Raw genomic sequence first — 57,671 nt, 5'->3', positions numbered from 1 at the left:
TGCCTGAATGCTTGTCCTCTTTCATCAGCAGGTTGGTGAGGCCCAGGATGTTTGCTCCGTGCTGGCGCAGCACATGAGACACCACGTACGTAAACTGCTGCAGATCTGAGTTCTTCCGGTAGAGGTCCTCGGCTAGCCGGGACAACTCCAGTTCCGAAGTCTTCAGTTCCGTAATATCGGTCTGGACTTCCATGTAATGGGTGATGCTGCCGTGCTGGTCAAGCACAGGGGTAATTTCAATGTTCACCCACACCTCCTCCCGGTCTTTCCTCACATTGAGCACCTCAAACGAGATGGACTCTCCGCTGAGTAATTTCCCTTCCAAGGCCGCGAATTTGCTTTTGTCGGTTTTTGGGGAGTGCAGAAATTCTGAGGGTTCCTTGCCCGCCACCTCGTCTATCCTGTAGCCGTAAAGGCGGGTGAAGCCTTCATTCACCCACTCAATTTTCCAGTCACCGTTGGCGATGAGCACGCCATTTTTGGTTTTGCTGGCCACCAATGAGAGTTTCTCCAGCTCCTGCTGGGTCTTAATCCTTTCAGTGATATCAGACTGGATGGCAATGGCTCCTTTGATCTCCCCGTTTTCCCCTATAATGGGGCTTTTCTGCACATGCAGCCACACCCTGTTTCCATCCTTTCTTCGGTTGAGGATCTCAAAAGAGGTAGGCTCTCCGCTGATTATCTTCTTATTCTCCTCACGGTAGGCTTCCACATCAGTGCGCTCGTGGTACAATAAGTCGTATGGGGCTTGCCCAATAGCCTCCTCAAAACTATATCCGGTGAGAGTGGTGAATCCTTTGTTGACGTAATCAATTTTGCCCTCTGCGTTGGTGATGACTACGCCATTGGTGATATTGCTGGTCACCAATGAAAGCTTCTCAAGTTCCTGCCGCTCCCTTACCCTTTCAGTAATGTCTTTCTGTATGGCAATAAACTTTATGAGATTACCAGCCTCATCCAACACGGGCGTAATATCCATGGCAACCCAGAATTTCTCCCCAGATTTTTTGTAATTGATGAGGTTGATATTGAAGGGAACACGCTTTCTAAGCATATCGTCCATATACCTCACACTTTCTGGGTCGGTTTCCTTCCCTCGTAGCAGATCCCCTGGCTTTTTGCCCCTTACATCAGAAAGAGTATAGCCTGTCAGGTTCGTGAAGGCGTCGTTCACCCACTCAGTCAATCCATTAGCATCTGTTATGACCACTCCGTTTGACGTTTTGCTGGCCACCAGCGACAGCTTCTCTACTTCTTGTTGCGCCTCTACCTGCACGGTAATGTCATCAAAGTAGACTGAGATCCCTTCCTCAGACGGGTACCCTTTTACCTTTAGCCACTTACCGTGTTCCTTCAGGTAAGCGGTGAAATTGACGGTTTCACCTGTGTCAAAAGCGTGCTGGTAGTTTGCGTAGAACTCCCCCCCAAATTCACCAGGGAAAACATCCCAGAGATTTACGCCTATGTGGAGGTTCCTGTCAAAGGGCAGAAGTTTTTCTGCTTCTCTGTTAATGTAGGTGATTTTCCAGTCCTTGTTCACCGTAAAGAACCCGTCTGTGATGCTCTCCAGAATGGTGTTCAATTTCTCGGCTTGCCTTTGGGACGTCTCATAGGCGCGCACCATGGGGGTAATATCCCGGGCCACGGTTTGCACCCCAATAATCTCCCCGTTCACTTTGATGGGGTACTTGACAGCATCATACACCTTTCTGTCGCCATTTTTGAGGGTCAGTTCTACGTCGCTTCGCATGGTGCTGCCAGCCAGGGCGGCCTGCAACGACGCATCTGACAGAGGCCTGAGTGCCGATGGCAGGAAAGTGGAGATGCGGGTGTTGGTTGCCATCTCTCTTGAGATAGAGAAAGTATCACAAAAGCTTTGGTTTACCTCCGTGACCAAACCCGTTGGGTCTTCAAAAAAAACGATGTCCTGGTGATGATTGAATAACGTCCTGAAACGTTGCTCGCTCTCCTCCAGTTTGCTTCGCCCAATTCTCAGTTCGGTAATGTCCCGGGCCATGGCGTAAACCCATCCGTTTTCTGAGGAACAGGTGGTAGTCCATTGCAGGTACACGGGATTACCGTCTTTCCGGAAGAAGCGGTTCTCAAAGTTAGTCAGACTTTTGCCGCTTACTACCCGCTTTAGGGCTTGTTCTGAGTTGGTTAGGTCGTTGGGGTGGAGGAACTCTGTAAAAGGTCGGCCGATTATCTCCTCAGAGGTGTACCCAAGAATGCGTTTACTGGTATCATTGACTTGGAGGACGACCCCATTCCTATCAAAAGTGCAGAGCAGGTCATTGGAAAGACATGTCAGCTTCTCCCAGACCGACTCATTTATTTTTACTCCCACAGTGCTTCAGCGTGTTATGTCGTGTCTCCCACAAAATTACAAATTAGTCCTATACTAATTGTTGCAATATTTGAAGTAAATCATTGTACATACATGAAATAAAGTTAGATAATTCGATTTACACCAAGAAAGCCGCCATGGAATTGTACCATAATTGCTTTCATAAAACAATGATGTAACAGGAACCAACACCCCAAAAAACGACACTGCACTTCTGAGGTACTGATGGGGATTGAGATAGTTGGTGTATGACTTAGAAATGCAGAATCCTCAATGTATCAGATATTCTGTGTGCAAATTGTATGCAAATAAAAAAGCCACCTACAAGTTTTACCTCGTAAGTGGCTGATTATGAAGTGATCCGTTTGGAATCGAACCAAGCACCTACTGATTAGAAGGCAGTTATATCAAGAATACCTTAATCATTTTCATATAGGCCTAGAGGGAAAAGCCTAGGTAATTCTGCGCTTTGTAATCATGCCTGACCAGGGTTCTTGTGAAGTTGAAGGCCTTTCAAAAAAGTGTTCTATCTTCCATCTTTTCCTGTTGCAACATAGCTTCCTGCCGTTCTGTATCTTTTCTTTTTAAGGCACCATTTATAGAACCTCCTTTATTTAACCTTTTATTGAATCAGAGTCCTATTTCAATAAAAGGTTGCATACTCAAGCAAACTTTATTCATTGCTCACTCCCGCTTATTCTCTCATCTTCGATCATATCCATTAAAATCGCCTTCAACTCTTCCTTACTAGGCAAAAAGGTCTGGTATTTACTAGCGAAGATCTGGTTGTTTTCTTTAGGCAGAGTTATTTCTACCAGCGCGTTGATTTTCTCTTTGCATAGAATGATGCCGATGGTAGGGTTCTCGTCCTCGGTTTTCACAAAGCGGTCATAATAGTTCACATACATCTGCATTTGCCCTAGGTCCTGGTGACTCACCTCGCCAATCTTGAGGTCTAAGAGCACAAAGCACCGCAGGAAGCGGTGATAGAACACCAGGTCTACCCTGAAATGCTTGTCGTCAAAGGAAAACCGCACCTGCCGCCCCACAAACGTGAAGCCTTTGCCCAGCTCCAGCAAGAAATGCTGCAGTTCATCAATGATGCGGTGCTCCAGGGTGGACTCTGAATAAACTGCTTCTTCTTTCAGCCCCAGAAACTCCAGCACGTACGGGTCTTTCACCACATCTTGTGGTCGCTGGAGTTGCTGGCCTTTTTCGGCTAGTTCCTTTACCTGTTCCTTGTCCCGGCTTAGCGCCAGGCGTTCATACAAGGCGCTGTCAAATTGGCGTTGCAGTTCTTTCAGGCTCCAGTTATTTTGGGCGCATTCCAATTCATAAAACCGTCGTTCAGCCAGATTCTCTATGCGCATGAGCCGGATGTAATGCGACCAGGATAAGGTGAAGGCCGGTCCTTGTTCAATCACCTGCTTTTTGCTTACTGTACCTTCCGCTTCATCAGATTTCCGCAAAGGTGTTGCGGAAATCTGCGGGGCATACGTTTGGTAAAAGAAACGCATCCGCTCCAGATTGTCTACTGAGAAACCTTCTCCAAAGGCATTGCTTAATCGTTGCGAAAGCTCTTTGAGCAAGGCTTTGCCATAGGCAGCTCGTTCCTTGCCTTGCTGCTCTTCTTCCACAATCATGCGCCCAATCTCAAAGTAGGTGTGCACCATGGTGAGGTTTACCGTAGCGACCACTTTACGGCGGGCATCAGAGATGAGGGCTGCTACTTTCTCAAAGAGCCCAGCTGTATTTTCTGGTTTGGCTGCAGCTGATATATCAGGCATAGTGTACTCCCTCTATCTGTTTCTTTATTTCTTTTTACAATAAAGCAGAATCTGTAAAACAACTATAACCCCCTACACTGCCAAGCTGCTTCCATATAGATAACTCTGAAATCCAGGTAGCGCAGGAACATCACCCAAGAGGTCTGCCCTACATAATCTAATTTACTATCAGCACCGGAATCTTTGTACATGATGTCGTCTAAGTTCAAACATGTATTTGTGTATGCAATAGCCTTTATGAGACACCATTTCTATTGCTAGAGAAGTTGGAAAAAACCTACTCTTAGCTAACTTCAAGTTAAAGAAAATATAGTTAGTTGTTCAGAAAGAGAGGCAGGAAGTAATTTTGTGCGCTTTCCCTTGTGACTTGGGTTACCTTTCGTACAAGCTAAAATGTTTCTCAAATTGTTTGCAAACAAAAAAGCACTTACTTCGATTTAACGATGTAAGTGCCTGATTATCAACGTGGGCCCACTTGGAATCGAACCAAGCACCTACTGATTATGAGTCAGTTGCTCTAACCGAATGAGCTATAGGCCCGGCCAAATCTTTGATTTGGGAGTGCAATTCTACACATTTGTGTTTTAAAACGCAAAACAAAACCCGTAATCTCGTGGACTTTTCTTCTGTAAAGAATATCATTTTTGACCTGGGTGGGGTCATCATCAACATTGACTATGCCAAAGGAACCGATGCCCTCAAGGCGTACGGTAAAACCGGCGCAAACGTAGACTTCAGCCAAAAGGCTCAGTCTGAACTATTTGACCTCTATGAACGCGGAGATATTTCCTCTGAGGAATTCAGAGAAGGTCTTCGGGCCGAATATTTTATTGAGGCGTCTGATGAACAGATTGATGAAGCCTGGAACAGTTTGCTCCTGGATATTCCGGCCGAGCGCATTGAACTGCTACAGGAGTTAGGAAAACATTACCGCCTGTTCCTGCTCAGCAACACCAATGCCATCCACATGCTCGCCTTCAATAAAATTGTGGAAGACAACTTCGGGATACCCAGCCTGGACAGCCTCTTTGACAAAACGTATTACTCACATTTGGTGCGCATGCGCAAGCCGGGCGGTGCCGTTTTTGAGCATATTTTAACAGAAAACGGCCTGAAACGCGAAGAGACGCTGTTCATTGATGACAGTATCCAGCACATTGAGGGTGCCAAACAGGTAGGCCTGCAAACCATTCACCTGGCTCCTCCCCTTACCATAAACCAGGTGCTGAAGGAGGCGCTGCCCCAACATGGCGCGTAAGCTGGCGCTGCACGTACTGCTGTTTCTGCTCACCTTGGTCACCACTACCCTGGCCGGGGCCGAATGGCGGTACGGCAGATCGTTCTTTTACGGCTTTGAGGGATTCATCTGGCCCCCGGCTATCACCTGGCAGCAGGTACTGGGCGGACTGGTGTTCTCGTCGGCGTTTCTGGGTTTTCTGACCGTCCATGAATTTGGCCATTACCTGACTGCCCGGTATTACCGAGTACGGGTAACGTTGCCGTATTACATTCCCATTTGGCTGGGAGTCACCTTCGGGATTGGAACTATGGGCGCTTTCATAAGAATCAAAGAACGCATTTTCTCCCGGAAGGAGTTCTTTGATATCGGGATTGCGGGACCTTTGGCGGGCTTTGCATTGGCGCTGGCGTTACTGGCGTATGGCTTCACGCACCTTCCCCCGTTGGAATACCTGTTTTCCATCCATCCAGATTACCGTGTTTGGGGGCAGAACTACGAGGCGCATGTTTATTACCGGGCAGATGATTTGGCCATAGGCCGAAACCTCCTGTTCTGGCTTTTCGAAAAGCTGGTGGCTGACCCTGCTTTGCTGCCCAGCAGGTACGAAATTGTGCATTACCCGCTGCTGTTTGCCGGGTTTCTCTCGCTGTTCTTTACTGCTTTGAACCTGTTGCCCATTGGGCAGTTAGACGGCGGACACATTCTGTACGGCATGATGGGTTACGAACGCTTCAACCGCTTATCGCCCATTCTGTACACCATTTTCATCTTTTATGCGGGCCTGGGACTGCTTTCGCTGGAAATCAATTTAGACGAAGATTGGTGGAAATGGGCCGGATATGTGCTTTACCTGCTAATCGTATTCCGCCCTTTGTTTCCAGAGGTCCGAAGAGGGGTGCTGGTGGCCGCCGGTGTGCTGAGTCTTCAGTTATTGGTCCAGTTCATCTGGCCCCAGGTGCAAGGCTACAATGGTTGGCTGGTCTTCGGATTGGTGTTGTCTAAAGCACTTGGAGTCTTCCACCCACCAAGTCCCAATGAAGAGCCGTTAAGCCGAGGAAGAATCTTATTGGGTTGGTTCGCCTTGGTTGTGTTCGTCCTTTGTTTCAGCCCCGCGCCTTTTATCATTGACTGATGCTTTGTTTCAGGGCTGTTTTCTTGAAAATAGCCCTGAAACAGAGTTGCTGCTGGTAACTGCAGTCGCTATCTAGCTTCAAATGACTACGTTTACTCAAAGAGGTCGGTACTGAGGTAACGGTCTCCCCGGTCACAGACAATAAAGACAATGACGCCTTCTTCCAGTTCCTGGGCTACTTGCAAACTGGCTTCCAAGGCGCCTCCGCTGCTCATACCGGCCAAAATTCCTTCTTCTTTGGCCAGCTTTCTGGTCATAAGGGTGGCTTGCTGCTCACTGATGTCCACCAGGCGGTCTACCCTTTCTTTCTCGTAGATTTTGGGAAGAAACTCAGGCGACCAACGGCGGATGCCGGGAATGCTGGAACCCTGCGAGGGCTGAGTACCCACAATTTGGATCCCTGGATTCTGCTCTTTCAAATACCTTGATACGCCCATAATAGTACCGGTAGTGCCCATAGCCGAAACAAAATGGGTAACGGTGCCTTGTGTATCGCGCCAGATCTCAGGTCCGGTGGTCTGGTAATGAGCCTGGTGATTATCGGCGTTGGCGAACTGGTTCAGCATGAAGTAGCCCTCTTTCACGACCATCTCATCTGCCAAAGCGCGGGAGTATTCAATGTTCTGGGCGGCGGGCGTTAAAATCACCTTCGCCCCGTACGCCTGCATGGATTTCACCCGCTCAGCCGTAGAATTATCGGGCATGATCAGCGTCATCTGCACACCCATGGTTTGGGCGATCATCGCCAAGGCAATACCGGTATTGCCGCTCGTGGCCTCTACCAGCCGGTCGCCGGGCTTTATGTCTCCCCGGTCCAAGGCATTTTTGATCATGTAGTACGCCGCCCGGTCCTTCACGCTTCCGCCTGGGTTCTGCCCTTCCAGTTTCGCGAAGATTTTTACGTTTTTAGCCGGATTGATATTCTTTAACTCTACCAGTGGTGTGTTGCCTATTAGATCAAATAGCGCCATGAGAAAGTGAGATCGGTTTTTAGGTCAGTTTCCGGTGCCGAAAGGCTGACGAGGTTCTATTGGGTAAGAGAGAATTGCATTCCCGGTTTTCGGCAAAGCACTACCTTTTCCTGAGTTCTTAACGAACGAGGGCTTACCGTAGGATTAGCTCTGAAACCCGGAAGGTTTGAAAAAGAGGCTCGTTTTCGGGCCGTTTTCTGAAAAGCAGCCTTGAAAACGAGCAATCAGGTTATAGGTAAAACTATGCCTCGTTGTAGGCCAACATGCCGCCTAACACGTTGCGCACGTTGGTAAATCCTTGCTGTTGCATGATGGCTTGGGCGGTGGCGGAACGCTTGCCAGAGCGGCAATGGACCAGAACTTCCTGGTCTTTGTATTCCTCCAGTTCATGGATGCGCTCGGGTAGAGAGCCCAACGGAATCAACTTGGCACCGGCAATGCTTTGCTCTTCGTGTTCCCAAGGCTCGCGCACATCAATCAAGATAGGAGTTTCATTATTGGCTAAGCGTTGTTTCAGTTCAGCGGCGGTAATGTCTGCAGTAATCATTTTTGGAGAATTAGTTTAGCGGTTCTAAGTTGGCTTCCTTTTCGGGCTTTTACAAGATAAATTCCGGTGGGGAGTGCGGCCGGTAAAGTTAAACGCTGCCCTTGCGCCACTTTAGACCAGATTTGGAGTAATTGGCCCGTAAACGTATAGAGCTCTACCTGGTCAAACGCCTGACTTAAATGAATCTGCCCGGTGGTGCTTGGGTTGGGGTACAAAAGGGTTTCTGTTAAGGCCAATTCCTCTTCGGCTGCTGTGAGCGTACCAGTCATAACCGGTCTCAAGAGCAAAGCGCCGCCTAGGTTTTCAACGGCGCTCCAGGCAGTGGCTCCATTCGAAGCGAAGAGTTTGCCATCTGTATTCTCGTTCAAGTCAAACCCTACGTTCACAAATACGCCGCCGGATGGTTGCCGGTAGCCCACGTAAAAGCGGCCTTGCACCTCTATCTGCCGGTCAAGCGTTATATCCAGCCAGTTATTCAACCCAATAGCAGCGGGTAACACAAAGCGTTGCTCGTACATGGGTTGGTCGGTGGGTTTGCCGTTGTTATCGGTCCAGATGCGCAGGAACAGTTCGGTGCCGGGAGTGTTGGTGCCGGTAAAGAACATCCGAACGGCTTTGATTCTGTCTGCCTTGTTTACGTCAAACTGATAGCCCAACTGCACGGCAGTTCCCGATGGATAACTGAACCCGGTTTCGGCGGAGCCGTCATCATAGGCATAGAAGTCCTGCAGGTCTGTCCGCCGCCGGAGGGTGTCATTGTAGCGGGTGTAGAAATTGGGTTCTTTCGTGTTCAGGAACAGAACGGTCTCTAAGAAATAGGGCTGGTTCTGGCTGCTCAGGAAAGAGCTGGAAGGTGAAGCAGTGATAGGCGTCCTGACTCCGGCATTGACCGGCGCACTTCCGCGCAGGAAGGTATCTACGGCACTGGTGGTCAGATTCTGGACGTAGGCGCGCCAACTGAGGGCGGCGGGCACATTGCTGAGGTTGGCCAGTTCAGAACCCACTTGTTGCCGGGTCTCCCCGGTCGGGTTCTCCAGAAATTGCCAGATGGGCATGGCGCTGTACCGTTGCAGCAACGAAGGAAGGCGTTGGGTTAACGCCACATCAAAGGTTTGGAGTTGGCCTTGCCGGCGGTTACGGTCCAGGTACACATAATCCACGTGCCAGACATCGCGCAGGCCATTTCGGCTGCCGCTGCTCACCCACCGGAACTGGAAACCACTGTAGAGGTAGCGGCTTTCCCGGAGGGCCACCATCACCGGCGCAAACGCCGTGGAGCGCCCGTTGCCTCGCTGCGACCACACCGGATTCCAGGTGCCGTTTGCCTCTTTGAACTCCAGTTGCAGGGAATACAGGTTAGAAGTGGAAAAGTCTGGGGCATCTACCAACCCACCCGCTTGCCAGTAAAAACTAAGGTACAATGAGTCTTGCGGCTGCTGGGTGCCTAGGTTCAATGGTTTGGAGGTAAGCGTATCAGTAGGGCCAGCGGTGTTGGTGGTGCCGTACGGCTGCCCTTCGGCGTTCAAGCCATCAAAAGAAGCCGCGAAAATGGACGGTGGATTGGCCGCTAACCGGTTGGTGACGGAAACGCCGCCGCGGGTGAGCCAACGCGTAGCATCTGGATTGCCTTCGCTTTGGGCGAAATCGTCAAAAAACGGCAGGGTAAGGGTATCGCCGGGGGCGAGGGGCTGGGGCGTGGTACCGGTGGGTTTTCCGGCGGTTTGCCCCACTCCCGCCACGTGGGCGGGTAGTTGGTTTAAGGGCGTTAACACCTGTGCGTGGGCTGTCCATCCCCCCAAGATTAGCATTAGAAAGAGGATCAGCCGCTGGCGCATAGGTTGTCTTATTGAATAGGCGTTACCGGTTGAGGCCCGGCCACCCAAATGTCTATTAATTCTCCGGTTCTGATTTTGGTTTTGACACTGTCACCGGCAATGGGTCTTTGCTTCAATACGGTTCCGTCCAGCTCGCCGTTGGGTGCTTCCATGTAAATAACGGAACCAATCTGTAAACCTTGTCCGGTCACAAGAGTGACAGCCTCATCAATAGGCATGCCCACCAAGGAAGGCACATCCAGCTCGGTATTACCCAGGCCGTTTCCTACCTCCAGGTCGATGCGCGAACCTTTGGCCACCGGTTCACCCGGCTTGATTTCGCGGCCGTTCACGAACTGGCGCAAAATAGAGTTCTCGGCTAAATCTGGCACGTAGCGTATCTCGCCCAGGTTCAGGTCATAGTTCTTCAGAATCATCTCGGCATTCTTCACCGAACCTTCAATGAGCTTCGGCATCTTAATGAGCGGCGGGTTCTTCATGTTGATGCTCACGTAGATTTTCCGGCCTTCTTTCACCTTTTCACCCGCTTTTGGCTCCTGGGTAATTACCGTGAACGGGGCTCTGCCCTGCTCATAAGTAGAATCGCTCACGTAAAAGCGCAGGTCTTTGTCGGCGAGAAAATCTTCCAGTTCGTCTACAGACATCCCCGTCAGATTGGGCACCGAAATGGTTTCGCCGTGATTGGTGGTGCTGGGCAGGTACACAAAGAAGAACAGAAACAAGAACAGAAACACAATGACCACCATAATGGCCAGATGCTTGAACACGTCACCCAGCGACTGGGCTTTCAGGAAACCACTCATTACTTAAGAGATAACTTTTTTGGTGCGCTCCATACCGAATTGCAGGATGCGGTCAATGAAATCGTAAGGTTTATAGCCGTTGATGGCCGTCTGGTGGAAAATACACGTAGCCGGGGTCATGCCGGGCAGCGAGTTTACCTCAATGATGATGGTCTCCACCCTGCCGTCTTGGTGCACCCGCACGAAGGCATCAATGCGGGCATAGCCTTCAATGCGCAGAATCTCGGCCACCCGTTTCAGGTCCTGCTTCACCAGGTCAGAGATGCGTTGCCGCTCCTGTGGGTCTCTGGCGTAACGGGCCGGGGTAATGTTCTGTCCCTCTCCTGCCAGAAACTTCTCCTCCAGACTTAGTACTTCTCCTTCGGCCAACGCTTCAGAAGCCTCAAATATTTCGTACTCGGTGCGGCCGTTGGGGCCGTAGCTGGTCAATAAACCACCCGTAATCTCCAGGAAATGCTTCGCGCCCTCACGCGAAATGAGGTTTTCAATCAGGAAATAGCCTTTCATGGGCACCTCTTCCTTGAAGCTCAATTTCAGTATCTGCGCCGGAGTCTCGGGTATCTCAACGGAATTCCGGAAAATCAACTCGGCAAACGCTTCCAGTTCCTCGCGATTCTTTATCTTTTTCACGGCCGAAGAACACCCGTCATCGGCGGGTTTGGCGATGAACGGATAGGCGAAACTGCTTTCAATCTGCTGGAAGAACGCGTCTTTGTTTTCCTGCCAGTCTTTCTTGAAGGCCAGCATGTGCTCTGCCACGTGTACGCCGTTCTCGCGCAGAATGCGGTTGGTCTCAAATTTATTGATGGTCACCTGAGAAGACTGTATGCCCGACCCGTTGTACGGAATCAAGTATTTCTCCAGCTCCGTCTGCAGCTCGCCATCTTCGCCCGGTCTCCCGTGTAAGGCAATGAACACCGCATCTACCAAGCTTTTCAGTTGCTCATACGTCAGGCGTTGCGGCTTTTGCAACGTGTTACCGGCGTACGTACGTGTAATTCCCGCGGCCGCTTCTTTAATTTGGGCCAGCACCGGGTGCGTGGGAACGCCCGCTTCTGAAGCTTCAATTTTTTCACGAATATCATCCGCGTTGTCCTTCAACATGATGTTGATGGGAATCTGGTACAGCTGATGCGTTTCCTCGTTCCCGGTCAGAAAAATGGGAATAGGTTCGTATTTGGTAGACGAGGCCAGTTTCTCGTAGATGTTACGGCCGCTTTCCACGGAGATGTGGCGCTCAGACGAGTACCCACCCATGATTACGCCTACCCGCAGTTTGTCGTGGCGGTGCGCGCGCTCATCGGCCATGGCCGAATCTAATCTTCTTAGCAACGCCGTTAAATGCGCCGTGTTTTTCCCAGATTTCACCCGCTCGGCCAAAGAGGTCCGGATAATGTAGGTCAGGAACTGCGAGGGGTTCAGCCCAATCTCAGCCGCCTGGTGGAAGAAGAACGAAGAAGGCAACATGCCACTCGTGGTGTTGGGGTCATTTAGGAAAATCTCGCCAGAATCAGTGATAAAGCCGTCCAGACGCGCGTACACGTTAAAGCCCAGGCTGGTATACAGGCGTTCGCACTGCTGGCGTATCTCCTGAATCTGCTCCGTAGGCAAATCAATGGGCGTGATTTTCCGGCTGAGGCCCGGCAAATATTTAGAGCGGTAGTCAAAGACTTCGCCGCCTTTTCTGATTTCGGTGGGCGGTAAGGCCAATGGTCTGCCGGTCTGGTCCTGCACCACAATACAGGAAAACTCGCGGCCGTTGATAAACGCCTCAATGAGCACCTGCGTCTCGCTCTCCACATTAGTAAGTGTGAGTGTTTCAGAGCCGTTTTGGGCAAAAGTGGCAGAAAGCAGGTTCAACAGTTCCTCTGGTGCGTAAATCAGTTTTCCGTCCTGGGTTTGTACTGGCAAGCCGATGCCCTCGCGGATATCAGTCAGCGTTTTCACGAAATTCAGTTGCTGCGCAGCAGTTTTACTGTTCCACTCACTTTTCTGGATGGTGAGCGAGAACAGGCTACGGGCTACCGCTTCTTCAAACTGCTGCAGGTTTTTCTCTTTGATGATGGAAACGCCAATGGAAGAACCCTGGTGCGGGGCTTTCAACACCAACGGCAAGCCTAACTCGGCCACCAGATTGTCTAAGAGCGCGGCGCGGTCTTGGGTGGCGTGCCACTCCTGCAAGCCCAGAATGCGGTAATCCGGCGTCGCGAACCCGTGCTGCTGCAACATGGCTTTCTGCGCAATCTTGTCAATGCCTATGGCCGAAGCCATGATGCCGGAACCGGAATACGGAATACCGTACCACTCCAGCAAGCCCTGGATGCTGCCATCCTCGCCATACGGCCCGTGCAAGGTCAGGAAAGCGAAGTCAAACAGCTCCCTGAACTGGTGCGGATGAATCCGTCGGCCTACTCTAGAGGCAATGTCATTCAGTTCTTCCTCGCTCAGTTTGCCCAGACTTTCCAGGTACATCTGCAGGCCATGCTCGGTGTGGGGCACCACGTCTACCGGCGGATAGAAATCGCGGATGGTGCCTTTGTAGATGTAATGCCAGTCCAGCAGGATGAAATTCCCTAAGCTGTCGGCAAATACCGGCACAGCCTCAAACAGGGACTTATCTAAATTATCGAAGACGGTGCGGCCACCGGCGAATGAGATTTCGCGCTCCCGGGACGGTCCACCGAAGATTATTCCAATTTTCATTAGGGCAAAGATACTGATTTTGGTGTTTTGGTTCTAGTAAAAAACAAGTGGCAGCGCGGCTAGGGGTTCATGCTTCTGGAAGCGCCTTTTTACCACCCCGCCTTCCGGGCATCCCTCCTAAAGTAGGAGGGGAGTTTTTCTCACAAGACCTCGCAGTGTCTTCCAGACCTGCGAGTGTCTGTGCCAATGGTCTGTCCGTTACGCCAACCAGGAGATTGGCTGTCCGTTGGTGCGTAGAGCGCTAGCGCTAACTCTACGCACAGCAGGTAGGAACCAGCTAAAAACTAACAACTGACAACTGACAACCTTCCACTTCTCGTCTGTTTTCCCAGAATTAGCCCTGAAACAGCGGCTTGCGTATAAGCCACCAACAACACTCAGAACAATTCATATATTTGCCGTGCCTGTCTACGCAGGGTGAGCCGAAAGAACCAAACTAATAACTGACTATGATAACGATTGGCCAATACAATTTCCAGGGCAAAAGGGCCTTGGTGCGGGTAGATTTCAATGTTCCTTTGAACAGCAATTTTGAGATTACGGATGACACCCGTATTAGAGCAGCGGTGCCTACCATTAAAAGGATTTTGAATGATGGGGGCTCCGTGGTGCTCATGTCTCACCTGGGCAGACCAAAGGGCGGACCGGAGGAAAAATATTCTTTGAAGCACCTGCTCAAACCGTTGGAGGAAGCTTTTCAGATGCCTATCCAGTTTGCTTCTGATTGTGTTGGTATTGAAGCCGTGGAAATGGCGAACAACCTGAAACCGGGTCAGATTCTGTTGGTAGAAAACCTGCGTTTCCACAAAGAAGAAGAGCAGGGAAATCGCAACTTCGCCGAGAAACTAAGTCTGTTAGGAGATGTGTACGTGAACGATGCCTTCGGGACCGCACACCGTGCCCACGCCTCTACCGCTATTGTGGCAGAATACTTCCCCCATGACAAAGTATGCGGCATGGTAATGCATGCCGAGCTAGAGAATGCGCAACGCGTTCTCTCCTACGCCGACCGTCCGTACACCGCTATCATGGGCGGGGCTAAAATCTCTGACAAAATTCAGGTAATTGAGCAGTTGCTGGACCGCGTAGACAACCTTATCATTGGCGGCGGCATGAGCTATACATTTGCCAAAGCCCAAGGTGGTTCCATCGGGAATTCATTGCTGGAAGAAGACAAACAGGAATTGACACTGGAACTTCTGAAGAAAGCCGAGGAAAGAGGCGTGAAAATCTACTTGCCTTCTGACACCGTGATTGCCGATGCCTTTGACAACAACGCCAACACCCAGGTAGTAGCCAGCGGCACCATTCCCGATGGTTGGATGGGCTTGGACATAGGACCAGACACCATCGCTACGTTTGCTGAAGTGGTTCGGAACTCTAAAACCATTTTATGGAATGGCCCCATGGGCGTATTTGAGTTCGAGAACTTTGCGACCGGCACCAAAGCCATTGCCGAGGCTGTGGTGGTAGCCACCAAGAACGGCGCATACTCTCTCATAGGTGGCGGCGATTCAGCGGCAGCGGTTACCCAGATGGGACATAGCCATGACGTGTCTTACGTGTCTACCGGCGGCGGCGCGCTGCTGGAGTACATGGAAGGCAAGCAACTGCCCGGCGTGGTTGCGCTGCAAATGGAAGAAACTCCTTTGACCTAAGTTACTTTCAACTAAAACAGAAATGGCAGCAAGATTTCTTGCTGCCATTTCTGTTTACTGGCGGTTTTAAGAAAAACAGACCAGAAAAGGTTTTGGTCTTTTACCGAAGTCGCTGGCGCGAACCTTCGGTTCGTGTCCGCACGCATTCCGAATCATCCTTTTCGGAATTCTGCGATCATCCTCTCTTGTCATCCTGAAAGGATCTTGTGAGCAAACGGTAAGGTCGTTTCTTCAAAGCCTTTCTAGTTCGCCAACAAGATCTTTCCAAGATGACAAAGGGATGTAGGACACCAGGGTGTAAACCAGTTTACTCTGAAAGGCCCTGGCTCAAGGTACTCTCTGCAATGCGTACGAACACGAGCCGGAGGCTCGCGCCAGCAGCGGTATGGATACAAGCAGGTGCTTCAGCAGAAACTACCAAAAATGGGTGGAAGCACGCAAAGCTATATAATATTACTTAACATAAATATACACCCAAAAACACTAATTCTCCTTTCGGTGTAGATTCCCTTCTGAGGTATAACCCACCACCCCACTCTCCAGCATTTCTTGCAATAGCCCACCTAGCAGTTCCTGCTCCGAAGAGCTGAAGTGCATGGCAATGGATTTAGGATGAAGTGGTGTTTCTTTCAAATGACTGAGGACGCGGGCTTCCATGTGGAGCTTGTTTTCTGCCAGCTTCTTTTTCTTCTTCTGAGCCAGGCAGTAATCACAGATGCGGCAAGGCGCTGTGGCCTGCTCCCCGAAATACGCGAGTATCTGATTAGTGCGGCACCGGGAGTTGTCCTGCATGAAATTGATGACGGCATGGGCTTTTTCTAGTGCCCGTTCTCTGAACAGCGTCAGGCGTTTCTGGTCAATGGGCAGGGAAGCAGCATCAAACCGGGGGGCGGTGAACTGCACTTGGGGGCCGTCATGCTGCGGTTCATACACCAATACTTTCCGCTGATGCAGGTGCTGTAACTGTTGCCGTACGGTTGCTTCGGGTACCGAAATGTGTTTCGCCAGTCCTTTCTCTGAAATCTTCACAAAATCGCGGTATAACTCTCCGCCGTACAGGCGCAACAAGCCTTTGATCACCGGTTCCAGCGCTTCGTTTATAATTTGATAATCGTAGAGTTGGGTGCTGCTCAGCAGGAAAGTCACTTTAGAGGGACTATAGAAGCCCTCGTTCAGTTGCAGCAGCCCCTCAGATTCCAGTTGCTTGAGGGCGAAGTGAACTTCAATAGGCGATAGTTGGTACGTGCGGCTGAATTCGGCTAAATCAAAGTCAAACGATTGGAAAGCGCCGCTGCCGGTAGCCAGTTGGTAGAAATTAGCTAACGCCTGGTACACCCGCTTCAAGGTCTCAACCGGCGGATACGCCTCCTCGGTTTTCTTTAGAAGCAGTCCTGTATCTTCGGGGCCTAACAAAACCGTGGCATAACTGTATTTCCCGTCACGGCCGGCCCTTCCCGCCTCTTGGTAATAGGCTTCCAAAGAGTCTGGTAAGTCCAGGTGCACCACCAGGCGCACGTCTGGTTTGTCAATCCCCATACCGAAGGCGTTGGTGGCCACCATCACGCGCACGCGGTCCATGATCCAATCGGTTTGGGCGGTGGTGCGAGTTTGGTGCGGCAAGCCGGCGTGGTAGGCCGCTGCTTTGATGCCTTGCTTGTGCAGCCACTGCGCCAGTTCCATGGTGCGGCGGCGGTTGCGTACGTAGACAATGCCCGTGCCGTTCATCTTCTGTAATATCTCGCGCAGCCTGCCTTCCTTGTCTTCCGTCTGCAACACAGAATAAGAAAGATTTTTACGGGCGAAGCTCTGCTGAAAGACTTGCTGCTTTTTGAACTTCAGTTTCTCCTGAATGTCCACCTTCACCGCTTCGGTGGCCGAGGCTGTCAAGGCTAGTACCGGTACGGCAGGTAGTAACGCGCGCAGCTTGGCAATTTCCAGATACGGCGGCCGGAAGTCATAGCCCCACTGCGAGATACAGTGCGCTTCATCTACTGCCAACAGACACACATTCATGCGCTTCACGCGCTCCAGAAACAGCTCCGTTTGCAACCGCTCCGGCGACACGTACAGAAACTGCACCACGCCAAACACGCAATTATCCAGAATGATATCGCGCTCCCGTTCCGGCTGACCCGCATGCAGAGCGGCCGCAGAAATGCCTCGTTTCTTGAGGTTTTCCACCTGGTCCTTCATGAGCGCAATCAACGGAGACACTACGATGCACACCCCTTCCATGACCAGCGTGGGCACCTGAAAGCAGATAGACTTCCCCCCGCCCGTAGGCAGAATGGCCAACGTATCTTGCCCCTTCAGCACCGAAGTAATAATCTCCTCCTGCCCCGGCCTGAACGCCTCATGCCCCCAATACTGCTTCAGAATATCTTGAATGTTTGCCATAGGTGCGCCAAAATTACGAATTAGTTCATGGTTGCGCCCCATTGTCCATCCTGGTTTCTGGCTTGGAAGAAAGATAAAGGAGTCTTGACACGCGTAAAGGTTGTGATGAGTTGTGCGTAGAGTTAGCGCCAGCGCTCTAAACACATACCGGACAGCCAATCTCCAGATTGGCGAGAAGGGAAAGCCATTGGCCCAGACGCTCGCAGGTCCTCCGGACGCTACGAGGTCCTTTGAGCAAGCGGTTTATGCGGTGGCAACCAGAAACACCCCTCCTAATGTAGGAGGGGTGCCCGAAGGGCAGGGTGGTAACAAAAAACCCTAAAAACAGAAAACCCGACCAAAGGCCGGGCTTCTAACATTCACTTCTATGTAAGGCCATTAAGCCGCGGCAGATTGTTCATGCTCACGGTCTTCAATCACTTTCTTCAACTTCAGGATAGACTGCTTGGCACGTTCCTCATCCAGTTTGTTGATGTTCAGGAGCATTTTGGTTTTCTCCTGACGGGTAATTACCGGATTGTTCAGCAGACGAATGATTTCTTCCTTCTGCTTGGCGGTAGCGTACTTCACCGTGGCTTCTTCGGCGACTGGTGCCGGTGCGGCAGGTGCCTGCACAGGGGCGGGCGCAACTTCCGCCACAACTGGGTCGGCCGGAACAGCTTTCATGGTTTTAGGAGCGGCAGCGGGCTTAGCCGGTTGCTCTGCCTTCTGCTCGGTCACGTTGCCCTGGTAGTCCATCTCCTCAGCGGGAGTTGGTTCATACCCGGCGGCTCTGATGATCCAGGCTAAGATGTTACGGTAGGCTTTCCCAATGGCTCTGGTCTGCGCCATAGAAGCGATAGCGTATTCCTGGTAGTACTTACGGCCTTGCTCTTTGTTAGAGCACAGCGCAAAGCCCGCTCCTACTATCTGCTCGGTGCGCAGGTTCAGCAGGTTTACTTTGGCCATGTACTTAATCTCAGTGCTATCGCTCATGTTGGTGAGCGCATCTACCACGGGCAGAATACCCAGACGGGAACCGGCGTACTGCCAGCCTTCCACGTTCACGTACTCCTTGCCTTGTATGTTTTGATACAGCCGATTCTCCTTAATGAACTTCGCCAAATCAACGGCCAAGTGCATGGTCTCATCAGAGCGGGAGATATCAAAACTTTCGATTTTGTTCTTCTTAACCACTTTCTCTTCGTTACTAGCTTGGTTCATTTTCGTCTGCATTTAATTCCTTGTTTCATTACAGATTGATAACAGAACCCCCTCTCTAAAAGTGCCAAATAGGTGAATTTTCACACCAATAAATCACCTTGATTTTCAACCACTTACAAGTATTTACTAAAATATTTTTAGCATTGATAAGACCTTGCAAAACAGCACTTTACCGAATACACTAAATTCGTTAGCAAACCTTCCGCCTAGCGAAAGGCATATATAGCTAATCGTCTAACTACCAGAACCTTATTATACGTTTTGGAATAGAAAAATGGAATAAAATTGGCATGAAAACGCCTAAACAACCTGGAGGCGGGTTTAATCCTGTTTTAAAGAAATGACTCCATAAATGCCCCTGCCTACAACCTGATCAACCACGCTCCGTCTTCTTCCAGCACATGGACTTTGTACCCGGCCTCCCGAAGTTCGTCGGCCTTCCGGGCCACGTACCTTCTAGAATTAGTTTGGTCCAGGAGAATAGTTCGGGTAGAGAAAGTGGTCTGTAGCCTGGCTACGTCAAACCAAACATTCTGCTGCAAAACAAGGGCATCTATCGTAACTAGCTGCGCCAAATTCTTCGGCAACTTTTTAAGCCAGAGCAGCCGTTTGCCCTGCCAGACCACCAGCCGGTTCCCTTCCGGCGTCACGTGGTAAGGCACCTTCTGTTTAGAGCCTGCTTTGGGAAAAGAACCCATTAAAGAAGAGTCCTGCCTTACACCTCTGGCCCACCAATACGGTTGTACCTGGTAAGAAAACAGCGTGGGTTGGGCATAGAAAGCAGAATCGGCGAAGAAGGTGACCTCCCGGCCCTGCAGCATACTCACCGCGCTGCTTCTTCTCACGCTATGGATCACCAACTCTCTGGTGCGGCCTTGCCGATGCGCCTCGGCTAGCTCGGTGCCGGTAAAAAACGCCAGACACAAAAGGGTCACTACCAGCCAAGACAATCTTTTCTGCACTAGAAAAAGGACAGCCCCTATCATGAGTAGATACAAAGCCACCACCTGACTGGGCGTAATGACAAACCCATCCAGTACTGCCGCGGGCCAGTGCTCCAGCCGTAACAGCAACTCATTCATACTCCACAGCGTCCACTCCAGCAGTCTACCCAAGACGGTATTCAGGCCCGGCACCCAAAAGAGCAGCATAAACCCGATGCCTAGGTACAAAGCCCCGGAAGACAGCGGCACCGCCACCAGGTTGGCTACCCAGAAATATACCGGGAACTGATGAAAGTAATAGAGGCTCAATGGAAACGTTGCCAACTGCGCCGCCACAGAAATAGCCAGTAACTCCCAAACTAAGCGCACCGGCTTCCGTTCTGGGTACCAAAGTTTCAGGAACAGGGGTTGCAGCAGCACAATACCGGCCACGGCCAGGAAACTCAACTGGAAACCTACATCGAACAGGAAATTGGGTTCATATAGTAGCAGAGCCAACGCCACCAAAGCCAGCGTATTCAGAATGGAAGCTTTTCGGCGCAGCAACAGGCCCAGTTCTACCAGCGAGAACATGCACACAGACCGCAGCACCGAAGCCGACATCCCGGTCACGAAGGCGTAAAACCAGACAATGCCCACAATGAACAGAAAGATCAGCAGTTTACTGGATTTGCTTCGCCGAAGGGGTTTCAAAAAGAGCAGCAGTACGCCGTACAACAGGCCCACGTGCAGACCGCTCACCGCCAGCACGTGCATGGTGCCGGTACGGGCGTATGCATTGCGCAGCGCAGCATCCAGGTCGTCCTGCACGCCTAGCACCAGCGCGTTGGCAATGGTGGCTTCGCGTTTTGCGTGGACGTGTTGGAGAAAAGCGTTTTCGAGCTGTTTTCTGATTTTCAGGCTCAAAGCCACTACGGCGCTGGGCGGCGCATAGCCTATGGTCAGCCAGGTACTGTTAGGAAGATAGGCTTGCCATTGAATGTGCTTCAGGGCCAGATAACGTTTGTAGTCAAACTGATATGGATTGGCGGGTTTGGCGGGCGGAGACAGCCTGCCTTGCACCAGCAGTTGGTCTCCGTAGCGCAAGGCGTCTGCTTTTTCTGAACGGGGCAGAAACACTGCCACCTGCCCCTTGGCGGGAATCCATTTGCCCTTGGCTTGAACGGCTTCCACCCGCCCCACCGAACTAACCGAATTTGGTTTGAGCGCTACGGCTTTGATTAACGTGAGGCGGTAATGGGTAATTTCCTGCGCAGGTACCGGGAGGGTTTCGGGTTTGTTTTTCAGGGAACTGCCCCAAAAAGAGAAAGTCGTTACGGCCAGCATACCGGTTATTCCGGCCCATCTGCGGCGGCGGGCTAAGGGGCGTTTCAAAGCAATCCACCCCGAGGCAAAAAACAGGAGCACAAAAAAAGCCGCAACTTCTCCCGCGTAAGAGAAACTTCGGCCTACCAAATGGTACAGGATAATCCCTAGAACAAAACTGCCCACCAGACGAAACGTGCCGGCCAATGCAGTTTTAGCCATGCAGCTCCAGTTTGTATGATGCTACGTTGTTTTCAGAGTTAGAAGTGAGAAACGGATACAAACCAATCACTGCCAGCCGTACCTGCCAGTTCACAGAATTCAAAGCATCTGGTATGTTTCCCATCTTCTTCAAAAGAAAGCTTTCTACCTGCTCAAAAAGAAATCGGCACAGGTGCGCTCCCCTTAAAGAGAAGGCACCTGTGCCGAAGTAAAATTTAGTCGTTATGACGGCGGAAGTTCTGGCGATGGCGAGGGGCATCCTGGAAATCGGCGCCAGCCTGCTCACGCTCTTCGCGCTCTTTCTGGCGTTTTTCGTCAAATTTGGTGTACGCCTCCACAATGTTCTTCACCAGGCGGTGGCGCACCACATCATCGGCGTGCATCTCTACGAAGCCAATGCCTTTAATGTCTTTGAGCACCGTGAGCGCCTCAATTAAGCCCGACCGTTGGTTGCGCGGTAAGTCAATCTGGGTGCGGTCACCGTTAATCATCACTTTAGAGGTAGGTCCCATACGCGTCATGAACATTTTGATCTGCATGGGTGTGGTGTTCTGGGCTTCGTCCAGTAGCACAAACGCGTTGTTCAAAGTACGACCACGCATGTAGGCCAAAGGTGCTATTTCTATGATTTTGTTTTCATAGTAGTACTTCAACTTCTCTACCGGAATCATCTCCTCTAAGGCATCATAGATTGGCCGCAGATACGGGTCAATTTTGTCTTTCATGTCGCCGGGCAAAAACCCGAGGCTCTCCCCTGCTTCCACCACCGGGCGCGAGATGATGATTTTCTTCACCTCTTTGTTTTTGAGCGCACGCACGGCCATGGCCACCGAAATGAACGTCTTACCGGTACCGGCTGGTCCCATGGCAAAGATCAAGTCGTTCTTCGCAATGGCCTCCACCAATCTCTGCTGGCTGGGATTTTTGGCTTTGATCACACCGCCTTTGCTGCCGTACACAATCACGTCTGGCGAGGTAATGACCACATCCTCCTCAAAATCATTGTCAGCGGTCAGGAATTTATGGACGCTTTTGTCCGTGATTTTCCCGTACTGGTGATAATGCTCTATGAGCGAAGAAAGGATTTCGTGGATTTTGGTGATCTCGGGGGTTTGCCCCTGTATCTTTATCTCATTGCCGCGCGAGATGATTTTGCTGCTTGGGAAAGCGGCGGCCAGTTGTTTTATGTTTTGGTTCTCGAGACCCAGGAAATCTAACAGAGAGATATTCTCCAGGGTTATTGTTTTTTCTACCAAGGGCTATTTCCGTTTATGTATGTGGTTTTAAAACCAATCTACTGAAAATATAGTAGATTTGTTATAAGACAATTTTACTATTTATAAAGTTCTTTTTGACCATCCGTTCCCATGGGAATTCTCACGTTACTGTCAGATTTTGGCACCATTGACCACTACGTGGCCGCCCTCAAAGCTAAGATATTGACTATCAACCCGGCGCAGGTAATTGTAGACATTTCACATCACATAGAACCCTTCAATATTGCCCATGGCTACCATGTGATCAACTCGGTCTACCAGGACTTTCCCAAAGGCACGGTGCATCTGATTGCGGTAGACACCCACGGTACGCGTAGTGGCCGCTACCAGGTGGCCCGGCAGAAAGGACATTATTTTATCTGTGCCGATAACGGTTTGCTGTCGCTGCTCACCGACGGAGATCCCGAGCAACTGATTGACTTGCCGCTGCACCCCGACTCCACCTCGCCCGCCCGCGACATTATGGTGCCCGCCGCCGTAGCGTTGGCCCAGGGCTCCTCCATGGCTGAGGTGGGTGAACTAGCCGATGGCATGGTGCAGCTCATTAACCGCCAGCTCAGGCTGAATGACCATTCCATTACCGGCCACGTGGTGCACGTAGACCATTACGGCAACCTCATCACTGATATTACCAAAGACAGCGTGGAAGCCATCGGCCACGGCCGAAACTTCACCATCCATTTCAACCGCGAAGTCATTGACCGCCTGAGCACCCGCTTCAACCAACCCAATGAAGGCGACAGCGTGGCGCTGTTCAACCGCCAGGGTAATCTGATTATCGGCATCAACAAAGGCCACGCCTCAGAACTGCTAGGCATGTACTTTGACTCGCCAGTGGAAATCAGGTTTGCCCCAGACAATGAATAATTACTTTCATTAGGAATTAAGAATTTAGAATTAGGTATTGGCTTCTCCTTACAAGCCATTCTGATTCTTAAATCATTTTCGTCATCTTAATTCTAACTCATTGTTGTCATCCTGATACCATCTCATTTTTGTCATCCTGAAAGGATCTTGTGAGCGAACTAGACTTGCTGTTCTTAAACGTTTCTACCGCTTGCCACCAAGATCCTTTCAGTATGACAAAGCAGGATTTATAGAGTTTTGGTCCAGTTTTCTCCAAAACACGACTAAAACGGCGTATACGGGCAGGCAAAAACTAATTCCTAACTAAAAGAAATGCTGATACGAATAGTAAGAATGACCTTTCAGGAAGAGAAGGTGCCTGCGTTTCTGGAGATCTTCAAAGCCTCCAGAGCCCAGATTGCCGCTTTCCCGGGTTGCCGGAGCGTAGAGTTGTTACAGGACTACCATCTGCCAAACGTGTACAGCACCTACAGCCTCTGGGATTCTGACGAGGCTCTGAACAACTACCGCAAATCGGAACTATTCGGGAGCGTCTGGAAACCTACCAAAGCTTTGTTCGCTGAACCCGCGCAGGCCTTCTCCTTTAAACCCGCCGAGGTCTAACCCAAGCCTCGTGTATCTTGGTGCCAGCTTTTTACGTCTAGCATCTCATGTTCAACTTCTAGCGTCTATTCAACCGTGAACTACTTCCAATTCTATGATATCCCGGAAAGCTTTCTGCCCGATGAGAAAGCCATCCAAAGCAAATACTACGCTCTCAGCCGCGAGTTCCACCCTGATTTCTACACGCTAGAGTCGCCCGAAAAGCAGCAGGAGATTCTGGAGAAGTCCACCCTCAACACTAACGCCTACCGCACCCTCTCCAACTTTGACCGCCGCATGCAGTACATTCTGGAGCAGCACGGCCTTCTGGAAGAAGGCGGCCAAAATGATTTGCCGCAGGATTTCCTGATGGAAGTGATGGAGCTGAACGAGCAGTTGATGGATCTGGAAATGGACTATGATTCGGTGCAGTTCAAGATTGTCTCTGACCAAACGAACGAAATTGAGGGCTTTCTAAAGGCTTCTATCTGGCCGGTACTGGAATCTTATGAAAATTTACCTCCTGATGCTCAGGCAGAAGCCTTAAAACAGGTAAAAAATTACTACCTCAAGCAGCGTTACCTCTTGCGTATAAAGGAATCATTGAATAAGTTTGCATCCTCTTCTGACAGATAAAGCGTTTCACGCCTCGTTTTTCAGAATCTACCGAAAAGGAGCAAATGCCCAGGTGGCGGAATCGGTAGACGCGTTGGTCTCAAACACCAATATCTTCACGGATGTGCCGGTTCGACTCCGGCCCTGGGTACTCCAAAAGCCTTGTAAACGAAAGTTTGCAAGGCTTTTTTGTTTTCAAGGAATCTTGATTGTAGCGTTGTTACCTGTAACGACGTGGTTCTGCGCAGCGCTAACCGTTTCAATCAACCAATAGTCTTGACTTGCAAATGCTTCGAGGTAAGGTTCGTTCTGAGGTAAACGGTTTAATTTCATAGAGGCTCGTCGTTACAGGGTAACGACGCTACGGTTCGGATTAAGATTTATAGAACTGGTCTTCTTGCCATTTGGAGGGGTTATCTGCAATATAATTTTCAATAAGAATTAGCTCTCGTTGATCTCTAATAATGCGGTCATGAAAACGAGGTTGCCAACCGAACGGCTCGGTACTCACACTCTTAATCATTTTGGTACAGGTAGATTTGTAAAAGCCTATAACTTGGGAAATAGAACCTGCTTTTAGGGCTAAATTTGACATAAATTCGTTTTTCTCAATAGCAGCATTATCAAGCAATGCCATATTGTTCCCCGAAGTGGAATCAGCACCTAGCCTTCCCTCTAACCCCAGGATACCATGCACATGGTTAGGCATCACCACGAATTCGCCAAGATATATTTGGGGCATATGCTTTTGCAGATCAAGCCAATAATCATGGGCAATCTGTCCCTCATCAGACAAGATCATCTCCCCGCTCACCACCTCGCCAAAGAAGGGATAACGCTCTTGCGTGCAAATCGTGATGAAATACAGGCCTCCAAGCCGATAATCATAGCCTTTCAGGCGACGGGCGCTTTTGCTGAAAGCATCATATTTTGCCATAGAAGACAACTGGTGTACCATTGAACGAAAAAGCCAGCCACCTGTTTCCAGCCTCCTTTTCTAAAACGAGTTCCAAATACAGAAATGTAGCGTCGTTACCCTGTAACGACGTGGTTCTACGAAGCATTAATCGCCTCTCCCGTCTTGGATCATACCTTGCAACTGGCTTTGTTTTCCTGTTGACGTGAATAGCCGGTTTAATTTCATAGAGGCTCGTCGTTACAGGGTAACGACGCTACATTTCTGGGAAGAACAATCAGCAGATGATCAGAACCTATAACAATCTGGCAGGGTAACTGAATGTGTTTTGCCAACTTTATCAAAAACAGATCCTCGCGTATATATCCATAGAAGCAAAAATTCAAACAGAACATGAAAGAAACAGGCTTGCAAAGATTCTTGAGCGCGCAAGAAAGAGACTATGAAGTGGCGCTTGCTGAGATAAGGAAAGGAAGAAAACAAAGCCATTGGATGTGGTATATCTTTCCTCAGGTCCGGGGCCTGGGCTTTAGCGATACGTCCATCTTCTACGGCATCAAAGACCTACTTGAAGCCGAAGCTTATTTAAAGCACCCCGTTTTAGGCAGCAGGCTCGTGCAAATTTGTGAGGCGCTTCTGAAACTGGATGGGAAAGATGCTCACCGCATCTTCGGAAGCCCAGATGACCTGAAACTCAAATCTTCCATGACGTTGTTCGCCTCTTTACCTAATACAAATCCCGTGTTCAAAGAGGTTTTGGAGAAGTACTTCCACGGCAAACAAGACGATAAAACGTTACAGCTACTTCACTCTTAACTTTGCATGACAGAAGATAAGGTGAATTTTGCCCTTTCCTTATCAAGCTATAAATCACGTAGAATGGCTTTATAGCTTTGTTTTAAATTTTAAACCCGAAAACGTAAATGTTAGACACCAATAAGCCTTATGTCATTTGCCACATGTTGGGCTCCGTAGATGGCCGAATCAAACAGAATATCTGGGGATTTAAAGACCATCATAAGTATTTTGAAGAAACGGCCGAAAAAATTGAAGCAGATGCCTGGTTAGTAGGCCGGGTAACCATGCAGGAGTTTTCTAGCAAAGAAACCTATTCCATGGAGGTAAATCACGACCTTATTCCTAAAGAAGATTTTGTGGCGGAGCAGGAGGCCAAAACCTATGCGGTGGTGATTGACCCATCTGGAAAATGCTTTTGGGACACCAACATGGTTTCTACGGAGCACGTGATTGAAGTCCTGACCGAACAAGTGCCCTCTGGCTATCTGGCGCACCTCAGAAGCAAGAAGGTGTCCTACATCTTCGGAGGCAAAGAGGAGTTGGACCTTGACCTAGTACTCCAAAAACTGTACAGTCTTTTTGGCATGAGGACGGTGCGCATAGACGGCGGTGGTCACGTGAATGGTTCCTTTCTGAAAGCCGGCTTGATAGATGAATTTAGTCTGGTTCTTGCTCCCGTAGCCGATGGTACCATTGGGTCACCCACGGTGTTTGAGGCAGCGGAAGGGTATGAAAACCGGAAAGCCACGCAGTTCAAAATCAAGTCCGTGGACCGCATCTATGATGATTTTCTATGGATTAGGTACCTGGTGGTCAAAGATCAGGAAACCGGGAGATAAGGTGTCCATAGACACAGGGTTACTATCACTTTAATCCTGCCTGATACTGGTAACCTTTAGTTTCTATTTTAACAATTAGGGGAGGGGTAAAGACGCATCTGAGAAAATGTGCCTTTACCCCTTCCCTTACTTCTTCACCTCTGCCAGATTATCCTTCGTGTTCCAGTCAATCATCAGGTGATTAGGGTCTATACCCACTTGCGAGGGTTTGCCTGGCACCGTCACCGTGATGGTCTGCTGTTTAGAATGAATGAAGTGCTTTTGCAGGTAAAGAGGTTGGCCCTGTTCCTCCCCTGCTTTGGCTGGCCCATAAATGCCTACTTCTATCCAATCCTTCAGAGGAACCTCCCTCTCCAACCCAGCTTCGCTTACCACCGTTTTGCGGGCCTCCACGGTGAGAGTCACCTGCCAGGCACCTTCTTTGGTTTGCTTTACGGCAGACTGGGTCGCCTTTAGATCCCAGAAGGTGTTGGCCTTGAAGAGGTCGTGAAGCAGGTACTGGAGCGAGTCTGGAGTGGCCGCTTCCAGTTCTTGGTAGAGGTTTAGGGAAGTGGCAAACGGAACTTTGCCGGGAGAGTTTTTTTGCAGCAAATTCCGGAGGGCACCGTTTACTTTATCTTTCCCTATGTACTTGCTCAACGCATACAGGGCCATAGGTCCTTTGCGGTAGTTTTGGTACCAGTCATCGGCTTGCAGCAGCGGTAAGGCGGCTTTAGTTTGCGGGTTCTCGTACTCTTCCATCAGAAAGCTTAATAGCTTCTTCAGGTGCGTAGGACCGTATTTTTCCTCCAGCACGCCCATAGCCGAGTACCAGGCAAGGCTTTCGGTAATGAGACCTGCTCCCTCTACATAGGCCTGTTTCAACTGATTGCCCCACCATTGGTGCGCTACTTCATGTGCCACCACGGCCGTCACCAAATCAAAGCCCCGTTCATCTGCCTCTGAGTTCAGAAGGAAAAAGCCCTCCTCTGCCGTAATATTGATAGGCGCGGCATGGTTCCCAAAACCATATCCATGATGGGTCACAAACCGGAGTTGACGGTACGGGTAAGGCCCAAACTGCTTGGTGTAATAATCCAACGAGGCATTTGCACTCCTCACCATCCGTTCCGGGTTCATGGTAAGGCCCTGCGGGTAGAAAATCTGGATGTTTACCTCTTCTCCCGGATTAGCCGATGGGTTTGGCCATTTCCCCTCCTGCACTGTGTAGTTCGCCGAGAAAAAAGCATATTCATTTCGGATGGGCGCGTCTGAGGCGTAATGGAAGTAGCGGCGGCCGTCTTTGGTCCAGGTTTGGAGCAAGGTGCCGGGTGCCACCACCTGTTGGTTGACCTCTGTCCCCACAACTGCCTCAAAGCTGATTCGCTCTGAAAACGGGGCATACCGACGAGCTTCTAGATCATAGAGCGAAGCGGTGGCGGGACGAGGTGCCAAACCATACGTTTTTCGGGCGGCAGCGGCATCCAATTCCCGGTACGGTTGGTACCCTATGACCGGAAGCCACTCTATGTTCCGGAAGTTGGTGCCATTTGCCACCATCTGCGCATCGGCTCCACTGTTGGTAAAGCCTTGGGCTTTGTAAGCTACCTGAAAACGCAGACGCACAGAGTCGCCGGGCTGAAGGGGTTTTGTTAAGGCGTATATTCGGTAGCCGTGCTCCTCGTCCTTTAGAACTTCTTTCGCTGAAATGCCAAAGTTCACGGCAGTTGTTTCAACGCCCGCTCCCATAGCCAGATGAATGGAGTCAATGGATGTCTGGGTTTTATTCACCAGCAGGTACGTGCCTTGTATCTCCACCGCCCGCTGTTTTGGGCACATTTCTACCCGAAGATTTACGCTGGTCAGCAGAGGCTGAGGCACGTTTTGGTATTGCTTATAGCGCTGCTCGTAATCAGCCCGTTGCGCCGCTGCCGCGGAGGAGTTGATATAGTCATGCAGCACGTTGGTGTTATAGAAGACAAAGCAGCCCAACAGGAGAATGCCCCCTACGGCTACGGCCGTGGTCAAGGCAGTAGACTTGGTAAACCGATGACGAGCCAATTGAAGCCGAGCTTTTAAACTTACCTCCCGGCTGCGTACCCATAAAAGCTTTGCCACTACTGACAGCAAAACCGCCCACGCAACCCAGTAAGCTTTAAACCACAGCCACGGTGCCACAGAATTGGCAAAACCACCCATGCTGGTATACGTCCACTTCGGGCTAGACCCGAAAATAAGCAGCTTGTGCTCTAGCCCTAATTTGGAGGCAAACATGAGGCATCCAAAAATAAGCAGCGCCACCAAATGTCCAAGGTATTTCTGATTAACCACCACGTGCACCACCAACGCCAGCAAGGCAAAGAGTAGACATTCTACCAACTGAAACCCGAAGAGCACTTTTAGATACAGGCCTACCTCCACCTCGGCTCCGCCGATTGCGATTTGAGCCAAAATTCCAGAAAACAGCAGGAAAACGAGCCAGATAAAAAGCAGGAGACTAAGCGAAAAGAACTTGCTCAGGAACAGCACCCATTCCGGTACCGGAGCCGCGTTAGAGAGTTCGCTCAGGCCGCTTTCCCTTTCGCGCCAGACCAGCTCACCGGCGTAGAAAATAGTGAGCAGGAAAATGATGATCCAGAACTTTCCGGGTTCCGTAAAAGGGGCCGTTAGAATAGGTAGAATTTGGTCGGTTCTGGGCAACAGGGGAACGCCCTTGCTTTTCAAATTGCCCGGCATGGCGGCACCAATCACCAGGGCCATCAGTCCCAACAGCAGCAGCCCGGTTTTGCCTTTTGCCAACGCCCAGAACGAATTGCGGGTGATCAGCTTTATCTGGTGCAAGCGTGTTGTGAAATTGAAGGTTCCCCGCATCTGTGATAATGGTGCTGCAGGTGCCCATTTCAGCCAAGCCAAGTCTTTTTCATTTGTATCTGGTTGTTTCGCCTGCTTCCGTTTGGGGGCTGTTTCCGGCAAAACGAACCGAAAACGGAAATACGTCAGCGCCAGCATGCCTACGGCAATGCCCAACCATACGACACGGTTTACCAGAAACATCCCCTCCAGGGTAAGCAGGCGCGTATTCAATTCTAGGGGGCTCCATTTATTGCTTAGGTGGCTTATGACGGGCGTGAAACCCATGGGATCTACCAGGGTTCCTAGTCCCCACCGACTCATGGTAGCATCCAGCACCTGCCCCAGTGCGTAGGCCGCGATAAAAAGGATCACGCCGCCCAGGTAGCTGGCCACGGCTTTGCGGGAAAGTGCCGCCATAGAGAACTGAATGGCCGTGGCAATAAAAGCGTTGGGCAACACCAGAAAGAAGTAGGAACTGAAGTACGCCGTAGCCCTGAATGGTCCCAAAATCTCGGCTTCAATCCCCGTGCAATACAGGGTGAGCAAAATGCCCATGGGTATGGCAAACAGAACGAGTACGTTGAGCAGAAAGGCAGCCAGGAACCGTCCGCCCAGGTAATCCCTTTTGCTGACCGGCGAGGTGTAGGTGAGGGAGAACATGCGCGTCTGCACGTCTCTGGCGGCGGCGTCACCGGCTACTGCACCGCCCATCAAAAGCCAGAAAACACAGCATAAGACCGTGACGGCCGCGATAACGACGGGGGCATTGACCAGCACGTACCCTTCGCGCGCATCTGAAGCATAGTTGGCGGTAATGAACAGGTACGCAAGCACAAATACCACGGCAAAATACCCCCACGTGGTCACCTGCCGGAGTTGGTAGTTGAACTCCAACTGGAAAATCTTCTGGAACTTCATAGCTGCACCTCCTCCGCTTTCTGTTGCAGATTGGCCTGGCCATAGTAGCCTGTCATGGTACTGAAGTACACATCCTCAAGGTCTGACAGTGCCAGTTCAAAGCCGTTGCCGGGATCATCCTGACTATAAATGTGCACTATTGTTTGCCCACCCAGCAGTTTGGCAGAGATGACCTGGTGCTCCCGTTCAACTTCAGGTAGCTTGTTTTTGTCAATGAGCGTACGCCAAATCTTCCCTTGCAAAGCGGCCACGGCCTGTTGGGTTTGCGCTTTCAGCAAAATTCTCCCTTGATTGATGATGGCCAGGTTGGTGCACAGTTCAGACACATCCTCTACAATGTGTGTGGAGAGAATGACCACGCTGTTTTCGCCTAGCTCACTCAGCAGGTTCAAAAAACGGATGCGTTCTGCGGGGTCCAGCCCGGCGGTGGGTTCATCTACAATCAAGAGTTTGGGGTTGCCCAGCAGCGCTACCGCCACCCCAAAACGCTGCCGCATGCCACCCGAGTAGCCGCCTAGTTTCTGTTTGCGCTTGTCCCAGAGGTTGGTTTGTTTTAGGAGGCGTTCTGTTACCTCTTTTCGCGATGCTTTGTTGGTGAAGCCTTTTAGTACCGCGAAGTAATCGAGCAATTCCTCGGCGGTGGCTTTAGGGTACACTCCGAATTCCTGCGGCAAATAGCCGAGCGTCTGGCGCACTTCTTCCTTCTGGTTCACCACATCTAGATTTCCTAGGAATATTTGTCCCTGATCTGGTTCCTGCAGCGTAGCCAAGGTGCGCATAAGCGTAGATTTGCCTGCTCCGTTGGGTCCTAACAAGCCAAACATGCCGGGTGGGATGGTCAGCGAAATATTGTTTAGTGCCTGAACGCCGTTGGCATAAGTTTTAGAGACGTTCTGTATCAGGAGGCTCTCTTGGTGGTTTTCCATATTTTTCATGCTTGTGCCGTCGAAATTTTATAGAGGCAGGTTTTTTCCATTCTGATTTCAGTCTGATTTTGCAGAATCAGGCTGAAATCAGATAATTCACAGCTTAAGTAGCTGCTTTGATTCATTGAGTAAATAGTCAGAAATCATCAAGTGTACTTCTACTTCGTCATCTTGAAAGGACCTTGCGAGCAAGCTGTCTTTGCGTCTACTCAAGCGCTTATTTAGTTCGCCTACAAGGTCCTTTCAGGATGACAAAGTGAGGGGTTTATGTTATGTTACCTTTCAAACTGATTGAAGACAGAGAGGATATGGCTTTTCTTTTCCGACTCTCTTTTGGGTAAAAGAACCATCTTCCTAAAACAGCGCAAAAACTGATATGCCGGCGCTAGAAAGTAATCGACAGAGGGTGGCTTTTCATCTGTGAGTGGGCTGGTAGGCTAGGCTTTCCATTTCGTAGATTAAGAAAAGGAACTGGTCGAGTAGAGGTGCAGGGGCTGCGGGGAAAAGGTATCTTTGTTCTATGCAGAGAGTTAAAAACATCTTCTGGCTGGTTCACCTAATTGTCTGGCTTCTATTCACCTCTTTGGTGAGCTTGCAGTTGTGGACGGATAACCATACTTACTGGGTTCCCTTTACAACCGGGTTCATTCTGACCTGTTTGTATATTTTTTACAGCCATTTTTTTCTTTTGACCAAATATTTAGGGAAGAACAAAAGGAGAGAATATTTTAAAAGGCTGTCCGGTATTGTCTTGACTGGCCCTTTACCCTTCGTTTTATTCCATCCTAAAAAACTGTATGCTTGGGAGAATTTCGGTGAGTATTATGCCATGGTTCTCATCACCTTGGTACCCATTTTCCTCTTTCTGAGCTGGCTGGCCCGAGTCACAGAAAATCTGGTGCTGAATACCATCAAGAAAGAACAGTTGGAGAAACAAGCCGCCGAGTCAGAGCTGCACTATTTGAAATCTCAGATTAATCCTCACTTCCTGTTCAATACCCTTAACAACATTCACACGTTGGTGTACAAACAAGCGCCCACCGCTCCTGAGGCAGTTTTGCGCCTGGCCTCTTTGATGCGCTACATGATTTATGAGTCCAATGCGCCCACGGTACCGCTGACGCGGGAATTAAACTACCTACAGGATTATATAGGCTTGCAGCAGCTTAGGCATAAGAACTCCCCGGTAGTGGACTTGACCATACACGGGGCGCCGGAAACCTGTGAGATTGCACCTCTGCTATTCATTCACCTCTTGGAAAATGCATACAAACACAGTCCTGCGCGGCTGGAGCCAGAGGCTATAAAGGTAAGGGTAGATATAAAAGCCGATTCGCTTACCTTTCAGATTCAGAACCCCAAAGTCACTCATCAGAAGAGTATGGTGGAGGAACCCGGTGGTATAGGATTGCCGAATGTTCAGAAGAGATTGCAATTACAATACCCGGGGCAGCATAGTTTGGTGATTGAAAACACCGCTGAAACGTTTAGGGTAAGTCTAGAAATTAACGGTACGCACGCGCACGTCCATGAAAGAGAAACTCAGCTGCTACATCATTGATGACGAGCCTTTGGCCCAGGAAATTCTGGAAGAATACGTGGCCAAAGTGCCTTTCCTGGAGCTGAAGGGAACGTTTATGAGCCCTCTGGAGGCGGCGGAAAACCTGAAAACAGACAAACTTGATTTGCTCTTCCTGGACATCAACATGCCGGACCTGGACGGGCTCAGCTTCATTCCTATGCTGAACCCAAAACCCATGATCATCCTGACAACGGCTTATGACCAGTATGCGCTTAAAGCCTTTGAGTTAGAGGTGAAGGACTACCTGGTGAAGCCATTTTCCTTTGAACGCTTCTACAAAGGGGTTCTGCGAATATACCAGGAACATAGTGCCAGGCAGCAACCGGCTAAGAAAGAAGTACTAGCTGAGCCTAGAAGCGAGCCCGAGTATCTTTTCCTGAAGGTGGGTCACCGCATTCAGAAAGTCGCCATAAGGGACATCTTTTTTATTGAAGGCATGAAGGACTACCTTCGGGTGCATACCGTCCAGGAAAAGATCATGACGCTTACCAGTTTCGCCAAGCTGGAGGAACTGTTGCCACCGCAGAATTTCGCCCGCGTGCACCGGTCGTTTATGGTGGCCATTGACAAGATTGACCACATTGAGAAAAACAGGATCAGCATTGCAGACCAGACCATTCCTATCAGTGATACCTACGCCGATGCTTTTTATAAATTGCTGAAGGGCATTTAAGAAGAGAAATTTCTCCGTAAATCTCTTTCCCCTTTTTATCTGATTGGTACACTGTGGAGCAGCTCAATACAACATTCATCATTTTTCAAACTAACAAAAAAAGCCGCTCATCATTTTGAGCGGCTTTTTTTGTGAAAACAACTTAAAAACAGTGAGGCTTCTTAGTCTACCTGGTAGACACTGCCTCTAGTATTGTTTCCAAATCTGTTTTCTGTGCTGGCATCTGCATTGATGGTGCTGGAAGGCGCAGCGAAAACTCCCCACCCCAGACTGTTGTAGATTTCACAGTCTTTCAGTTTTAGGGCTCCTTTTACGGTTACATTCGCCGTAGGTCCTATTTCGCCTGGAATGTTCGTACCACCGTAACTTACACTCACTCCGTTCAGCTCATTGAACGAACTTCTACTTTCAAAAATAATTCCCTGCCAGTGGGCTAAATGGTTCTGGCTGTGGAAACCGGTAAAAGCCACACTAGCGTCATTCATTCCTTTGGCTACCAGGTAACCGTTGTTTTGCACCCGCAATACTTTATTATCTGCAAATTGTAAGACAATAGATTTTCTTGGCTGAGAAATCATCTTTACCCCTGTTCTTATGTATAAATCACTTAGTACATGTACATACAATCCACCTACAGAAGCTGGCCAGGATACTTCTCCCCCTTCACTCACAACACCTTCAGTAACAATGCCGTTGTAGCCATTGTTACCATGAAAATTGGAGTTGTTGTCTAACCTATGAATTTGATTTGGAGCAACATACATGGAGGCTCCAATATTTTGACTGAAAGTATTGCTGGCAAACTCAGATAAATATCCACCGGTAGGAGCAACTACTACGCCATATCCGCCACTGTTTGTAATGGAAGAGTGGGTAAGTTTCAGCACGCCCCTTGTCCCCGGCTGGTTAGGATCTTCCCAGAGCATGATATTGGCTTTGAAATCTTTATTGCCTTGTCTGTAGCTGGTTTCGCCACCGTAAGCAACTTCTGTGTGGGTTATTTCGCTGATTACTTTGTGTGAAGCAATCACAATCCCTTTCCAGGACCCTTTTAATTTACTCCAACCAGTGAAGGTAATCTTCTGATTAGCGGTGCCCACCGCAGTAAGAACCCCCATTCCTTTTACTTCCATGCCTTTGCCGCGCATAAACTCCACTGTGACGCCCGGAGCAACGGTCAGGTGCCCTTCAATGCTCAGGTCTCCTACGGCAATGTATTGCACCCCATTTTTAAGGCGAGGCCAGGTAACGTTTGCGTGCTCAGGTACTGTGCCCGCAATAGAAACCCCTTTGGAGTCATTTTGTACCACGAAATTAGATTCTGCATCTAAAAAGTGTGCAGAAGTAGCTGATACAGAAATAGGCATGGCACTGTTATCATGGAAGGTGTTATTAGCGAAACCCATGATATTTCCAGAAGCACACATCCCGAACCCGTTCGCATGTTTGAAGACTGAGTTCGTTACTTTCAAGGCTGCTTCAGAGAAGTACCCTCCCACAATACCCACGTTTGTTTTAACATTCATGGAGAGGTTATCAAGATCACTGCTTCCGCCGTAGGCTACTTCTACAAAGTCAAAGACGTTCAAAGGGCTGGCAGTTTCCACTAATATGCCTTTCCAGAAACCGGGTACCTTGTTTCTACCGGTAAATACTATTTTCTGTGATGCGGTACCTATGGCATTCAGGGAACCGCCATACCCAATGCGCAATCCTTTATCAGCCTCAAATTCAATGACCACACCTGGTTCAACCCTAACGGGAGCCGATACCCACAGAAAGCCGGTGACCACGTAATCTGGCTGGTTAGGGTCTGCCACTCTGTTGGTAAGCGTTAAACTGGAGGCAATATCCTGGCTGAGCACCACATACGGCAGCTCTTCTACGGTGGCAAAGGTCATCACTTTCACCTTGTCCTTTTTCTGCCCGTTCACGCTGGAAACCGTTAGCTCTAACTCATATTCACCCGCTACATCTGGCACAAAAGAAGGTTTTGCCTGTGCCGGATTGGAGACGGTGATGTTACTGCCAGCCGGTTTCTGAGTAACCAACCAACTGAAGGTAAGCGGCGCATTTTTGGAATCTTTAGAATTGGAGCCGTCTAAGGTGACTGTCTGGCCCACTTGTATGGTCTGGTCTGCACCAGCGTCAACGGTCACTATCCCGTTATTAGGCTCGGGATCTTCCTCCTCGGTACAACTTCCTAAAAACATAGAGAAACCCAGCAACAACAGGGTAAGGGTTTTAAGACTAGCTGTAATTGATTTGGTTCTTAGTTGGAATAATGCAGGCATTAATCCATTCTGGGTCACTCTGGAAGTCGCACTCTTTAACGTTTTCATAGAATCAGAAGGTGATAGTTTTAAACGCTTCAGGGATTGTTAGTGAATGCATGAAATCACGCGTTTTTGTTTCCCTTTTTCTATAGACAGCGTTAAAGCGAAATCACCCTATGCTACATCTTAAATTTTTTTAAAATATAGAGAGTACGGTTAAAAGGAGTTTGATCTGTGATTGGGAATGCACTTTCTCGTGCCTGCAGTAAAAAGTACTTTTGTTTTACCCCTGATTTCTGGGAAGTACCTTAAATACCGAATTGCTGATGTAGAAGAGTTATGGTAAAATTAAAAACCCAAGCCCCACAAGTTCCAGGAACTTGTAGGGCTTGGGTTTACTTCCTAAACTATCTTAGAAACTACTCGGCTAACTCAGCTTTCTGGTACGCATCTGCGTGCACGTTGGCTACCGCCCGGCCAGAGGGGTCGTTCAGGTTTTTGAAGGAGGCATCCCACTCCAGGGCAATAGGTGTACTGCACGCTACCGAGGGAACCGAAGGTACGGAAAGTGCCGCGGCGTCACTTGGGAAGTGTTTCGCGAAGATGGAACGGTAATAGAACTCCTCTTTGCTGGAAGGCGGCTGAATAGGGAAATACTCGCTGGCATTGGCTAGTTGCTCATCAGTTACCTTCTTGTTCACCATTTCCTTGAGGGTGTCAATCCAGTTGTAGCCTACGCCGTCTGAGAACTGTTCTTTCTGGCGCCATGCCACGCTGGCGGGCAGGTAATCTTCAAACGCTTTGCGCAGCACCCATTTCTCCATGCGTTCGCCGTTGATCATCTTGTCCTGGGGGTTAATGCGCATGGCTACGTCCATGAACTCCTTGTCCAGGAAGGGCACACGGCCTTCAATGCCCCAGGCGCACAGAGATTTGTTTGCGCGCAGGCAGTCGTACATGTGGAGTTTGTCCAGTTTACGCACGTTTTCTTCGTGGAAGGCCTGCGCATTGGGAGCCTTGTGGAAGTACAGATAACCCCCGAAGATTTCATCGGCACCTTCACCGGAAAGCACCATTTTAATGCCCATGGCTTTAATGGCACGGGCCATCAGGTACATGGGCGTAGAAGCCCGCACGGTGGTTACGTCATAGGTTTCCAGGTGGTAGATTACGTCCTTGAGTGCATCTATCCCCTCCTGAATGGTGAATTTTATCTCGTGGTGAACGGTGCCTAAATGATCAGCCACTTTTTGGGCCGCTGCCAAATCTGGTGAACCTTCCAGGCCAATGGCGAAGGAGTGCAACTGCGGCCACCAGGCTTGCTCCCGGTCATTGCTTTCAATGCGCTTCTCTGCGTATTTTTTGGCAATGGCCGAGGTGATGGAAGAGTCCAGTCCGCCGGAAAGCAGCACGCCGTAGGGCACATCGCTCATGAGTTGGCGGTGCACCGCGGCCTCCAAGGCTTCTCTCAGTTCCTGGATGTTGGTTTCGTTTTCGGCTACGTTTTTGTATTCCTTCCAATCACGGTCATACCATTTCTGGAAGCCTTCTTCCTGGCTAGACAGGTAATGACCCGGTGGGAAAAGCTCAATTTTGGCGCACTTGCCTTCCAGCGCCTTCAGTTCTGAGGCCACGTAAAACGTCCCTTTCTCGTCCCAGCCAATGTATAGCGGAATGATACCCATGTGGTCGCGGGCAATGAGATAGGCATCATTCTCGGCGTCATAGATGGCAAAGCCGAAGATGCCGTTCAGGTCGTCTAAAAACTGGGTACCTTTTTCTCTGTACAGGGCCAGAATGACCTCACAGTCAGATTTGGTCTGAAAATTATAGTTGATATGGAGTTTCTCTCTCAGTTCTAAGTGGTTGTAAATCTCGCCGTTGGCGGCCAACACCAATAGCCCGTCTTCGCTGAACAAAGGTTGCTTGCCCGAAGTTGGATCTACAATAGCCAAACGCTCATGCGCCAAAATGGCCTTCTCATTACTGAAAACGCCGCTCCAGTCCGGACCCCGGTGCCGGATACATTTCGCCATTTCCAATAACTGAGGCCGTAACGCTTCAGAGGTTTCTTTTAAATCAAATGCACAAACAATTCCACACACAATACTTGACTTTTAGAATGTAACGTAAAACAAATATCGCATAATAAATCTAACTACAATACGAATTTGATACGTTTTTCAAATTTTAATTGAAAAACATACAAGTAAAACCATCCTTTATTGATTAGTTTCTCTTGGAATGATGGAAAGTTTACCATTGATTCAATAGAAATGGAAGCATAACCACAATGATTTATACAGCAAGTCAAGCAATAGTTGAAAGCTGCTACTTTGCTCTCATTTTGAATGCGGCTTCGTTTATGGTTTCTGGTAGTTGAAAGGAAAGAACACTCGCTCGCCTCTGGCGAGTGTGAGCGAGGGGGAAATTATAGTTCACAAGTTGTGAACTCTTGTAAACTTACCTTCCCCCAGACAACTGGCGGGCGGCGGCTTCATCTACCAGCCACAGGGTTTCCCCGTGTACGGGCTTAATGAGTTGGGACGGGTACTTCTCAGGATTACGCGCGCCTTCCAGTACCTGGTGCAGCGCATCGGCTTTCTTATCCCCGAAGGTCATGAACACGATTTTTTTGGCTTGGTTGAGCAAAGGAGCCGTGAACGTGATGCGGTACATGGACTGGGGCTCCAGGTAATAGGCCTGCACCCAGCGTTCGGTTTCATGCAAGACTGCGGTGCCCGGAAAAAGCGAGGCGGTATGGCCATCATCGCCCATGCCCAGCAAGATGAGGTCAAACTGGGGAGTAGCACTCCCGAAGTGGTTTAGGAGCCGTTTTTCGAAATCCAGGGCAAAATCCTCGGGTGCCTGTTCGCCATACATGGGGAAGATGTGGCTCTTGGAGATGGGCACGTGGTGCAGCAGCGCATCAAAGGTCATTTTGGCGTTGCTGCGGTCATCAGTAAGAGGCACCCAGCGCTCGTCTCCCCAGAAAACGAAAGTCTGCTCCCAAGGCACCAATTCCCGGTACGGCGACTGGGCCAAAAGTTTGTACAACTGCTCCGGCGACGAGCCACCCGTCAGCGCTACGGTAAACCGTCCGTTTTCCTTCACTGCCTCCTGGGCCGACTGCACAAAAAGATCGGCGGCGGCTTTGCTGAGTTCGGCGGGGGTTTTATGTACCTTTATCATGTTTTATTTGCGTGGCTTTATTTTTGAAAATGATTGGTCACCGACCAGGTATGCCCGTCGCGGGCAATTAAAGCCTCGGCGTTTTCTGGTCCCCACATGCCCGCCGGGTAATTAGGAAATTCCAAAGACGGCCGCGACTCCCAGGTTTCCAGAATAGGCGTTACTACTTCCCAAGCTGCCTCTACCTGGTCTGAGCGCATGAACAGCGTAGCATCGCCCTGCAGGGCATCCAGCAACAGAGTTTCATATGCCTCCGGCGATTGGGTAGAGCAATTGTCATAGTCAAACACCATCTCCGCAGGAGTTAAATCCATCTCCAGACCCGCACGTTTGGCGGTAAACCGAAGCCTGATATCCATCTGGGGCTGTATGTTGATGGTGAGACGGTTGGGCAGTAGGTTTTCAGACATAGTGCTGGAAAAAGTGGAGTGCGGCACCGGCCTGAACTGTACGGTAATGTTGGAGCTTTTCTCCTGCATGCGTTTGCCGGTGCGCAGGTAGAACGGAACGCCCTGCCACCGCCAGTTGTCCAGGTAGAATTTAATGGCGGCGTAGGTCTCGGTATTAGAGTTCGGGTTGACACCTTCCTCCTCGCGGTAGCCGGGTACTTTCTTGCCTTGCTGCCACCCCGGGCCGTACTGCCCTCTCACGGCGTAGCGGGTTACCTGTTCATGCGTCAGCGGACGAATGGCCCGTAACACGTCGGCTTTGCGGTTCCTGATTTCTTCGGCCTCAAAAGACAGAGGGGGCTCCATGGCTACCATGCACAGGAGTTGCAAAAGGTGGTTTTGGATCATGTCGCGCAAAGCGCCAGAACCCTCATAGTAGCCGCCCCGGTCCTCCACTCCTACCTGCTCAGCCACACTGATCTGCACATAGTCAATGTAGTTCCGGTTCCAGAGCGGTTCAAAAAGGGCGTTGGCAAACCGAAACGCCAGGATATTCTGCACCGTTTCTTTGCCCAGGTAATGGTCTATCCGGAAGATCTGGCTTTCCTGGAAGTACTGTGTCAAAAGTTTGTTCAGGCTGCGGGCCGTTTCCAGATCCTTGCCGAAGGGTTTCTCCACAATGATATGGTCCCGCGCCACGTCAGTTGCAATCTGGGCATTGTGCAGGTTCACGGTGACTGCTTCAATAAACTGCGGCGCCACCGACAGATAAAACAAACGGTTCGCTCTTAGTCCCCAGGCTTTATCCAGAGAATCCAGTTTATCGGCTAGATTTTGATAAGCCTTGGGGTCATTAATGTCTGATTGCAGGTAGGTGATGTTCTGGTGGAAGGTCTCCCAGGACTCTTTTTCGGGGGTACCTGTACGGGAGAACTCGGTTAAGCCTTCGTAGAGGTGCGTGCGGTAATTGGGATCGCTGAACTCAGAACGGCCTAAGCCAATAATCGCGAATTCTTTAGGCAACCAGCCCGCCAGAAACAGGTTATAAAATGCGGGCAGCAGCTTGCGTTTGGTCAGGTCGCCGGTTCCCCCAAAAATCACGACAATAGTAGGTGCCGCCTTCTTAGCTGATTTCATAAGTAGATGATCTGTTTTATAATGGTGAAGCGGTTTGGTCTGTCTTAAGCGTGATAGCTGGTTTTAGCCTGCTTTTAGAAAACAAGCATCAAAATAACAGCCTACACAGACCTAACCGTTTCTGAATTAAATGCAAAGACAGAAGTCTTTGCTTAAAGAAGTTAAGGCCTCTAGCCGAAGTTTAGTCCCACTGGGTATGGAAAATGCCAGGTTGGTCAATGCGCTCATACGTATGCGCCCCAAAGTAATCGCGCTGCGCTTGGATGAGGTTGGTGGGCAAAGTTTCGCTGCGGTAGGCATCAAAATAGGCTAGGGACGTCATTAAGGCGGGTACCGGAACTCCTTTGTCAATGGCCAGTTTCACCACGGTACGCATGTCTTCCTGCCGGTTCAGCAGTTCCTGTCCAATAGTGGGGTCCAGCAACAGGTTGGGTAAGGCAGGATTTGCCGCGTACGCTTTCCTGATGTCTTCCAGGCAGGCCGCTCTAATGATACAGCCGCCGCGCCAGATTTTGGCTACTTCCTGTAAATCCAGCTCATAATTGTACGTGGCTGAGGCGACGCGCAACTGCACCAAACCTTGTGCATAGGTGGTGAGCATGGCGAAGTAGAAAGCGTTTCTGAGTTGGTCTGCCAGCACGTACCAGTCCGCCGTAGGGGCTTCTTCCTTTGCAGAGGAGGTGGCTAAGCTCTGGGCCGCCAAAATCCGCTCCTCTTTGTACGCCGACATGTCGCGCATGGTCACAGCGATGTCTACCGTGGGCAGGGGCACTTGTAGGTCCATGGCGTTCTGGGAGGTCCATTTTCCGGTTCCTTTTTGCTTCGCCCAGTCAGAGATAAGGCTCACCAGCTTCTGGCCGGTCTGTTCATCGGTCTTTTTCAGAATCTGGCCCGTAATCTCCACCAGAAAAGACTGCACTTCGCTGTTGTTCCATTCCTCAAAGAGACGCTGAATCTCTTCATCTGAGTTGCCTAAACCACGCTTGAGTAAGTCATAGGTCTCCGCGATGAGTTGCATAATGCCGTACTCAATGCCGTTGTGCACCATTTTCACGTAGTTTCCCGCTGAGCCGTTGCCCAGATACGCTACGCAGGGTTCGCCGTCTACTTTGGCTGCTACCGCCTCAAACACGGGGCGCAGCCGTTCATAGGCCTGACGGTCGCCGCCGGGCATCATGCTGGGCCCGAAACGAGCGCCTTTCTCCCCCCCGGAAATGCCCATCCCGAAGAAGTGGAGTTGTTTGGCCTCTAATTCCACAATGCGTCTGTTGGTATCTGGGAAGTAGGAGTTTCCGCCGTCAATGACAATGTCACCGGGTTCCAGATATGGCGTGAGGCTGGCAATGGCGGCATCTACCGCTTTCCCGGCGGGCACCAACAGCATGAGCGCCCTGGGCTTTTGCAGCGAACTGACAAATTCCTGAATGGAGGTGGTGCCTTTCACGGCTTTGCCCTGGTCGGCTTCGGCCTCCAGTGCAGCCGCTTTCTGCGGGTCCAGATCCAGCCCTACTACTGAGAAGCCGTGGTCTGCTATGTTCAAAAGTAAATTCCGGCCCATCACGCCCAACCCCACCATTCCAAAATCGAATTCCATTGTGTTCATGTTTGCTTTTTGAAGTAGATACGAGTAAAACGCCTAAACTTACCCTTATTTCTTTAAAAGAGAGCAACTCACCGGTACGTAGAATGAAAGCGGTTACGGTTTGGGCAAAAATAAAAGCACGCTTTTGGCGTGCTTTCAGGAACTGGAGTACTTCTTGCTTCGCTATTTCTTCTTTTTATCCACGGCAAGGGCTATTGCGGGTTTGGCTGCCTGGGCTCTGTTGGTCAGTTCACCATACAACACGTAGCCTACTTGGTCGCCCACGGTTACGAGCGCCCAGTGAGCACCTTGTTTGCGGTGGAACAGCACCTCATCGGTGGTTTTTAAGCTGGTGAGCACTTCGGTGCAGGTACCGGCCTGTCTGTACAGCTTCACGTCATCTGAGATGACTTGGGCTTCAATGCATTTTTTGTTTTTCTGGGCAGCATCTTTGCTGTTTTGGGCAAACCCTAAAACAGGTAAAGATATAAGTGTCAGGAACAGGATAAACTTTTTCATGATCTAAAACGACTTAAATGATTTGATAAACTGCAATAGATAGGAACATCCAAGAAAAGCAAGTATCACGAAAACGAAGACACAAGACGGTACCAGACACCAGCAGGTGCCGCAGTTAAGGGGATTACTATTCTCTGGTTTAAGCGGTTTAAAGGATGCTTATAGGTTGTTAGTTTCCAGAGGTTCAGATAAGTTTGGATGGATTGAAATACCGGATTGACTTGCGTGCAAAGAAGAAATAGAAGCCCAGATCAGTTCCAGGGTGAGGAGGAACACATTTGAATGAAAAGTTTAGAGCAGCAGGTTAAGTTGATCAAGTCAAGGTTTTTGTGGCTATTTGAATTTACTTTGAAACAAACCCCATCATTGCGTCAGTTGCACATTCACCCTTCCACGTTCAAGAGAGCGTCACATTATCGGCTTTGCCTCACCTGTGCCAGGATCGTTGCTTTTGTACTCCTGTAGAAACAACCCAGGCCTTTAGGTGTGTTCTTTCCGGTTTTCGGCGGCCATCTTTCTACTTTCTGGCAGAGGTGGCTGCTTTTTGATTTCGTTTCAAAAATACGGTGATGAACCGCTGAAGAATAGTAAAATGTCGCCAAACTATGTTAAAGTTCTATTTTAAAATGTTAAAATTCTATACGGCTAGAATAGTTTTCACGGGTTAAGGGAGTTTCTTTCAGGAAATTGGAGGGACTGTCACCGGCAAACTTTTTGAAGTCTTTGATTAAGTGCATCTGGTCAAAATAGCCGCAATCTGTAGCAATGGCGGTCCATTCCTTTTTAGGGTCTTTCAGTTTCTGAAGCAAGGCATGATTGAACCTGGCAACACAGCAAAACAGCTTGGGCGACATTCCCACCTGTTGGGTAAATCTGCGCTCAAAACTACGCTCACTCATATTGGCATCAGCGGCCAACTGCTCTACCGGCAACATTCTCGCTTCTCTTAGAATAAGATTGGCAATAGAAGAGATGCCGTCTTTGTAGTCTACAAAGCGCTGCTTTTTAAGATAATACAGCAGAAATGCATTGGCTAGGGCACCCATCTGAGGCAGCGTATGGGCGTAGCATAACTGTTCATACAACCATTCTACCCGTTTGTCTAACACATCTGGCGTATGGAAGACATAGTTGGTGAACGCACTACCAGGGTGCCGGAAGATGCTGGTAAACCCACCTGGCCTGAAGATAATCTCAAAAAAGGCGTAACTGCCTTTAAACGTCATGAGTCCGTTGTGTTGTGTTCCCAAGCCCACCACTCCGCCGTAAGGACCGCCTTTCAGCAACTGCCCGGTCTGGGGGTTATCTAGCTGCACGGGTTTCGCCTTGAAAAAGAAGGGCATGCTAATCTCATGGGAGGCGTGCCAGGGCTTGATCAGGTCCTGCCCATCGGTATCAAACTCGCGGTAGGTGTAGCAGCGCACAAACGGTGCTACGGCAGGCGCTGGAGCAATTTCTGCTGTGGTAATCATGTGCCATCACTGAGCTATTTCTATTCACTACTCATTTCATCTCAGAGCATGTTTACACGTTGGGTTCGTAAGCGAAAATGGCCAGAGTAAGATTCCGCAGGTCCTTACTAGAATCCGGTTTGCAGCACGAAAGACAAAGTGTACACATGCACCCCATGCTTCTTAAGCAAAGCATACCCAGAGTGGCAGTACTTTTTTGTAAGTAGATTCCAAAGAACCTTTGTTTATGCTACGCGAGTAAAAAGGCGTTGTTATATTTTTAACAAATTGAAAATAATGCCATAAAGTTTATAAAGTATACTGCACCCAAGCTAGAAGATTGTAAAGTTCATTTCCCGCATTGTAGGAATTCCTACCTATACCACCAGATTTAAAGGTACTGCTACTTTTAGCAGATGCTGGTGTCTTTGTAAGTCTTAAACCCTTCGTTTTCTTTTACTTAACAATATCTTTTTCTAAAAGATTAGAGTAGAAAGTACTTTAAGCACATGGTCAGGAATAAGCAGGTATTCTGTTTCAACTTCATGATAGATGATCTTTCAAATTGCAAGAACTTTAACTAAAGGACTTTCTACTTTGCAAAAAGCTGCTTCTAATGACAAAAAAATGTTTCCCTGTAGCCTGTTTGCTGGTATGAGTTACTACCCTTTCAAATTATGGGAAAGGAACCTTGCCAAGATTGAAAATTGCTTTAGGGGTCAATAGGCTTTTACTTGTATTTAGCTTACATTTAACATAACTTTTTTACCTACGCAACTTCCTTTTATGTTTAAACCTTTACTCTCTATTTTATTGACGGTGTTTATCTTTCTCACCTTTCAGGTGCAGGGACAAAACACCCCACCCTCCTGCGTGATCACGGCGCCCCACAACAATGCCTATTTCCAGGAAGGTAAGGCCATGACTATTCGGGTGTATGCTACTGATATTGGCGGCACTTCTGCCAACGGCACGGTGAGCAAAGTGGAATTCTTCAACGGTAATACCAAATTGGGCGAAGCAACCACGGCCACCAATAACACCTACTCTTTTGTGTGGAGCCCGTTAACTGCTGGCACGTACACCCTTACCGCCAAAGCCACCGATAACCTGAACATGGTGAGCACATCGGCGGGCGTCATGGTGACGGTGGGCACCACGGCACCCGTGGCACAGGGGCTTAGCGCCTGCAAAGGAAAATACCTGGCCAACATCATTGCCGGTGCCGTGCCAAACAACTACTCTAGCCTCTGGAACGGCATCACCGCCGAGAACAATACCAAATGGGGCGTAGTGGAACAAAACCGCGATGTCATGAACTGGTCTGGTGCCAACGTTGCATATAACTATGCGAAGAACAACCACCTCATGTTCCGGTATCACGTCTTTGCCTGGGGAAACCAGTTTCCAACCTGGGCTATCAATTCTAATAACAATCTGCTTCTTTCGCCCGCAGAATTTCAGGAGGAAATGGAGGAATACATGGCGGCTGTGGCTACTCAATTCCCCAATGGCATTGACCAAATAGACGTCCTTAATGAAAACCTAAGAACCCATGCCCCGGCAACCGCAGCCTTCAGAACCGGCTTAGGCGGAGCAGGCACTACTGGTTATGATTGGATTATCTGGATGTTTGAAAAAGCCAGAAAATACTTCCCTAACTCGAAACTTATCCTGAATGATTATGGGCTGGAAAATGATCAAACGGCTATAAACGAGCAATTAACGGTTATCAAATTACTAAGGGACCGCAACCTCATTGACGGCTTCGGAACGCAGGCGCATGAGTTCAACATCAACACCTTGACCGCTGCCCAACTGAAAACTGCTTTGGATCTGATGGACAATGCCGGCGTACCCATTTACGTGACTGAACTGGATATTTCCTCTAGCAGTGACAATACCCAAAGTAGCCGTTATCAGACGCTGTTCCCGGTGTATTGGGAGCATCCGGCTGTGGCCGGTATTACACTTTGGGGCTATGAACAGGGAAAAACCTGGAAAGCCGATACCCACCTCCTCACCAGCTCCGGGCAAGACCGACCTGCCATGACCTGGCTACGGCAATACATAACCGGCAAACCTGATGTGGGCTATCCTTACTGTAACCAGGAAGCACTGGTGACCGGCATAGACGATGAAGTTACCACCGCCACTTCCACAGCGTATCCTAACCCCTTCAATCAGGAATTCACCTACAAAATGGCCGGACGGTTTAGCTACCAACTTTACAGCAGCACTGGCATCTTGGTAGCTTCTGGAACCGCCACTGATAAAATAACTCTGGGTGCTGCCCTTGCCAAAGGATTGTACGTCCTGAAAATTTCTCAGCGGGAGACAAGCAAGACAGTCAAACTGATCAAAAACTAACTGGCTTCACCTTTCGGCTAGGCGCCGATAACCAGAACCTGCCTAAAAGATAGATTAAAGTTTAAAAACAGAGCGCCCCGTCATTAGACGGGGCGCTCTGTTTTTTACCTGTTTTGATGAAAAGAGATGTAAAACAGCTAACCTTGATCAAGGTACTGCAACCGTTGCAGGCTTGACTTCCAACCCACTTTGCAGTTGAGTTTCTGACACAATTCGGCCTAAATCTGTGAGAATACTACCAAAGTCGCGGAGGGTGGCCAAGGAACTGATTTGCCGGAGACTATCCAGACATCGGGCTTGCTCCTGCTGGGCTTGTTTACAGTTCTCTTGCAGATTCAGCAGATGTTCTGGGGTCGTATTGACAGACGAGAGCCCATACGCCGAAATACAATCTGCGGTGGCTTGCATGGCTTGTTTCAGTTGCTGCACATAGGCCTGCTCAGGTGCCACGTGCTGGTTCAAATTAATATCGGCCAGGCTCCGCCGAATACCTCTGATCTGAATGGTAATGCTTTCCAGTTGCGTAATAGTCTCTGAAAGCTGGCTCAGCCTCACCCGTTGGTGGGTAAGCAGCGGGTTGTATTTCAGGCTTTGCTCGGCGAGACCCAGCGTCTTTTGGCACTCCTGACTTTGCTTAATCAAGGCGTCTACTTCTGACCTCCCCGTTTTCCTTGTCGGTCCCCAATCATTCAGCAAAGCGGCTAAGTTGGTCAGTGTAAGGGCCGCCAGGTTGCTGTAAGTCAGAATGCTGCGCTCTACCTGAGGCACGGCATTCTGGGGCACAATCAAGGCATTGATCAGAACCGCAATGCCAGAACCCAGTATCGTTTCTATGATCCGCTCAAACGCATAGCCCTGGCGGGTTTGCCCGAAGGCCAGCACCAGCAGTGAACTGATAGCTACCTGAGAAATAATCTGAGGATTCATCCGGAAGGCTTTGGCAATGCTCATGCCAATCAGGATGATAAAGAAAATAGATACTGCTCCAATCTCAAACCAATGTCCCAGTAACATGCTTACCAGCACCCCGCCTATAATGCCAATAATGCGCTGGGTGGCTTTGTCCACGGAGTCTGCCACGGTTACCTGCACCGTAATAATAGCGGCCACCGCGGCAAAGTAAGGGTATTCTGAATGCAGAAAACTGGTAGCTACCAGCCATGATATAGCTGCGGCAAAGGCTGTTTTTGCGATCTGTAACGTCAGCCCAATTTTTTCTAATAGTTCTACCACCTTATTCACAGGCTATTCTTACTTGTCCCATTCTGCAAGGTTTTCTTTTTAGATGATAGCGTTTAAGTTGCTGTCAATCCTGAGTTGCATACTGACAGCTTCTGCCTACTCCACTACTTCAACGCATGACCACTCTTTTTTGGCTTGTTTTCCCTAAATGAGCTAAAAACGAAAAGATCTATCAATGCAATTATTTCACTCGCTCGCCTCTGGCGAGTGTGAGTTACCTGCGGCCTCTGGCCGCGGTACAAAGTAATTTCAAATTACTCTTAAAAGTCTTTCGTGAATTGCAGAGAAAAGGAAATAGTCATGCTGTATGAATTTGTCCGTGCCATTGTTGGTGTTATCACCAACAATCCTTTACCGGCTCCCTTCTTCGCACTGCCTTCAAACTGAACTGATTAAAAGTTATTGGTGATAACACCAGCCACGGCGAAAATTACTTAGCGTAGCGGCGGGACGCCGCAGGTAGCTCACACTCGCCAGAGGCGAGCGAGTATTAGCCCATTGCGTATTTAGGGTGATTTTCTGAAATCAAGCTGAAAACTTAGTGCTTGCTCCGGTACCCGAAACCAAATAAAGTGTGAAGGGCAATGTTTGGTACTGTAGCAGTTCCGCCTCCGGCCAGGGGCATTCTGGCCCAGGCAGCGGTTAGCTTTGCTTCAGGCCTGAAAAACCAATGCTCGGCTACCCCCAGTTTCGGTCCTAGGGCGGCTTGCAGGCATAGCCCTGAGATATGATACCCGCCGCCCACCAGGCTACGCACCGGGTTGATGGCCTTTCCCCTTATTCGTCCTTCGGGGTGACCCACTACAAGCCCTAAACCAATCCTGAAAAGACCGGGTGCATCAGCAATAGGAAAAGTGCGGCTAAGCATGGCCAGATTGTAGCCGTGCGAAACCTCAAAATGTTCGATCTCTGCGGGCGGATTCTCCAGATACACCTTATGGTGCACCAACTCGGCACTCCATTGCTTATATCCCAGCCGGTATGCGTAGTACGGAGAGCCCGTCCAGGGGCGAGTTTTGTACTGCGCGTTGAAACGAATGGGTGCTTCGCCCGGCTGTTGAATGCTCAAAGGCGTATGGAAACTCCAGGAGGTCCCTAGAAACACTTCCGCCGTGAGGTCTTGTGCAAAGGAATTAGCCTTGATGTACAGCAGGCACACTAGAGACAGCATCCGCCTGAGACTTCTAATCTTTGTCAACTTACCCATAAACGCAGCATGAAATCGTTTTCAATAGCATTAACGGTAGAAGAATTGTTCTGTTTAAGTAAAATCCAGCCAATCTCCTGGATTCTGAAACGCCCTCCTCTGGCTTGTCTTATCTGGCTTTAAACATTCTCAAGCAAAACACAGTTAATAAACCAACAACTGCTAGTGTATTGATATTGAAAGGCTTTCCTTTTGAAACACATCAGACTTCAAATTTAACCGCCGCTTCTATGAGCATCACCAAAGAAGTACTCTTTTCCATTCTTCTCATGGCTGCTGTGGGAACAGCCTGCAACAACAAAGGGATTCCGCAGGAAGATCCTATCCAGGGACCTTCGGACTGCTCTCCCCTTGAAACCAGGCAAGCCAATGCGCCCGAGCAAAAACCAGCGTTTGCCGGCCAAACCCGGGCCTGCGCCATGACCTCTGCCACCGCCTATACGGTAGACGTTTTAACCAAAGGACTGGAAACCCCGTGGGCCGTGGAGCCTTTACCAGACGGTTCACTTTTGGTTACTGAGAAGCCAGGTCGCTTGCGCATTGTGTCTGCCACGGGCACAGTGGGCGAACCCATTGCTGGTTTACCGGGGGTAGACGCCCGGGGCCAAGGCGGATTGCTGGACGTAGCCCTTAGCCCTAACTTTGCGTCTAACCGAACCATCTTCTGGAGCTTTTCAGAGCCTAGAGCAGGCGGAAACGCAACCAGTGTGGCCCGGGGAGTTCTATCAACGGACAGGAGAAGCCTGAGCGATGTACGCGTCATTTTCAGAGCGATGCCCACCTACAACGGCACCATGCACTATGGTTCGCGCCTGGCGTTTGGGCCAGACGGCATGCTGTATGTCACTTTAGGCGAGCGTTCGGTGCTTGAGATTCGGCCGCAGGCCCAACACATGGACAGCCACATGGGCAAAGTGGTTAAGATTACCCCAGATGGAGCCGCCGCACCCGGCAACCCTTTTACCGGACAAGCCGGTGCCCTGCCTGAGATTTGGAGCGTGGGCCATAGAAATGTACAAGCTTCGGCTTTTGACGCCGAAGGAAAATTATGGATCGTGGAAATGGGTCCGCAAGGCGGCGATGAACTGAACCTGATTGAGAAAGGCAAGAACTACGGTTGGCCGCTGGTCACGTACGGCGAAGAATATTCGGGTAGCCCGGTTCCTAATTCGGTAACCGCCAAAGAAGGATTTGAACAGCCCGTGTATTATTGGGACCCGGTCATTGCGCCCTCCGGAGCCCAGTTCTACACCGGAACAGCGTTTCCTGAATGGCGGAACAACCTTTTCATTGGCGGCCTGAAAGACAAGTTCTTGGTACGGCTGAAGATAGAGAACAACCGGGTTACCGGCGAAGAACACTTACTCACCGACCGCAACCAACGCATACGAGATGTAAAGCAGGGACCAGACGGGGCCCTTTACGTAGTGACAGACCAGTCAAACGGCGAACTCTGGAAGATATCGCCTAAGCGTTAAGCTTATTGAGTGCTTTTGTGCTAAATACAGTTTTGATCTAAATCACAGCGTGCTCTGGTTCCGGTTCAATTTGAATAAAACAGGCGGTAAACAGAGCACGTTGGTTTCTTCTACTGCACTATTATTTTGTAATACATCACCACCACTACAGACACTATCACCAAGATAATCCAATACATGCCGCGTTTGGTTTTCAGGTCGATGCTCTTGTTTTGCCGTATCTGAAGAAAAGACCACGTTTGAATACAGATGAAAAGGATGCCGCTTGCGCCTACCAGCACTTTGTTTGTAGCCAGATAAACGGTCGCCATGAATAGCAAGGTAGCGAGTGTAAGGAGACCATTAAACCTTTGCAGGAGACTCTTCTTCGGCTTCCTTTCCAAGGGCCTGATCAGTTGTAACAGGCTCTCCAGTTCCTCGGCGTGTTTTATCTGGGCGGGCACTATGATGATATCCTGCGCCTCTTGGCCCTTAATGATAAAACCACCCTCCTCGGTTTTAGAAATCTCCTGAATATGGGAGAAAGGCAACTCAATGGTAGGCGTCTGTAATTGCTCTCTTCTGATACTGGCATCTGACACCGTGAGCGCATAGCTTTTTAAGAGCAGTTTCTGCCGTTGTGAGCCCATGTACAACCCGAAAGCCAAAACCACCATCATACCCGGCACCAGGTACACCAGCATCCCAAAGTCAAGGCCTTTGCCCGCACTATACTGACTAATCCCAATCCCAAAAACCAGCGCCAAGACCAACAATGGAAGCGATTTCAAAAGCGCCTTTTTCCTTATTTGCTTGATTCCTTCTTTCCTGATTTTGTATTGCCGCATTGTAGGAGTTACATTAAAAAGAATTTGCCTACGCGCTACGCTGAAGAAGAAGGGAAAACTTCTTCTTCAGCGTAGCGCCCGTTTTACTCACGTCCTTTTACAGGCTGCTTTTCAAAAATACGGGTTAAACTGGTCATGCAAAGGACTTTGCGGTGCTTATTTTTCCTAACCTACCAAGTTCCCCATCCGTTATTCTTAGTCTGTGTTTAGCTGCCATTTGCCACTAATTGCCTGGAACAACGCATGAAAAGAAACATCACGTTAGCCGCTGCCGGAGCTGCCTCTGCCCTGCTGTTGGCCTCCCTTGCATATGGCGTAGGGAAAAAGCGTACCGCTTACGTCAAGAGTTATATCAAGAAGAAAGTATCTAAAAAAGCGCTCCACATCCAGAGTTTACCAGACCCGCCCAAGAGTCTGAGCAAAAAATACGCGTTTGAGAAAATTGAGGCGAAGGGGGTACCCGGGTACTGGATCAATAGAGAGCAATCCGCTAACGGCGTGTTGGTGTACCTGCACGGTGGCGGGTATTTGTTTGGTCCCGTAGAATTGCAATGGAAATACATGGCCCGCCTCAGCCGTCTCACCAACATGGCCGCCATTGTAGTAGATTACCGAATGGCACCTTCCAATCCCTTCCCGGCGGCTCTGGATGATGTCATCACCTTCCTGACTACCCTACAAGCAACCGGTGATTTACCGTTGAATTATGTATTAGTGGGAGACAGCGCCGGTGGCGGTTTAGCGGTGGCTACAACGTACAGCTTAAAGGAAAGGCAAGCTCCCCTGCCCCAAAAGTTACTGCTCTTATCACCGTGGCTGGACATTATGTTGTCTAATCCTGCCTCACAACTTACCGCTCCCAAAGACATCATTCTTGGGTTTGACTCCGTGCGGGCGGCGGCCCGAAAATACATACAAAACCAAGACCCAAGAAACCCACTTATTTCTCCTGTCTTTGGTGATGTGGCTGGTTTGCCGCCCACCCTGCTGCAGATTGGCACCGCTGAGATATTCCTCTGGGACAGCCGAAGCTTTGTGCAAAAACTGGCGAATGCCCAGGTACCCGTGCAGTTTGAAGAATACGAAGGTATGTTCCATGTGTTCCCGTTGGTGTCCTTTCTGCCGCAAAGCAAGAAAGCCCTCAAATCTCAGGTGGCTTTCCTGAAGGGAGAAAAACCTTCCATTCTCTAATTTTAGACTGATGTAGTTAAGCGAGGCCGATGGCTGTTTCAGAGCCTCTTTTCAGAAAGAAGCCCTGAAACAGCCTCTGGATTCACTTCGGGTAAAAACAAAAAAAGACCCCTGAAGATCAGAGGCCCTTTCCAGAGAGTAACCTTTACATTACCATTCTTTTTTGTCTCTTCCCAGATTGAACACCCTGGAGATATTGAAGCCGAAGTAGATATCACCCGATGACCAGGCACCCGCATTCCGGGGAACAAAGAACTTCTCCACCATGCCCTGCGAATTGGTTACCATCAGTTGAAAGACGTGCCCTCCGGTCTCAATGTCAAACCCCAGAGACAGACTGTTCTTGAAAGCATCAGCGGTTTCGCCGGGCAGGAGGTAGAAATACTCTGCGTTGAAAGAGGTTCGTTTAGACAGTTTGAATCTTCCGCCCGCGCCCAAAGCATACACATCGGTTTCCCCGAAGCCGGTTTCCACCAGGTTTCGGTGCACCAACGTGGGGGCAAGTTGTAGGGAGAGCCGATCTGAGAACTTACGGGCCAGCAGCACCTGAAAACTGTAGGTCAACCTATGGGCAAACTCAAAGTCTTTTTCCTCATCGGCCCAATCTAACGTTCTTACCGCCACGCTGGAAAAAGCGGTCACTGTTACGGGCAGTCCGTTGGCTTTCTGTTGTAGTACCTTGTACTTCAGATACCCGTCAAAGGTCTTCTCCAGTGAACTTCTCCCCACCCCTACGGTGAACTTGTCAGTGACGCCGTACTCCAGCGCCAGTCTGATAGTTGATTGGTCAAGGCCCCAGAAGTTGTAGGCTCCGCTGTTCAAGGTGCCAAACCGGTGAGAGATGAGGAAAAGCAAGGTGCCCGCGCCGTTTGTTTCTACTGTATGCCCGTTGAGGAGACGCGTCGCCTTGAACGTAGCGGTCACTGCCCCATTCTCAGAACTGTCGTTGGCCTCGGCTAATTGCAGGAGATCATTCTGCGCAAAAGCCCCTGGTTTTACCCAAACGGAGAGAAAAGCCGCCAAAAACATCATCTTCACTGTTTTCATAAGCTCTTCTCCACGTAAGGTACATACACTACATTCACGGTAATATCAATGCGTTTGGCAATGTGCTCTTTCACCAGAAACGGAATCTCAATGTTAAATTCCTGCGGCGTGACTGAAAAGGTAGACATGCCCACCAACTGCTTTCCTTTCACCTGCAGGGTCCCGTTGGTTCTCACCGGTCGGTCCACTCCGTGAATGGTCAGAACACCTTCTATCAGAACTTTATAGAGGTTGTCCTGGGCCAGATCCACGTTCTGCATGTTGGTCACCTTGCCTTTAAAGGAAGCTTTGGGATACTTGTCAGACTCCACGTAGTTCTCGTTGAAGTGTTCCTGCATCAGTGATTTCTTGAACTGAAACGCCTTCATAGGCACAGAGAAGACCATGTCGCCCGTTTTCACGTCTAGAAAAGAAACTACTTGCCGGTTGCTCGCTTCAATGTCTTCTAGCGGCGCTTTGGAGAAAAAGGAGATGAAGCCTGTCTTGGTATAATACCGGTTTTGCGCCATCACGGTCACCAGCCCCACCTGAAGTACTGCGCCTAATACAAGTATAAATCGTATCATAAGAAAAGGCTGGTTAGTTGTTGGGAGCGCCAGCATCTACCCATTTCTTGATTTTGGCTATGTTGCAGTCAGATAGTTTGGTTCCTCCTTTGGGCATCTGCGGAAATCCATTGGCGTGCGTAATAACGCCCATCAACTTTCCGTTATCTGCTACGGCTTTTACCCGGGCATACGTATCCAAAATCATCCCTCCCTCGGCTACTGCCGCACTATGACAAGTAAGGCAGTTTGAACTGATTATTCCAGAAACAGTGCTAGAATAGGTTACTGCATTGGTGTCACATTGCTGTGGCTGCGGATTAGGCTGGTTAGGCGTTATTTCTTCTTCTTTGTCATCTGTACACGCCCACAAAAGGCAGGATGAGAAAGTGAAGACCATCAAACAGAAGCGGATTATGTTTTTCATAGAAGAAAATTGAAAGTTGATGAGAAATACGTACTGCATGAGCCCCAGAGGGCTATTGTCGTCTTACCTGTGCTCTGATTTCACCTGCCGGAAATTGGGCACTGTGGATGTTCACATACCATTTTCCTCCCAATAATTCTGCTTCCTGGTCTGCGGTAAGCGCGGGAGTTTGAGAAGTGATGGGGCTGGTAAAAGGGGTTGCACCAATAGGAATCACCACCGGACCACTTACCCCTACATCGCCTCTATGAAAGTGCATGTTTGTGGCCGTAAGGCCGGAGTACGTAATGGTGTAAGAAAGTATTTTGGTGTCTTGGTCATAAGTCCCCGTAAACGTGCCCGTGGCTTGTGATGAATTTGCCGGAACTTCCTCAGATCCTCTGATGGTAGCATTCTGCATTTTGATGATATTGGTTGGCGTCTCGTCATCATCATCACTGCTACAACTGCTGATAAAAGAAAGAGAGACTAAAAGGCCGAAGGCCAAACGGGCAAAGTTGTTTCTGGTTTTCATAAGGTTAGCGTTTTAGTGTGACATTGGTATATAAAAAGTAAGGGCAAAAGCGTACCACTCAGCACTTTTGATCTGTGCTGCCCAGGGAATCAATTCTAGATAATCTTATGGTTTAAGCTTAATTGTATAGCCTGCCGAAAAGAAAACTCCGGCGCTTGTTAGGTTTACTTTTCCTGCTCCAACCCCGGCGTAGGGAATTTTCACAAAAGGCTCCACCCCAAAGGAGAAAACCGGAGAAACTTGCCGAGTATAGACTAAAGACACATTCTGCACCTGAAACCAATGTCGGTTCTTATTGTCTACTTCATAAGTATAGTCATAGGAACTACCGTACCCGTTACTATACCCCGAACTGTACTTTTCATGCAGCATCACGTAGCTGGAAAGCCCTGCCTGCACCGCCAACGTATTGCTGCCACTCGTAAGAACGTTATATCTGATATTTACCGGAATATCCAGCACTCTGCACGTGGCCTCTATAGTGGAGGTATAAGTATAGCCTCCGGCAGAAGTATAGTCTTCCGGCTGAGCATCATACACCTTATTTGCCCATATTACCCCAGTAACTAAACTAATTCTTTTAGAAAGAGGGATACCAACCAGAATTCCGGCATTCGCACTAAGGGCATCTGCATCTTTAAACTTAACAGTAGTCAAATCTGGGGCTACTGCCACTGCAAGCTGAACAGAATTCAAAAACCAGGAAGATTTCTCTTGTTCCTTTTCCTCACTAATTGAATCTTGAGACATTCTATCGTGAGTAAGAACTTCTGCCTGCGTTGTATCTCCTGATAAAATAAATTCTGAAACGGAATCTCTTCGTACAAACTCCTCATTACTTGATCGAAAGATCGAATCTCTCTTACTAGCAACTTCTATGTTCAAGTTCCTCTCATTGACCACTGCAATCTTTACTGAACTTGCAGTATCACCTGAAGCAATTCTTGGGATTGATAAGCTATGCTTACCCTTGGTCTTAGGCAGATCAGTGATTGCAGTTGTGATACCAACTTCTTTTTCCGTACGTACTAATGTATGATTCTGCTTTTTTCTTACTGAAGTCTCTGCAACTGGAATCTCTGTTTTTCCCGTTATTTTAGAAAAGTGGCCTTCTTCTGCTATATAAACCTTTCCAGTTTGCCTTTGCTCTTCTTTGGGTTCGTTATACTTTTCTGATTTGCCGCCCTCTTTCTTAGCATTTCTATTCGGATTTACATCAATGATGGGAGCATCTATGGGTACAAACAAGGTTGAGATACTTACTAAAAGAAGTAAAGCTATAAAAGGAGAGTATTTTTTAAACCATCTGTGGCGCACAGGCACCTTCCCCAACTTTTTCTCCATTGCCGCCCAGGCATCAGGGTCAAAAGGAGGATCGAAGTTTTCTGCGGATGCTTTAAACAAGCGATCCAGCTCTTCGTCAGACATATTGTTCAAGTTCATCTACTCTGTTTTTTTTTAACACTTCCCTCAAATTTGCGCGGGCTTTAGAAAGATTAGACTTCGAGGTTCCTACTGAGATTCCCAAGATCTCTGAAATCTCCTCGTGTGTATAGCCATCTATTACATACAGGTTGAATACCGTTTTGTAAGCAGGAGACAAGTTTTGAATCAGACTTATCAGGTATTCATAATTAAGATCACTTACAATGTCAGTCGCGTCGGCTACTGGAGGAGCTGTCTCTAAATCAGCACTATGGTAATGTTTCAGATTATGCCGGTAGTTGTCAAGTGCCGTATTGATCATGATGCGTCTAATCCACCCCTTTAAGGACTTGTTTTGATCATACTGCTTCAATCTGGTAAAAACCTTCATGAAACCATCATTCAATACCTCTCTCGCTTCTTCTGAATCCTTTGAATATCGAACACATATGCTCATAGCGTAGCCAAAGAAATGCTTGTACAGCTTTCTTTGCGCCTCTCGGTTGTTTTCCAAGCAACCTCTAAGCATCTCTACAACTTGTTTGCTTTCCGTCTCAATCACAGGTTCCGAATTTGCATACCCATCACGGACAACTTTAAAAATAGGTTGCCTCCTGATTGTAAAATTTAATGATTTATTTTCAACAACACGAAAGTTGTTTGAAGGGCTTGAAACAATAAGAGGTAGAAGGTCACAGAAGATATGATAACTTTCTAAAACATCGGTAAAGGAGGGAACCCAAAGGGAAGAAGAGAAATGGAAATTGGTTTTCAGGCTGTTTATAGAAAAACAACTCAGAAATAAAGTATGAGGCACTTGATAAAAAATTGCTAAGCTGATGACTTAGAAACGAGGGAGAGATTGTGCACACATTCACATGGTGCTTTCTGGCAAGAAAATGACCTATCTTGAAATGAGGAATAGAAAACGGC

Annotated in this window: 44 protein-coding genes and 2 tRNA genes (1 of these 46 running past the window's edge); 14 read left to right on the top strand and 32 right to left on the bottom strand. The window is 49.3% G+C overall.

Annotation, left to right across the window (positions count from 1 at the left end; all coding sequences use genetic code 11):
• The 3 genes from ACY0JR_RS06635 to ACY0JR_RS06625 all read right to left on the bottom strand — a co-directional run.
• Nucleotides 1-2,347 carry the 5' portion of a PAS domain S-box protein gene (locus tag ACY0JR_RS06635; protein ID WP_462633158.1) on the bottom strand. The gene continues 566 nt to the left of window position 1, outside the view, so the window shows 2,347 of its 2,913 coding nt (coding positions 1-2,347); its start codon is at nt 2,345-2,347; its stop codon lies off the left edge, out of view.
• A gap of 677 nt (nt 2,348-3,024) precedes the next feature.
• Nucleotides 3,025-4,134 carry a PDDEXK nuclease domain-containing protein gene (locus ACY0JR_RS06630; protein ID WP_462633157.1) on the bottom strand — a complete coding sequence of 370 codons (1,110 nt, stop codon included), beginning with the start codon at nt 4,132-4,134 and terminating at the stop codon, nt 3,025-3,027.
• Between the two features lie 466 nt (nt 4,135-4,600).
• Nucleotides 4,601-4,674, bottom strand: a tRNA-Ile gene (locus ACY0JR_RS06625).
• Between the two features lie 73 nt (nt 4,675-4,747).
• Here ACY0JR_RS06625 and ACY0JR_RS06620 point away from each other — a divergent pair.
• Together ACY0JR_RS06620 and ACY0JR_RS06615 are read left to right on the top strand one after the other, a co-directional pair.
• Complete coding sequence (locus ACY0JR_RS06620) at nt 4,748-5,392, top strand: HAD family hydrolase (protein WP_462633156.1); 645 nt, start codon at nt 4,748-4,750, stop codon at nt 5,390-5,392.
• Nucleotides 5,382-6,506, top strand: a complete 1,125-nt coding sequence (locus ACY0JR_RS06615; protein WP_462633155.1) for a site-2 protease family protein — start codon at nt 5,382-5,384, stop codon at nt 6,504-6,506. The genes ACY0JR_RS06620 and ACY0JR_RS06615 overlap by 11 nt, the downstream gene beginning before the upstream one ends.
• A gap of 92 nt (nt 6,507-6,598) precedes the next feature.
• Here the strand turns inward: ACY0JR_RS06615 and cysM are convergent, their stop codons facing one another.
• The 5 genes from cysM to ACY0JR_RS06590 form a co-directional block, all read right to left on the bottom strand.
• A complete protein-coding gene (gene cysM / locus ACY0JR_RS06610) occupies nt 6,599-7,477 on the bottom strand; it encodes a cysteine synthase CysM (protein WP_462633154.1) in 879 nt (292 codons plus the stop codon).
• A 241-nt stretch (nt 7,478-7,718) separates the two neighbouring features.
• Nucleotides 7,719-8,024, bottom strand: coding sequence for a rhodanese-like domain-containing protein (locus ACY0JR_RS06605; protein ID WP_462633153.1), 306 nt, complete (start codon nt 8,022-8,024; stop codon nt 7,719-7,721).
• The gene (locus ACY0JR_RS06600) at nt 8,021-9,832 is read right to left on the bottom strand and encodes a T9SS type A sorting domain-containing protein (protein ID WP_462633152.1); all 1,812 of its coding nucleotides are present in this window, start codon (nt 9,830-9,832) and stop codon (nt 8,021-8,023) included. Before ACY0JR_RS06600 ends, ACY0JR_RS06605 begins: the two co-directional genes overlap by 4 nt.
• Nucleotides 9,833-9,867: 35 nt before the next feature.
• Nucleotides 9,868-10,662 (bottom strand): PASTA domain-containing protein, encoded by a 795-nt coding sequence (locus ACY0JR_RS06595; RefSeq protein ID WP_462633151.1) that lies wholly within the window; start codon nt 10,660-10,662, stop codon nt 9,868-9,870.
• A 3-nt stretch (nt 10,663-10,665) separates the two neighbouring features.
• Nucleotides 10,666-13,365, bottom strand: a complete 2,700-nt coding sequence (locus ACY0JR_RS06590; RefSeq protein ID WP_462633150.1) for a D-alanine--D-alanine ligase family protein — start codon at nt 13,363-13,365, stop codon at nt 10,666-10,668.
• Nucleotides 13,366-13,814: 449 nt separating this feature from the next.
• On the opposite strand from ACY0JR_RS06590, the gene ACY0JR_RS06585 reads away from it, so the two are divergent.
• Nucleotides 13,815-15,023 carry a phosphoglycerate kinase gene (locus ACY0JR_RS06585; protein WP_462633149.1) on the top strand — a complete coding sequence of 403 codons (1,209 nt, stop codon included), beginning with the start codon at nt 13,815-13,817 and terminating at the stop codon, nt 15,021-15,023.
• A gap of 483 nt (nt 15,024-15,506) precedes the next feature.
• Here ACY0JR_RS06585 and ACY0JR_RS06580 read toward each other — a convergent pair whose 3' ends face one another.
• The 5 genes from ACY0JR_RS06580 to ACY0JR_RS06560 form a co-directional block, all read right to left on the bottom strand.
• Complete coding sequence (locus ACY0JR_RS06580) at nt 15,507-17,420, bottom strand: RecQ family ATP-dependent DNA helicase (protein WP_462633148.1); 1,914 nt, start codon at nt 17,418-17,420, stop codon at nt 15,507-15,509.
• A 378-nt stretch (nt 17,421-17,798) separates the two neighbouring features.
• Nucleotides 17,799-18,623: a hypothetical protein gene (locus ACY0JR_RS06575; RefSeq protein ID WP_462633147.1), complete on the bottom strand. Its 825-nt coding sequence runs from the start codon at nt 18,621-18,623 to the stop codon at nt 17,799-17,801.
• 362 nt (nt 18,624-18,985) lie between these two features.
• Complete coding sequence (locus tag ACY0JR_RS06570) at nt 18,986-21,094, bottom strand: ComEC/Rec2 family competence protein (protein WP_462633146.1); 2,109 nt, start codon at nt 21,092-21,094, stop codon at nt 18,986-18,988.
• Nucleotides 21,087-21,218 carry a hypothetical protein gene (locus tag ACY0JR_RS06565; protein WP_462633145.1) on the bottom strand — a complete coding sequence of 44 codons (132 nt, stop codon included), beginning with the start codon at nt 21,216-21,218 and terminating at the stop codon, nt 21,087-21,089. The genes ACY0JR_RS06570 and ACY0JR_RS06565 overlap by 8 nt, the downstream gene beginning before the upstream one ends.
• Nucleotides 21,219-21,309: 91 nt before the next feature.
• Complete coding sequence (locus tag ACY0JR_RS06560; protein ID WP_462633144.1) at nt 21,310-22,350, bottom strand: PhoH family protein; 1,041 nt, start codon at nt 22,348-22,350, stop codon at nt 21,310-21,312.
• A 111-nt stretch (nt 22,351-22,461) separates the two neighbouring features.
• Here ACY0JR_RS06560 and ACY0JR_RS06555 point away from each other — a divergent pair, with 111 nt between their 5' ends.
• The 4 genes from ACY0JR_RS06555 (at nt 22,462) to ACY0JR_RS06540 (ending at nt 24,586) form a co-directional block, all read left to right on the top strand.
• Nucleotides 22,462-23,238, top strand: coding sequence for an SAM hydrolase/SAM-dependent halogenase family protein (locus tag ACY0JR_RS06555; RefSeq protein WP_462633143.1), 777 nt, complete (start codon nt 22,462-22,464; stop codon nt 23,236-23,238).
• A gap of 312 nt (nt 23,239-23,550) precedes the next feature.
• A complete protein-coding gene (locus ACY0JR_RS06550; RefSeq protein WP_462633142.1) occupies nt 23,551-23,841 on the top strand; it encodes a putative quinol monooxygenase in 291 nt (96 codons plus the stop codon).
• A 75-nt stretch (nt 23,842-23,916) separates the two neighbouring features.
• Complete coding sequence (locus tag ACY0JR_RS06545; RefSeq protein WP_462633141.1) at nt 23,917-24,456, top strand: iron-sulfur cluster co-chaperone HscB C-terminal domain-containing protein; 540 nt, start codon at nt 23,917-23,919, stop codon at nt 24,454-24,456.
• Nucleotides 24,457-24,502: 46 nt separating this feature from the next.
• Nucleotides 24,503-24,586: transfer RNA gene (locus ACY0JR_RS06540), tRNA-Leu, on the top strand.
• A 222-nt stretch (nt 24,587-24,808) separates the two neighbouring features.
• On the opposite strand, the gene ACY0JR_RS06535 is transcribed toward ACY0JR_RS06540, so the two are convergent.
• Nucleotides 24,809-25,372, bottom strand: a complete 564-nt coding sequence (locus ACY0JR_RS06535) for a transposase (RefSeq protein ID WP_462633140.1) — start codon at nt 25,370-25,372, stop codon at nt 24,809-24,811.
• Nucleotides 25,373-25,744: 372 nt separating this feature from the next.
• Between ACY0JR_RS06535 and ACY0JR_RS06530 the strand changes: the two genes are divergently transcribed.
• Both ACY0JR_RS06530 and ACY0JR_RS06525 read left to right on the top strand, forming a co-directional pair.
• Complete coding sequence (locus tag ACY0JR_RS06530; protein ID WP_462633139.1) at nt 25,745-26,167, top strand: DUF1810 domain-containing protein; 423 nt, start codon at nt 25,745-25,747, stop codon at nt 26,165-26,167.
• 107 nt (nt 26,168-26,274) lie between these two features.
• On the top strand, nt 26,275-26,988 hold the full coding sequence (locus ACY0JR_RS06525; RefSeq protein ID WP_462633138.1) for a RibD family protein: 714 nt from the start codon (nt 26,275-26,277) through the stop codon (nt 26,986-26,988).
• A 126-nt stretch (nt 26,989-27,114) separates the two neighbouring features.
• Here the strand turns inward: ACY0JR_RS06525 and ACY0JR_RS06520 are convergent, their stop codons facing one another.
• Both ACY0JR_RS06520 and ACY0JR_RS06515 read right to left on the bottom strand, forming a co-directional pair.
• Nucleotides 27,115-30,738, bottom strand: coding sequence for an ABC transporter permease/M1 family aminopeptidase (locus ACY0JR_RS06520; RefSeq protein ID WP_462633137.1), 3,624 nt, complete (start codon nt 30,736-30,738; stop codon nt 27,115-27,117).
• Nucleotides 30,735-31,664: an ABC transporter ATP-binding protein gene (locus ACY0JR_RS06515; RefSeq protein WP_462633136.1), complete on the bottom strand. Its 930-nt coding sequence runs from the start codon at nt 31,662-31,664 to the stop codon at nt 30,735-30,737. The genes ACY0JR_RS06520 and ACY0JR_RS06515 overlap by 4 nt, the downstream gene beginning before the upstream one ends.
• Nucleotides 31,665-32,493: 829 nt before the next feature.
• Here ACY0JR_RS06515 and ACY0JR_RS06510 point away from each other — a divergent pair.
• Together ACY0JR_RS06510 and ACY0JR_RS06505 are read left to right on the top strand one after the other, a co-directional pair.
• Nucleotides 32,494-33,225 carry a sensor histidine kinase gene (locus tag ACY0JR_RS06510; protein WP_462633135.1) on the top strand — a complete coding sequence of 244 codons (732 nt, stop codon included), beginning with the start codon at nt 32,494-32,496 and terminating at the stop codon, nt 33,223-33,225.
• Nucleotides 33,194-33,919 carry a LytR/AlgR family response regulator transcription factor gene (locus tag ACY0JR_RS06505; RefSeq protein ID WP_462633134.1) on the top strand — a complete coding sequence of 242 codons (726 nt, stop codon included), beginning with the start codon at nt 33,194-33,196 and terminating at the stop codon, nt 33,917-33,919. The genes ACY0JR_RS06510 and ACY0JR_RS06505 overlap by 32 nt, the downstream gene beginning before the upstream one ends.
• A gap of 161 nt (nt 33,920-34,080) precedes the next feature.
• On the opposite strand, the gene ACY0JR_RS06500 is transcribed toward ACY0JR_RS06505, so the two are convergent.
• From ACY0JR_RS06500 to ACY0JR_RS06470, 7 genes are all read right to left on the bottom strand, one after another.
• Nucleotides 34,081-36,261 carry a PKD domain-containing protein gene (locus tag ACY0JR_RS06500; RefSeq protein ID WP_462633133.1) on the bottom strand — a complete coding sequence of 727 codons (2,181 nt, stop codon included), beginning with the start codon at nt 36,259-36,261 and terminating at the stop codon, nt 34,081-34,083.
• 353 nt (nt 36,262-36,614) lie between these two features.
• Entirely contained in the window at nt 36,615-38,300 is a 1,686-nt protein-coding gene (asnB, locus tag ACY0JR_RS06495) for an asparagine synthase B (protein WP_462633132.1), read from the bottom strand.
• A 358-nt stretch (nt 38,301-38,658) separates the two neighbouring features.
• A complete protein-coding gene (gene pgl, locus ACY0JR_RS06490) occupies nt 38,659-39,387 on the bottom strand; it encodes a 6-phosphogluconolactonase (RefSeq protein ID WP_462633131.1) in 729 nt (242 codons plus the stop codon).
• A 17-nt stretch (nt 39,388-39,404) separates the two neighbouring features.
• Nucleotides 39,405-40,913, bottom strand: coding sequence for a glucose-6-phosphate dehydrogenase (gene zwf, locus ACY0JR_RS06485; protein WP_462633130.1), 1,509 nt, complete (start codon nt 40,911-40,913; stop codon nt 39,405-39,407).
• 181 nt (nt 40,914-41,094) lie between these two features.
• The gene (gene gndA / locus ACY0JR_RS06480) at nt 41,095-42,516 is read right to left on the bottom strand and encodes an NADP-dependent phosphogluconate dehydrogenase (protein WP_462633129.1); all 1,422 of its coding nucleotides are present in this window, start codon (nt 42,514-42,516) and stop codon (nt 41,095-41,097) included.
• A 162-nt stretch (nt 42,517-42,678) separates the two neighbouring features.
• Complete coding sequence (locus ACY0JR_RS06475) at nt 42,679-43,014, bottom strand: hypothetical protein (protein WP_462633128.1); 336 nt, start codon at nt 43,012-43,014, stop codon at nt 42,679-42,681.
• A gap of 629 nt (nt 43,015-43,643) precedes the next feature.
• On the bottom strand, nt 43,644-44,486 hold the full coding sequence (locus ACY0JR_RS06470; RefSeq protein WP_462633127.1) for a helix-turn-helix domain-containing protein: 843 nt from the start codon (nt 44,484-44,486) through the stop codon (nt 43,644-43,646).
• Between the two features lie 765 nt (nt 44,487-45,251).
• Here ACY0JR_RS06470 and ACY0JR_RS06465 point away from each other — a divergent pair.
• Nucleotides 45,252-46,835, top strand: a complete 1,584-nt coding sequence (locus ACY0JR_RS06465) for an endo-1,4-beta-xylanase (RefSeq protein WP_462633126.1) — start codon at nt 45,252-45,254, stop codon at nt 46,833-46,835.
• 147 nt (nt 46,836-46,982) lie between these two features.
• Here ACY0JR_RS06465 and ACY0JR_RS06460 read toward each other — a convergent pair whose 3' ends face one another.
• Both ACY0JR_RS06460 and ACY0JR_RS06455 read right to left on the bottom strand, forming a co-directional pair.
• Nucleotides 46,983-48,068: an FUSC family protein gene (locus ACY0JR_RS06460; RefSeq protein WP_462633125.1), complete on the bottom strand. Its 1,086-nt coding sequence runs from the start codon at nt 48,066-48,068 to the stop codon at nt 46,983-46,985.
• A gap of 547 nt (nt 48,069-48,615) precedes the next feature.
• Nucleotides 48,616-49,248 (bottom strand): hypothetical protein, encoded by a 633-nt coding sequence (locus tag ACY0JR_RS06455; RefSeq protein ID WP_462633124.1) that lies wholly within the window; start codon nt 49,246-49,248, stop codon nt 48,616-48,618.
• 266 nt (nt 49,249-49,514) lie between these two features.
• On the opposite strand from ACY0JR_RS06455, the gene ACY0JR_RS06450 reads away from it, so the two are divergent.
• Entirely contained in the window at nt 49,515-50,762 is a 1,248-nt protein-coding gene (locus ACY0JR_RS06450) for a PQQ-dependent sugar dehydrogenase (RefSeq protein ID WP_462633123.1), read from the top strand.
• A gap of 110 nt (nt 50,763-50,872) precedes the next feature.
• Here ACY0JR_RS06450 and ACY0JR_RS06445 read toward each other — a convergent pair whose 3' ends face one another.
• Nucleotides 50,873-51,589 carry a hypothetical protein gene (locus ACY0JR_RS06445; RefSeq protein WP_462633122.1) on the bottom strand — a complete coding sequence of 239 codons (717 nt, stop codon included), beginning with the start codon at nt 51,587-51,589 and terminating at the stop codon, nt 50,873-50,875.
• Between the two features lie 243 nt (nt 51,590-51,832).
• Here ACY0JR_RS06445 and ACY0JR_RS06440 point away from each other — a divergent pair, with 243 nt between their 5' ends.
• The gene (locus ACY0JR_RS06440) at nt 51,833-52,780 is read left to right on the top strand and encodes an alpha/beta hydrolase (protein WP_462633121.1); all 948 of its coding nucleotides are present in this window, start codon (nt 51,833-51,835) and stop codon (nt 52,778-52,780) included.
• A gap of 150 nt (nt 52,781-52,930) precedes the next feature.
• Here ACY0JR_RS06440 and ACY0JR_RS06435 read toward each other — a convergent pair whose 3' ends face one another.
• The 6 genes from ACY0JR_RS06435 to ACY0JR_RS06410 all read right to left on the bottom strand — a co-directional run bounded on the left by ACY0JR_RS06435 (nt 52,931) and on the right by ACY0JR_RS06410 (nt 57,555).
• Nucleotides 52,931-53,827: a DUF5777 family beta-barrel protein gene (locus ACY0JR_RS06435; protein WP_462633120.1), complete on the bottom strand. Its 897-nt coding sequence runs from the start codon at nt 53,825-53,827 to the stop codon at nt 52,931-52,933.
• The gene (locus tag ACY0JR_RS06430) at nt 53,824-54,393 is read right to left on the bottom strand and encodes a YceI family protein (RefSeq protein ID WP_462633119.1); all 570 of its coding nucleotides are present in this window, start codon (nt 54,391-54,393) and stop codon (nt 53,824-53,826) included. Before ACY0JR_RS06430 ends, ACY0JR_RS06435 begins: the two co-directional genes overlap by 4 nt.
• 13 nt (nt 54,394-54,406) lie before the next feature.
• Nucleotides 54,407-54,799, bottom strand: a complete 393-nt coding sequence (locus tag ACY0JR_RS06425) for a hypothetical protein (protein ID WP_462633118.1) — start codon at nt 54,797-54,799, stop codon at nt 54,407-54,409.
• 52 nt (nt 54,800-54,851) lie between these two features.
• Nucleotides 54,852-55,313, bottom strand: a complete 462-nt coding sequence (locus tag ACY0JR_RS06420; RefSeq protein WP_462633117.1) for a CHRD domain-containing protein — start codon at nt 55,311-55,313, stop codon at nt 54,852-54,854.
• A gap of 105 nt (nt 55,314-55,418) precedes the next feature.
• Nucleotides 55,419-56,741 (bottom strand): porin family protein, encoded by a 1,323-nt coding sequence (locus tag ACY0JR_RS06415; RefSeq protein WP_462633116.1) that lies wholly within the window; start codon nt 56,739-56,741, stop codon nt 55,419-55,421.
• Entirely contained in the window at nt 56,734-57,555 is an 822-nt protein-coding gene (locus ACY0JR_RS06410) for an RNA polymerase sigma factor (RefSeq protein ID WP_462633115.1), read from the bottom strand. Before ACY0JR_RS06410 ends, ACY0JR_RS06415 begins: the two co-directional genes overlap by 8 nt.
• Nucleotides 57,556-57,671: the final 116 nt, after the last annotated feature.

The sequence above is a fragment of the Rufibacter sp. JT3400010 genome, from assembly GCF_054956755.1.
Note: the sequence above shows the minus strand (reverse complement) of the source record. Positions and strands in the feature narration are given on the sequence as shown.

Coding starts and splice junctions, on each gene's coding strand:
- ACY0JR_RS06630 (WP_462633157.1), bottom strand. CDS start 4,134: ATGCCTGATATATCAGCTGCAGCCAAACCAGAAAATACAGCTGGGCTC.
- ACY0JR_RS06615 (WP_462633155.1), top strand. CDS start 5,382: ATGGCGCGTAAGCTGGCGCTGCACGTACTGCTGTTTCTGCTCACCTTG.
- cysM (WP_462633154.1), bottom strand. CDS start 7,477: ATGGCGCTATTTGATCTAATAGGCAACACACCACTGGTAGAGTTAAAG.
- ACY0JR_RS06605 (WP_462633153.1), bottom strand. CDS start 8,024: ATGATTACTGCAGACATTACCGCCGCTGAACTGAAACAACGCTTAGCC.
- ACY0JR_RS06600 (WP_462633152.1), bottom strand. CDS start 9,832: ATGCTAATCTTGGGGGGATGGACAGCCCACGCACAGGTGTTAACGCCC.
- ACY0JR_RS06595 (WP_462633151.1), bottom strand. CDS start 10,662: ATGAGTGGTTTCCTGAAAGCCCAGTCGCTGGGTGACGTGTTCAAGCAT.
- ACY0JR_RS06590 (WP_462633150.1), bottom strand. CDS start 13,365: ATGAAAATTGGAATAATCTTCGGTGGACCGTCCCGGGAGCGCGAAATC.
- ACY0JR_RS06585 (WP_462633149.1), top strand. CDS start 13,815: ATGATAACGATTGGCCAATACAATTTCCAGGGCAAAAGGGCCTTGGTG.
- ACY0JR_RS06580 (WP_462633148.1), bottom strand. CDS start 17,420: ATGGCAAACATTCAAGATATTCTGAAGCAGTATTGGGGGCATGAGGCG.
- ACY0JR_RS06575 (WP_462633147.1), bottom strand. CDS start 18,623: ATGAACCAAGCTAGTAACGAAGAGAAAGTGGTTAAGAAGAACAAAATC.
- ACY0JR_RS06570 (WP_462633146.1), bottom strand. CDS start 21,094: ATGGCTAAAACTGCATTGGCCGGCACGTTTCGTCTGGTGGGCAGTTTT.
- ACY0JR_RS06565 (WP_462633145.1), bottom strand. CDS start 21,218: ATGGGAAACATACCAGATGCTTTGAATTCTGTGAACTGGCAGGTACGG.
- ACY0JR_RS06555 (WP_462633143.1), top strand. CDS start 22,462: ATGGGAATTCTCACGTTACTGTCAGATTTTGGCACCATTGACCACTAC.
- ACY0JR_RS06550 (WP_462633142.1), top strand. CDS start 23,551: ATGCTGATACGAATAGTAAGAATGACCTTTCAGGAAGAGAAGGTGCCT.
- ACY0JR_RS06535 (WP_462633140.1), bottom strand. CDS start 25,372: ATGGCAAAATATGATGCTTTCAGCAAAAGCGCCCGTCGCCTGAAAGGC.
- ACY0JR_RS06530 (WP_462633139.1), top strand. CDS start 25,745: ATGAAAGAAACAGGCTTGCAAAGATTCTTGAGCGCGCAAGAAAGAGAC.
- ACY0JR_RS06525 (WP_462633138.1), top strand. CDS start 26,275: ATGTTAGACACCAATAAGCCTTATGTCATTTGCCACATGTTGGGCTCC.
- ACY0JR_RS06520 (WP_462633137.1), bottom strand. CDS start 30,738: ATGAAGTTCCAGAAGATTTTCCAGTTGGAGTTCAACTACCAACTCCGG.
- ACY0JR_RS06515 (WP_462633136.1), bottom strand. CDS start 31,664: ATGGAAAACCACCAAGAGAGCCTCCTGATACAGAACGTCTCTAAAACT.
- ACY0JR_RS06510 (WP_462633135.1), top strand. CDS start 32,494: ATGGTTCTCATCACCTTGGTACCCATTTTCCTCTTTCTGAGCTGGCTG.
- ACY0JR_RS06505 (WP_462633134.1), top strand. CDS start 33,194: ATGAAAGAGAAACTCAGCTGCTACATCATTGATGACGAGCCTTTGGCC.
- ACY0JR_RS06500 (WP_462633133.1), bottom strand. CDS start 36,261: ATGAAAACGTTAAAGAGTGCGACTTCCAGAGTGACCCAGAATGGATTA.
- pgl (WP_462633131.1), bottom strand. CDS start 39,387: ATGATAAAGGTACATAAAACCCCCGCCGAACTCAGCAAAGCCGCCGCC.
- zwf (WP_462633130.1), bottom strand. CDS start 40,913: ATGAAATCAGCTAAGAAGGCGGCACCTACTATTGTCGTGATTTTTGGG.
- gndA (WP_462633129.1), bottom strand. CDS start 42,516: ATGAACACAATGGAATTCGATTTTGGAATGGTGGGGTTGGGCGTGATG.
- ACY0JR_RS06475 (WP_462633128.1), bottom strand. CDS start 43,014: ATGAAAAAGTTTATCCTGTTCCTGACACTTATATCTTTACCTGTTTTA.
- ACY0JR_RS06470 (WP_462633127.1), bottom strand. CDS start 44,486: ATGATTACCACAGCAGAAATTGCTCCAGCGCCTGCCGTAGCACCGTTT.
- ACY0JR_RS06465 (WP_462633126.1), top strand. CDS start 45,252: ATGTTTAAACCTTTACTCTCTATTTTATTGACGGTGTTTATCTTTCTC.
- ACY0JR_RS06455 (WP_462633124.1), bottom strand. CDS start 49,248: ATGCTGTCTCTAGTGTGCCTGCTGTACATCAAGGCTAATTCCTTTGCA.
- ACY0JR_RS06450 (WP_462633123.1), top strand. CDS start 49,515: ATGAGCATCACCAAAGAAGTACTCTTTTCCATTCTTCTCATGGCTGCT.
- ACY0JR_RS06445 (WP_462633122.1), bottom strand. CDS start 51,589: ATGCGGCAATACAAAATCAGGAAAGAAGGAATCAAGCAAATAAGGAAA.
- ACY0JR_RS06440 (WP_462633121.1), top strand. CDS start 51,833: ATGAAAAGAAACATCACGTTAGCCGCTGCCGGAGCTGCCTCTGCCCTG.
- ACY0JR_RS06435 (WP_462633120.1), bottom strand. CDS start 53,827: ATGAAAACAGTGAAGATGATGTTTTTGGCGGCTTTTCTCTCCGTTTGG.
- ACY0JR_RS06430 (WP_462633119.1), bottom strand. CDS start 54,393: ATGATACGATTTATACTTGTATTAGGCGCAGTACTTCAGGTGGGGCTG.
- ACY0JR_RS06425 (WP_462633118.1), bottom strand. CDS start 54,799: ATGAAAAACATAATCCGCTTCTGTTTGATGGTCTTCACTTTCTCATCC.
- ACY0JR_RS06420 (WP_462633117.1), bottom strand. CDS start 55,313: ATGAAAACCAGAAACAACTTTGCCCGTTTGGCCTTCGGCCTTTTAGTC.
- ACY0JR_RS06415 (WP_462633116.1), bottom strand. CDS start 56,741: ATGTCTGACGAAGAGCTGGATCGCTTGTTTAAAGCATCCGCAGAAAAC.